General features: G+C 63.1%; 59 protein-coding genes and 1 other RNA gene (2 of these 60 only partly in view). 32 read left to right on the forward strand and 28 right to left on the reverse strand.

Translation table 11 applies throughout. The features are described 5' to 3' along the window. Together F2P47_RS06810 and F2P47_RS06815 are read right to left on the reverse strand one after the other, a co-directional pair. Window positions 1–88: the beginning of a sensor histidine kinase gene (locus F2P47_RS06810; protein WP_152215578.1), read on the reverse strand. The gene continues 1,004 nt to the left of window position 1, outside the view; only the first 88 of its 1,092 coding nucleotides appear in the window; it begins with the start codon at window positions 86–88; the stop codon falls past the left edge of the window. 96 nt (window positions 89–184) lie between these two features. Next, complete coding sequence (locus tag F2P47_RS06815) at window positions 185–388, reverse strand: NepR family anti-sigma factor (protein WP_152215580.1); 204 nt, start codon at window positions 386–388, stop codon at window positions 185–187. 196 nt (window positions 389–584) lie between these two features. Here F2P47_RS06815 and F2P47_RS06820 point away from each other — a divergent pair, with 196 nt between their 5' ends. The 3 genes from F2P47_RS06820 (at window position 585) to F2P47_RS06830 (ending at window position 2,928) form a co-directional block, all read left to right on the forward strand. Further along, window positions 585–1,373 carry a response regulator gene (locus F2P47_RS06820; RefSeq protein ID WP_152215582.1) on the forward strand — a complete coding sequence of 263 codons (789 nt, stop codon included), beginning with the start codon at window positions 585–587 and terminating at the stop codon, window positions 1,371–1,373. A gap of 295 nt (window positions 1,374–1,668) precedes the next feature. Continuing rightward, entirely contained in the window at window positions 1,669–2,277 is a 609-nt protein-coding gene (locus F2P47_RS06825; RefSeq protein ID WP_152215584.1) for a sigma-70 family RNA polymerase sigma factor, read from the forward strand. 126 nt (window positions 2,278–2,403) lie between these two features. After that, on the forward strand, window positions 2,404–2,928 hold the full coding sequence (locus F2P47_RS06830; protein ID WP_152215585.1) for a hypothetical protein: 525 nt from the start codon (window positions 2,404–2,406) through the stop codon (window positions 2,926–2,928). Here the strand turns inward: F2P47_RS06830 and F2P47_RS06835 are convergent. Next, a complete protein-coding gene (locus F2P47_RS06835) occupies window positions 2,900–4,555 on the reverse strand; it encodes a glycoside hydrolase family 17 protein (protein WP_152215586.1) in 1,656 nt (551 codons plus the stop codon). The genes F2P47_RS06830 and F2P47_RS06835 overlap by 29 nt on opposite strands. 174 nt (window positions 4,556–4,729) lie before the next feature. Then, window positions 4,730–6,250: a sigma-54-dependent transcriptional regulator gene (locus tag F2P47_RS06840; RefSeq protein ID WP_152215587.1), complete on the reverse strand. Its 1,521-nt coding sequence runs from the start codon at window positions 6,248–6,250 to the stop codon at window positions 4,730–4,732. A gap of 360 nt (window positions 6,251–6,610) precedes the next feature. On the opposite strand from F2P47_RS06840, the gene F2P47_RS06845 reads away from it, so the two are divergent. The 10 genes from F2P47_RS06845 to F2P47_RS06890 all read left to right on the forward strand — a co-directional run bounded on the left by F2P47_RS06845 (window position 6,611) and on the right by F2P47_RS06890 (window position 16,014). Then, a complete protein-coding gene (locus F2P47_RS06845) occupies window positions 6,611–7,462 on the forward strand; it encodes an OmpA family protein (protein ID WP_152215588.1) in 852 nt (283 codons plus the stop codon). Window positions 7,463–7,615: 153 nt separating this feature from the next. Then, window positions 7,616–9,487 (forward strand): M3 family oligoendopeptidase, encoded by a 1,872-nt coding sequence (locus F2P47_RS06850; RefSeq protein ID WP_152215589.1) that lies wholly within the window; start codon window positions 7,616–7,618, stop codon window positions 9,485–9,487. Further along, window positions 9,484–10,845 (forward strand): ABC1 kinase family protein, encoded by a 1,362-nt coding sequence (locus F2P47_RS06855; protein ID WP_152215590.1) that lies wholly within the window; start codon window positions 9,484–9,486, stop codon window positions 10,843–10,845. The genes F2P47_RS06850 and F2P47_RS06855 overlap by 4 nt, the downstream gene beginning before the upstream one ends. A 25-nt stretch (window positions 10,846–10,870) precedes the next feature. After that, a complete protein-coding gene (locus tag F2P47_RS06860; protein WP_152215591.1) occupies window positions 10,871–11,326 on the forward strand; it encodes a PaaI family thioesterase in 456 nt (151 codons plus the stop codon). After that, the gene (locus F2P47_RS06865) at window positions 11,323–12,306 is read left to right on the forward strand and encodes an alpha/beta fold hydrolase (protein ID WP_152215592.1); all 984 of its coding nucleotides are present in this window, start codon (window positions 11,323–11,325) and stop codon (window positions 12,304–12,306) included. The genes F2P47_RS06860 and F2P47_RS06865 overlap by 4 nt, the downstream gene beginning before the upstream one ends. A gap of 136 nt (window positions 12,307–12,442) precedes the next feature. After that, a complete protein-coding gene (locus tag F2P47_RS06870; RefSeq protein WP_152215593.1) occupies window positions 12,443–12,592 on the forward strand; it encodes an aa3-type cytochrome c oxidase subunit IV in 150 nt (49 codons plus the stop codon). A gap of 126 nt (window positions 12,593–12,718) precedes the next feature. Then, window positions 12,719–13,849, forward strand: a complete 1,131-nt coding sequence (locus tag F2P47_RS06875; protein WP_152215595.1) for a Re/Si-specific NAD(P)(+) transhydrogenase subunit alpha — start codon at window positions 12,719–12,721, stop codon at window positions 13,847–13,849. Beyond that, a complete protein-coding gene (locus tag F2P47_RS06880) occupies window positions 13,776–14,168 on the forward strand; it encodes an NAD(P) transhydrogenase subunit alpha part 2 (protein ID WP_152215597.1) in 393 nt (130 codons plus the stop codon). The genes F2P47_RS06875 and F2P47_RS06880 overlap by 74 nt, the downstream gene beginning before the upstream one ends. A 12-nt stretch (window positions 14,169–14,180) precedes the next feature. Then, entirely contained in the window at window positions 14,181–15,590 is a 1,410-nt protein-coding gene (locus tag F2P47_RS06885) for an NAD(P)(+) transhydrogenase (Re/Si-specific) subunit beta (RefSeq protein ID WP_152215599.1), read from the forward strand. Between the two features lie 73 nt (window positions 15,591–15,663). Continuing rightward, window positions 15,664–16,014, forward strand: coding sequence for a DUF6614 family protein (locus F2P47_RS06890; protein ID WP_152215601.1), 351 nt, complete (start codon window positions 15,664–15,666; stop codon window positions 16,012–16,014). A 70-nt stretch (window positions 16,015–16,084) separates the two neighbouring features. On the opposite strand, the gene rpsU is transcribed toward F2P47_RS06890, so the two are convergent. Beyond that, window positions 16,085–16,312, reverse strand: coding sequence for a 30S ribosomal protein S21 (gene rpsU / locus F2P47_RS06895; RefSeq protein ID WP_152215603.1), 228 nt, complete (start codon window positions 16,310–16,312; stop codon window positions 16,085–16,087). 182 nt (window positions 16,313–16,494) lie between these two features. On the opposite strand from rpsU, the gene def reads away from it, so the two are divergent. Further along, window positions 16,495–17,073, forward strand: coding sequence for a peptide deformylase (gene def / locus F2P47_RS06900; RefSeq protein WP_152215606.1), 579 nt, complete (start codon window positions 16,495–16,497; stop codon window positions 17,071–17,073). Then, window positions 17,066–17,749 (forward strand): COQ9 family protein, encoded by a 684-nt coding sequence (locus F2P47_RS06905; protein ID WP_152215609.1) that lies wholly within the window; start codon window positions 17,066–17,068, stop codon window positions 17,747–17,749. The genes def and F2P47_RS06905 overlap by 8 nt, the downstream gene beginning before the upstream one ends. Here F2P47_RS06905 and F2P47_RS06910 read toward each other — a convergent pair. From F2P47_RS06910 to purE, 3 genes are all read right to left on the reverse strand, one after another. Further along, the gene (locus F2P47_RS06910) at window positions 17,734–18,351 is read right to left on the reverse strand and encodes a PAS domain-containing protein (protein WP_185680992.1); all 618 of its coding nucleotides are present in this window, start codon (window positions 18,349–18,351) and stop codon (window positions 17,734–17,736) included. The two genes, F2P47_RS06905 and F2P47_RS06910, sit on opposite strands and share 16 nt — an antisense overlap. Before the next feature lie 234 nt (window positions 18,352–18,585). Continuing rightward, entirely contained in the window at window positions 18,586–19,728 is a 1,143-nt protein-coding gene (locus F2P47_RS06915; protein ID WP_152215613.1) for a 5-(carboxyamino)imidazole ribonucleotide synthase, read from the reverse strand. After that, window positions 19,697–20,188: a 5-(carboxyamino)imidazole ribonucleotide mutase gene (gene purE / locus F2P47_RS06920; protein ID WP_152215614.1), complete on the reverse strand. Its 492-nt coding sequence runs from the start codon at window positions 20,186–20,188 to the stop codon at window positions 19,697–19,699. Before purE ends, F2P47_RS06915 begins: the two co-directional genes overlap by 32 nt. A gap of 209 nt (window positions 20,189–20,397) precedes the next feature. Here purE and F2P47_RS06925 point away from each other — a divergent pair, with 209 nt between their 5' ends. Further along, complete coding sequence (locus tag F2P47_RS06925; protein WP_152215615.1) at window positions 20,398–21,120, forward strand: GGDEF domain-containing protein; 723 nt, start codon at window positions 20,398–20,400, stop codon at window positions 21,118–21,120. Window positions 21,121–21,127: 7 nt separating this feature from the next. On the opposite strand, the gene F2P47_RS06930 is transcribed toward F2P47_RS06925, so the two are convergent. Further along, window positions 21,128–21,334: a YdcH family protein gene (locus F2P47_RS06930; protein ID WP_152215616.1), complete on the reverse strand. Its 207-nt coding sequence runs from the start codon at window positions 21,332–21,334 to the stop codon at window positions 21,128–21,130. Window positions 21,335–21,458: 124 nt separating this feature from the next. On the opposite strand from F2P47_RS06930, the gene F2P47_RS06935 reads away from it, so the two are divergent. Next, the gene (locus F2P47_RS06935) at window positions 21,459–21,968 is read left to right on the forward strand and encodes a TIGR02444 family protein (RefSeq protein WP_152215617.1); all 510 of its coding nucleotides are present in this window, start codon (window positions 21,459–21,461) and stop codon (window positions 21,966–21,968) included. Here the strand turns inward: F2P47_RS06935 and F2P47_RS06940 are convergent, their stop codons facing one another. Next, a complete protein-coding gene (locus F2P47_RS06940) occupies window positions 21,969–22,580 on the reverse strand; it encodes a UbiX family flavin prenyltransferase (RefSeq protein ID WP_152215618.1) in 612 nt (203 codons plus the stop codon). A 109-nt stretch (window positions 22,581–22,689) separates the two neighbouring features. Here F2P47_RS06940 and F2P47_RS06945 point away from each other — a divergent pair, with 109 nt between their 5' ends. Next, entirely contained in the window at window positions 22,690–22,869 is a 180-nt protein-coding gene (locus F2P47_RS06945) for a YdcH family protein (RefSeq protein ID WP_152215619.1), read from the forward strand. 88 nt (window positions 22,870–22,957) lie between these two features. Here F2P47_RS06945 and F2P47_RS06950 read toward each other — a convergent pair whose 3' ends face one another. After that, window positions 22,958–24,586, reverse strand: a complete 1,629-nt coding sequence (locus tag F2P47_RS06950) for an acyl-CoA synthetase (protein ID WP_152215620.1) — start codon at window positions 24,584–24,586, stop codon at window positions 22,958–22,960. Window positions 24,587–24,617: 31 nt separating this feature from the next. Next, complete coding sequence (locus tag F2P47_RS06955; protein ID WP_185680993.1) at window positions 24,618–25,565, reverse strand: phosphatase PAP2 family protein; 948 nt, start codon at window positions 25,563–25,565, stop codon at window positions 24,618–24,620. A gap of 106 nt (window positions 25,566–25,671) precedes the next feature. Between F2P47_RS06955 and F2P47_RS06960 the strand changes: the two genes are divergently transcribed. Next, a complete protein-coding gene (locus F2P47_RS06960) occupies window positions 25,672–27,576 on the forward strand; it encodes a propionyl-CoA synthetase (protein WP_152215622.1) in 1,905 nt (634 codons plus the stop codon). A gap of 77 nt (window positions 27,577–27,653) precedes the next feature. Here F2P47_RS06960 and F2P47_RS06965 read toward each other — a convergent pair whose 3' ends face one another. Then, on the reverse strand, window positions 27,654–28,379 hold the full coding sequence (locus F2P47_RS06965; protein WP_152215623.1) for a DUF1013 domain-containing protein: 726 nt from the start codon (window positions 28,377–28,379) through the stop codon (window positions 27,654–27,656). Window positions 28,380–28,526: 147 nt separating this feature from the next. After that, window positions 28,527–29,522 (reverse strand): NAD(P)H-quinone oxidoreductase, encoded by a 996-nt coding sequence (locus tag F2P47_RS06970; RefSeq protein WP_210386859.1) that lies wholly within the window; start codon window positions 29,520–29,522, stop codon window positions 28,527–28,529. Between F2P47_RS06970 and F2P47_RS18070 the strand changes: the two genes are divergently transcribed. Both F2P47_RS18070 and rcdA read left to right on the forward strand, forming a co-directional pair. After that, window positions 29,521–29,832, forward strand: a complete 312-nt coding sequence (locus tag F2P47_RS18070; protein ID WP_343032304.1) for a DUF1192 domain-containing protein — start codon at window positions 29,521–29,523, stop codon at window positions 29,830–29,832. The genes F2P47_RS06970 and F2P47_RS18070 overlap by 2 nt on opposite strands. Before the next feature lie 352 nt (window positions 29,833–30,184). Further along, on the forward strand, window positions 30,185–30,736 hold the full coding sequence (gene rcdA / locus F2P47_RS06980; RefSeq protein ID WP_152215624.1) for a protease adaptor protein RcdA: 552 nt from the start codon (window positions 30,185–30,187) through the stop codon (window positions 30,734–30,736). Between the two features lie 77 nt (window positions 30,737–30,813). Here rcdA and rpmE read toward each other — a convergent pair whose 3' ends face one another. Next, window positions 30,814–31,041, reverse strand: a complete 228-nt coding sequence (gene rpmE / locus F2P47_RS06985; RefSeq protein WP_152215625.1) for a 50S ribosomal protein L31 — start codon at window positions 31,039–31,041, stop codon at window positions 30,814–30,816. A gap of 277 nt (window positions 31,042–31,318) precedes the next feature. Between rpmE and F2P47_RS06990 the strand changes: the two genes are divergently transcribed. Both F2P47_RS06990 and F2P47_RS06995 read left to right on the forward strand, forming a co-directional pair. Continuing rightward, window positions 31,319–33,157: an ABC transporter transmembrane domain-containing protein gene (locus F2P47_RS06990; RefSeq protein WP_152215626.1), complete on the forward strand. Its 1,839-nt coding sequence runs from the start codon at window positions 31,319–31,321 to the stop codon at window positions 33,155–33,157. A 46-nt stretch (window positions 33,158–33,203) separates the two neighbouring features. Continuing rightward, window positions 33,204–34,292 carry a strictosidine synthase family protein gene (locus tag F2P47_RS06995; RefSeq protein WP_152215627.1) on the forward strand — a complete coding sequence of 363 codons (1,089 nt, stop codon included), beginning with the start codon at window positions 33,204–33,206 and terminating at the stop codon, window positions 34,290–34,292. Window positions 34,293–34,302: 10 nt separating this feature from the next. Here the strand turns inward: F2P47_RS06995 and F2P47_RS07000 are convergent, their stop codons facing one another. The 12 genes from F2P47_RS07000 to tkt form a co-directional block, all read right to left on the reverse strand. Further along, window positions 34,303–35,313 carry a peptidoglycan -binding protein gene (locus F2P47_RS07000; protein ID WP_152215628.1) on the reverse strand — a complete coding sequence of 337 codons (1,011 nt, stop codon included), beginning with the start codon at window positions 35,311–35,313 and terminating at the stop codon, window positions 34,303–34,305. Window positions 35,314–35,325: 12 nt separating this feature from the next. Next, window positions 35,326–36,285, reverse strand: a complete 960-nt coding sequence (locus F2P47_RS07005) for a flagellar motor protein MotA (protein WP_152215629.1) — start codon at window positions 36,283–36,285, stop codon at window positions 35,326–35,328. 53 nt (window positions 36,286–36,338) lie between these two features. Further along, entirely contained in the window at window positions 36,339–36,908 is a 570-nt protein-coding gene (locus F2P47_RS07010) for an OmpA family protein (RefSeq protein ID WP_152215630.1), read from the reverse strand. A 156-nt stretch (window positions 36,909–37,064) separates the two neighbouring features. Next, window positions 37,065–37,868: an inositol monophosphatase family protein gene (locus F2P47_RS07015; RefSeq protein ID WP_152215631.1), complete on the reverse strand. Its 804-nt coding sequence runs from the start codon at window positions 37,866–37,868 to the stop codon at window positions 37,065–37,067. Between the two features lie 16 nt (window positions 37,869–37,884). After that, window positions 37,885–38,451: an elongation factor P gene (efp, locus tag F2P47_RS07020; protein ID WP_152215632.1), complete on the reverse strand. Its 567-nt coding sequence runs from the start codon at window positions 38,449–38,451 to the stop codon at window positions 37,885–37,887. A gap of 156 nt (window positions 38,452–38,607) precedes the next feature. Next, window positions 38,608–39,690 carry an SEL1-like repeat protein gene (locus tag F2P47_RS07025; protein WP_152215633.1) on the reverse strand — a complete coding sequence of 361 codons (1,083 nt, stop codon included), beginning with the start codon at window positions 39,688–39,690 and terminating at the stop codon, window positions 38,608–38,610. Next, complete coding sequence (gene thiE, locus F2P47_RS07030) at window positions 39,687–40,361, reverse strand: thiamine phosphate synthase (RefSeq protein WP_152215634.1); 675 nt, start codon at window positions 40,359–40,361, stop codon at window positions 39,687–39,689. Before thiE ends, F2P47_RS07025 begins: the two co-directional genes overlap by 4 nt. A 35-nt stretch (window positions 40,362–40,396) precedes the next feature. After that, window positions 40,397–42,712: a Tex family protein gene (locus tag F2P47_RS07035; protein ID WP_152215635.1), complete on the reverse strand. Its 2,316-nt coding sequence runs from the start codon at window positions 42,710–42,712 to the stop codon at window positions 40,397–40,399. Between the two features lie 121 nt (window positions 42,713–42,833). Continuing rightward, entirely contained in the window at window positions 42,834–43,766 is a 933-nt protein-coding gene (locus tag F2P47_RS07040) for a class I fructose-bisphosphate aldolase (protein WP_152215636.1), read from the reverse strand. A 77-nt stretch (window positions 43,767–43,843) separates the two neighbouring features. Further along, on the reverse strand, window positions 43,844–45,049 hold the full coding sequence (locus F2P47_RS07045) for a phosphoglycerate kinase (RefSeq protein ID WP_152215637.1): 1,206 nt from the start codon (window positions 45,047–45,049) through the stop codon (window positions 43,844–43,846). An 18-nt stretch (window positions 45,050–45,067) separates the two neighbouring features. Beyond that, window positions 45,068–46,075 carry a type I glyceraldehyde-3-phosphate dehydrogenase gene (gene gap / locus F2P47_RS07050; protein WP_152215638.1) on the reverse strand — a complete coding sequence of 336 codons (1,008 nt, stop codon included), beginning with the start codon at window positions 46,073–46,075 and terminating at the stop codon, window positions 45,068–45,070. Between the two features lie 22 nt (window positions 46,076–46,097). Then, the gene (gene tkt, locus F2P47_RS07055; protein ID WP_152215639.1) at window positions 46,098–48,116 is read right to left on the reverse strand and encodes a transketolase; all 2,019 of its coding nucleotides are present in this window, start codon (window positions 48,114–48,116) and stop codon (window positions 46,098–46,100) included. Window positions 48,117–48,545: 429 nt separating this feature from the next. Here tkt and F2P47_RS07060 point away from each other — a divergent pair, with 429 nt between their 5' ends. The 6 genes from F2P47_RS07060 to F2P47_RS07085 all read left to right on the forward strand — a co-directional run bounded on the left by F2P47_RS07060 (window position 48,546) and on the right by F2P47_RS07085 (window position 51,915). Further along, window positions 48,546–48,812: a DUF4164 family protein gene (locus F2P47_RS07060; protein ID WP_152215640.1), complete on the forward strand. Its 267-nt coding sequence runs from the start codon at window positions 48,546–48,548 to the stop codon at window positions 48,810–48,812. A gap of 8 nt (window positions 48,813–48,820) precedes the next feature. Beyond that, window positions 48,821–49,180: a cell division protein ZapA gene (locus tag F2P47_RS07065; protein ID WP_152215641.1), complete on the forward strand. Its 360-nt coding sequence runs from the start codon at window positions 48,821–48,823 to the stop codon at window positions 49,178–49,180. A gap of 78 nt (window positions 49,181–49,258) precedes the next feature. Continuing rightward, window positions 49,259–49,415: non-coding RNA, 6S RNA (gene ssrS, locus F2P47_RS07070), on the forward strand. A 21-nt stretch (window positions 49,416–49,436) separates the two neighbouring features. Next, window positions 49,437–50,018: a 5-formyltetrahydrofolate cyclo-ligase gene (locus F2P47_RS07075; RefSeq protein ID WP_152215642.1), complete on the forward strand. Its 582-nt coding sequence runs from the start codon at window positions 49,437–49,439 to the stop codon at window positions 50,016–50,018. A 33-nt stretch (window positions 50,019–50,051) separates the two neighbouring features. After that, the gene (locus tag F2P47_RS07080; protein ID WP_152215643.1) at window positions 50,052–50,864 is read left to right on the forward strand and encodes a TIGR00282 family metallophosphoesterase; all 813 of its coding nucleotides are present in this window, start codon (window positions 50,052–50,054) and stop codon (window positions 50,862–50,864) included. A gap of 22 nt (window positions 50,865–50,886) precedes the next feature. Then, a complete protein-coding gene (locus tag F2P47_RS07085) occupies window positions 50,887–51,915 on the forward strand; it encodes a glycosyltransferase family protein (protein WP_152215644.1) in 1,029 nt (342 codons plus the stop codon). A 6-nt stretch (window positions 51,916–51,921) separates the two neighbouring features. Here F2P47_RS07085 and F2P47_RS07090 read toward each other — a convergent pair whose 3' ends face one another. After that, window positions 51,922–52,362: an NUDIX hydrolase gene (locus F2P47_RS07090; RefSeq protein ID WP_185680994.1), complete on the reverse strand. Its 441-nt coding sequence runs from the start codon at window positions 52,360–52,362 to the stop codon at window positions 51,922–51,924. Between the two features lie 485 nt (window positions 52,363–52,847). On the opposite strand from F2P47_RS07090, the gene F2P47_RS07095 reads away from it, so the two are divergent. The 3 genes from F2P47_RS07095 to ruvA form a co-directional block, all read left to right on the forward strand. Further along, the gene (locus tag F2P47_RS07095) at window positions 52,848–53,594 is read left to right on the forward strand and encodes a YebC/PmpR family DNA-binding transcriptional regulator (RefSeq protein WP_152215646.1); all 747 of its coding nucleotides are present in this window, start codon (window positions 52,848–52,850) and stop codon (window positions 53,592–53,594) included. 76 nt (window positions 53,595–53,670) lie between these two features. Beyond that, complete coding sequence (gene ruvC, locus F2P47_RS07100; protein WP_152215647.1) at window positions 53,671–54,198, forward strand: crossover junction endodeoxyribonuclease RuvC; 528 nt, start codon at window positions 53,671–53,673, stop codon at window positions 54,196–54,198. Further along, a protein-coding gene (gene ruvA / locus F2P47_RS07105; RefSeq protein WP_152215648.1) for a Holliday junction branch migration protein RuvA crosses the window boundary here: on the forward strand, window positions 54,195–54,334 show its beginning. 490 nt of this gene lie beyond the right edge of the window; 140 of the gene's 630 nt are visible here — the first part of the coding sequence; the start codon lies at window positions 54,195–54,197; its stop codon lies off the right edge, out of view. The genes ruvC and ruvA overlap by 4 nt, the downstream gene beginning before the upstream one ends.

Here is a 54,334-nt window from a genome sequence, read left to right on the forward strand (position 1 = left end):
GGAGCGATTTCATCCGGCGCGTGAGCCAGAAACGCTCGTCGCGTTCGCTATTGGCCCTGTCTTTGGTGGCCCTGTCTTTGGGAGCCATGTCCTTGCGCCGAAGCGGGGCGGGCGGCGAAAATTGATCGAAGTTGTTCAGGTCGCCCCGTCCCGGCCCCAGAACAGGCCTGTTTCAATGCAGCGGTCAGATGTCGGGCTCGGACATATGGTCGAGTTTGCGCATCAGTTCGGCCAGTTCGTCCGGCACTTCCTCCTGCACGACATCCTGATAGATGCGGCGCAGGCTTTGGCCCAATGCCTCACGCCTTTGCCGGGCGTCATCCCTGTTCGGCACCAGGCGGGCTTCCAGTTTCGAAGTGCCAATCCATTTCCCTTTGCCTGATGTCATTGTGAGAACTCGACCACCGCTCGACCGCATCTGGATGAAGGCCGCAAACTTGCTGCGGCGCGAATGAAACTCTTTCACCGCTCATAGGTTCCTTAATCTGAACCTCTTGCCCACGGTAAAACAGGGGCGTGGTTTTGTAGGTCGCAGGGGAACCGGCGACCGCATTTATATGGTCGAATTGGGAGTTGGATAACGCATGCCGCTCGCGCGCGAGTTGAGCCCGCACCTGCCCCGCCTCCGGCGCTATGCTCGTGCGTTGACGGGGGATCAGGCGCGTGGCGACGCGCTCATCGGTGCAACGCTTCAGGCGCTTGTGGATAACTCCGCGTCGTTTCCCGGCCATCTCGATCCGGCAACCGGGCTTTACAAGCTCTTTCATGCGGTCTGGTCGAGAACAAATGGCAATGAGGCGGCACGAAGCGGAGGAGCGCCGGGAAGGACCGCGCAGGAGCGCCTCACGCATCTCACGCCGCGAAGCCGTCAGGCCTTGCTTTTGACGGCGATGGAAGGCTTCGCCAACGCTCAGGCGGCTGAGATCATGGACGTCGACGAAGCGGAGGTGGAGTGCCTTCTCGAGGCGGCGCTTGGCGACATAGACCGACAGATTTCCACCAGCGTCCTCATCGTCGAGGATGAGCCGATCATTTCCATGGATCTCGAGGAGATTGTCCGCGAGCTCGGCCATAGCGTTGCCGGAAGCGCGGTCACGCGCGAAGAGGCTGTCGCGGCGGCAAGGCAGCGCCGTCCCGGTCTCGTTCTTGCCGATATTCAGCTTGCGGATGGAAGTTCCGGCGTCGAGGCGGTGAAGGACATTCTCGGCTTCGCGTCGGTGCCGGTCGTCTTCATCACGGCATTTCCGGAGCGCCTGCTGACCGGCGACAGGCCGGAGCCGACCTTCCTCATCACGAAGCCTTTTCAGCGCATGGCCGTGAAGGCGGCGATCAGCCAGGCCTTGTTCCTCAACACGGCTGCGCCTGTTCATTGAAATTCGGTGTTGGTGAACTCCGGCGTGGGGCATGGCGTGCATTGCTTTGTTTACAGCAAAGTAAACTCTCCAAATATTATCTGTTCCCATGTGAAACACTTGCAAAATGAGAGATTTGCAATAGTAAACGACCATGGACCTTGGTGATCGAACGTGAAAGACTTGAAGGACTTGAGTAGTCACCCCCGTTTATCCGTACTCGAATGAGCCGGTGAACGCTCGCCGAGGCCCGGTCTGAAGCGGGGCATGTTGCATCGTATCCGTACTCCAAAACCGAAGTTTGAACGGGGAGAGCATGGAGAGAGAGGCACTGCGGCACCACGTGATCCCTCTCGAGGATGGCGAGTTCAAGGTCGAACTCGCCGCCGTGATCCCACAATTGCGCGCTTTTGCGCGCGGCCTTTGCGGCAATCGCGACATGGCCGATGATCTGGTTCAGGAAGCCATGTTGAGGGCCTGGTCGGCGCGCAAGCGCTTCGAGTCCGGCACCAGCATGCAGGCCTGGACGCATACGATCCTGCGCAACATCTTCCGCTCGCAAATGCGCCGTTCCCGCTTTGTCGGCGAATGGGACGATGCGAGGGCTGAGGAAATACTCTCTGCGAATGGCGATCAGGAACATCACATGCATTTGTCTGATCTGCAGCGCGCGCTGCTCGCGCTACCGCCGGCGCAGCGCGAGGCGCTGATCCTTGTCGGCGCGGGCGGCTTTGCCTATGAGGAAGCTGCCGTCATTTGCGGCTGCGCGATCGGGACGGTGAAGAGTCGTGTCGCCCGCGCGCGGACGGCTGTGGAGCGCATGCTCTCGGATGGCCCCCTGACGCCTCGCAATGCGGATGCCAACCTCGACCGGACGCCACACGCGACGATCATGCGGGAAGTCGACCATCTGTCGGCCGGCTGAGGACGGACCTGCTCCTGAAGCCCCTTCGATCCAGCGATGACTTCATCCCGGGGCAGCGACCTGCTATAGGCTTGGGTAGCGCAAGCCCTTGCGCCTGGCAGGAGATCACCCCCTTTGGAAGGTCCGATGGAAGTCCGATCGAGTGTTGCCGAGCCCGCATGGACGCGCGGCCGTTTGTTGTCGTGGATCTATGGCGGGGCAGGGATTTTTGCTGTCGCGCTGCTGTTGCGCTATGCGCTGATCGAGCCACATTCGATCGGTCTCGCCTGCGGCGAGGTATCGGCTCCATGGTGGTGCACGGCACGGCAGGGGATTGTCTGGCTTCACATCGCCTATGTATGGGGTGGGCTTGGGCTTGCGGGTGGGCTTGCGGCCATGACACGCGCGTGGAGCAAGCCGGTCCGGCTCGGGCTTCTGGCTTTCGCCCTCGCCGTGGTAGCCATCTACAATATCTGGCCCAATGTCGGTATCCACGCGCTTTGGATATGGGCCTGCATGGCCTGCATAGCGGCGCTGCTCGTGTTCCTCGCCAATGAGCGCTGGACGATCGTTTTCGCGCTCACGTTGAGCATTTTCGCCGTCGTCCTCTACAATTCGGACTATGGCGCCGTCGGCCTCGCGCTCACGCTTCTTCGGTTGCCGCGCGTTTGAAGACGGTGGTGCGGAGCGACGCGCGGAGTATGCCGAGCCAGGGCAGCGCGAAGGCGAAATCCAGCGCCGCCCATGTCATCGCCTGAATGTTTTGTAGGCCCTCGTTGAAGATGATGAGGCAGCCTGTGGCGATGAAGAGCGCGGCGAGCAGCGCCTCTTCTCGGCGGTCTTCGGCCTGCTTCTTGTGATCGCCCCGATTGAGTGCGAGCAGCGCCAGGCTGACCGCGGCGAGGGAGAAGGCAGCGAGCGGGAAATCGCGATAGCGCGCGTCGAAGCTCAGCCCCAGCGAAATGACGAGCGCCGTGAAGACCGACAGCAGATGCACAAGACCCAGATAAAGCGGCGTGCCGAGCGCGCCGCGGTTGGGCGCACGCAGCCATGCCAGCGTCTGGGCGATAGGGACGGGAGCAAGGCAGCGCCGCCCGCGGATCGCCTCGGGAAGCACGAAGAGCACGATGCCGAGCGACTGGCCGAGGATCGCAAGCTCGATCAGCCCCTCGAGCACATTTCGCCATGCGAGCCATGAATGTTCGATCTGCAGCAGCAGGAGAGCGCCGGCGACACCCGCGCCGATGCCTGCCGCAAGGCCCGCAAGCGGGTCGAGCTCTGCACCGCCGCGCGCCATGACCAGCAGGATGAGGATAGCGAAGGCAAAGCTCGCGCCTGCTTCAAACCGCCATTCCGGATGGTTGGAGACCGGGCCCGTCCAGGGGAATTTCTGCTGGCGGTCGGTGGTGAAAATGCCCCAATGCCCGCCCGCCGTGCCTTCCAGCGCGCGCTTCCAAGGCTGGTCGTAAGCCTCGATCAGATTGTAGTCGAGGCCGGTCGCCTGCGCATAGGCGGCGAGATCGCGCAGATATTGTGCCTGAGCGATGATTGAGGGAGTAGCTTCGGCGCGCTCGCGCCCGGCGCTGGGAAAACCCGTCTCGCCGATGAAGAGTTCCTTGCCCGGAAACATCGGCCCGACGTCCTCGAGTACGCTCTTCAGGTAATTGACGCCTTCCTGCGCCGAGGTCGGATCGTTTTCCCAATAGGGGAGGATGTGGATGGTGATGAAATCCACCGCCTGCGCCAGCTTCAGCGGCGCCTTCACCCAGAAGTCCGTCACATCGGCATAAGTAACAGGCAGGCCCGTCGCCGTCTTGACCTCGTTCAGATAGGAGATGAGCGCATCGGGCAGTTGCTCGCCCCGCAGCAGCACTTCGTTTCCGACGATGATCGCCTTGATCGTCTTCTTGTGCGCGTTGGCGAGCTTGATTGCAGCGGCAATCTGGGTCTCGTTGACCTTGTCATCGCGCCCGATCCAGATGCCGAGTAGAACCTTGAGTCCGTGTTTTTCCGCGATCGGCACCACCTGATCGAGGCCCTGATCGACGCTATAGGTGCGCACGCAATCGGTGACATTCGCGAGTTGCGCCAGATCCTCGTCGATCCGCTTGGGATCCGCCATATATGTGCGGTCGAAGGGTGTCTCGCTGCCGCGATAGGGCGTATAGCTGACACAGTGAACCTTGCCGGCCGGTGCGTCGACCAGGACGACCGGGGCGCCCAGATATTTCCAGATGAGGAGAACTGCCAGCGCCGCTGCGGCGAGCCCCAGCATGAAAGGGGCGGAGACAAGCTTCATAAAACGAACTCTCGCTGCCGAATGGGCGCCGCCACGGGGGCGGGTACCAGAGTCCAATAGCACCGATCCTCCGCGGGGATCAATGGCCGGCCCCTGACCCGCAGAACGCATGGAAAAACGGCGCCGGATTGCTCCGACGCCGTCTGTTCGGTGCATCTGGAAGTGCCGGCTGCGTCAGCCCTCGCGGACCTCGAGGCCGAGATCGCGGACCTTGCGATAAAGCGTCGAGCGGCCAATGCCCAGACGGCGCGCGACTTCGGTCATGTGACCTTTATATTTCTCGATCGCGAGACGGATCATCTCCGCCTCGACATCTTCGAGCTTGCGCATATTCCCCGCCGCATCCGTGATGGCGATGCCGTCGGAGAAATTGGAGCGCGCGAATTCGGCAAGCGTCAGCCGACCTTCGGGACGGCTCGTTTGTGCGAAAGGCTCCGGCCGTTCGGCGGCGCGGTCGAAGACGGGAGCGTAGTCCGCCACCGGCATCCGCGCGGCTGCGGGCATATGGGCATCGGCCATGCTCGCGATCTGCGGGAAATCCGACGCCTGAAGCATCTCGCCATCGCAGAGCACGATGGCGCGGAAAACGGCATTCTCCACCTGGCGCACATTGCCCGGCCAGTCGAAGGCGCAGAGCATCGAAAGCGCGTCGCGCGAAATGCCCATCACCGGCTTTCCTTCTTCCGCGGCGAGGCGGCGAATGAAATGCGCGACGAGGTCGGGAATGTCTTCCTTGCGTTCGCGTAGCGCGGGCACATGGATCGGAAAGACGTTGAGACGGTAATAGAGGTCTTCGCGGAAGCGGCCTTCCTTCACCATCTGCAGAAGGTCGCGATTGGTCGCCGAGATGAGGCGGATGTCGACCTTGACGGGCTTCTTCGAACCCACGGGATCGACTTCGCCCTGCTGCAGCGCGCGCAAGAGCTTCACCTGCATGTCGAGCGGCAATTCGCCGATTTCGTCGAGGAAGAGCGTGCCGCCGGAGGCTTCCTGGAACTTGCCCGCGTGCTTGTCCGAGGCGCCGGTGAAGGCACCCTTTTCATGGCCGAAGAGAATGCTTTCGACGAGGTTCTCAGGAATCGCGCCGCAGTTCACGGTGACGAAGGGCTTGCCGGCACGGTCGCTCTCGCCCTGAATGGCGCTGGCGATCAGTTCCTTGCCGACGCCGGACTCGCCCTCGATGATGATCGGAATGTTCGATTGCGCGGCCCGCTTGCCGAAGCGGATGACCTGAGCCATCAGGGCGCTGCGCGCGACGATATCCGAGAACTTGAGGCGACCGCTCTGCTTTTTCTGCAGGCGTGAAAGTTCGCCGGTCAGCGCATTGACCTTGAGCGCGTTACGCATCGAGACATGCAGACGTTCCGGGCTTACCGGCTTGATGACGAAGTCGGTCGCGCCTTCGCGCATGACGTTGACGACCGTCTCGATGCCGCCATGCGCCGTCAGCACGATGACGGGCAGGTTGGGTTTCGACGGGTGAACCCGTGACAGCACTTCCATGCCGTCGACACCCGGCATCACGAGATCGAGAATGATCAGCGAGATTTCAGGACCCGAGGGACCGTCGAGATAGGCAAGCGCCGCCTCGCCGCCATCGACGCAGACGGGGCGATAACCATCGCGCTTCACAACCTCTTCAAGGATGCGGCGCTGCGCCGGATCATCGTCCACAATCAGGATGGTCTGGGTCATCTGGGGTCGCCTTGGGTTCTGGGTGCCGCTGACGGCAGCTCTGACGATCCATAATGGGGCGGATTGGTAAAGGTGGCCTTAATCGTCACAAAATGGGGCCATCGGTCACAGTTTTACACATACGTCCACTCATACCGACTGGAGAAAGAGCCGATGACGGATCAAACTCCTGGCCGTATCGGACCCGAAACGGTGTTGCCATCGTGTAACTTTGAAGCCCGAACTTAAGGATCCGTGGCAATACGTATTGATGGTGCCGCGCGTTCCATGCGATTAAATTAACTGATGAGAATTACCGGTGGGGTCCGGGCCGCCCGTTGCTATGTCGGGGGGTTGAGCAAAATAACGACGGAGATTGGGATGAAAATCATATCCCGGCTTATAGCGTTGGGGACCTTCCTGGTGCTGGCTGGTTGCGGCACCTGGACTGCTGAATCGTATCTGCATGAGACGATCAGCGGCGATTCCTTCAACGCCTGCCTGGCGCGCGAATATCAGGAACGTGCAACCTCGGAAGCCTATGTTGACTGCAATTGGGTCGACACGGCGACGATCGTCGAAAAGGGCCGTGCTGCCGCTGCTGGCGAAACGGTTCTGCCCTGGGACCCGGCGACCCGCGGCGTGCTGCCGAGCGATCTGCCTGAACTGCAGGACGCCCGTGCGAAGCTGCTCGCGGCGCTCGACAATGGCGGCCGCACCGATCCGGCGCGTGCCTGCGCATGCGCCAAGGCGCAGCGCTACTATGACGGCTGGGTGGAGCAGGCGAGCGACAACAAGCTCGGCGAGAATGGCTCCTGGCTCGGCGGTGAAGGCGGTCCGGTGCAGCCGGAACGTGTGAAGGCTGAAAAGGCTGCCTTCTACGAAGCTCTGACGAAGTGCGAAGCCGCGAAGATCGTGGGCGGTCCCTGGACCATCTACTTCGGCTTCAACAAGTTCAACCTGACGCAGGAAGCGCAGGCTGTAATCCAGGAAATCGCGAAGTCGTCCGCCAGCACGTTCGCTGTCGTCGGCCACACCGATACCTCGGGTAGCAAGGCCTATAACCAGGCGCTCGGCGAGCGTCGTGCGAAGTCGGTGGCCACGGCCCTGACTGCGAACGGCAAGACGGTTGAGAGTGCGGCCTCTGACGGCGAGACGAACCTCGCGGTTCAGACTGGCGACGGCGTGCGTGAGCCGCTCAACCGCCGTGCGATTGTCTCGGTCGTCAAATAAGTCTGACGTTCCGTTAAGAAATGAAGCCCCGGCCGAAAGGCCGGGGCTTTTGTTTTTGATGGACTCTTTCTGAGGGGCCCTGGTTGATTGGGCGGGGATGGCAGGCGATATAGGTTGGACGCTTCAAAGTCTTCTGCCGGAGTCTTGCAGTCCATGTCCTCCCCCTCGCAGTCCCTGCCCGCCAATCCCTCATGTTCACCAATCGCCAGGAACGCCGCCGGCACCGCCGCTGCCGCCGGGCCGGGTCGATTCGGTGAACTGCCCGTCTGGAACCTGAGCGACCTCTATGCCTCGCCGGAGGCGCCCGAGATTGCGCGAGACCTCGCCCGGGCCGCCGCGACGGCGAAGGACTTCGCCACCCGTTATCGCGGCAAGCTCTTGGGACTTACCGCGGAGCCCAAGGGGGGCGAGGCGCTTGCCGAGGCGATTCGCACCTATGAGGCGCTGGAGGACACGCTGGGCCGGGTCATGTCCTATGCCGGGCTTCTCTATGCGACCGACAACACCAACCCGGCCTATGCCAAATTCTATGGCGATATGCAGGAGCGCGTGACGCAGATCACGACCGACCTCCTGTTCTTCGCGCTGGAACTGAACCGCATCGACGATGCCACGCTGCAGAAGGCGCTGAAGGCGCCGGGCCTTGCGCATTACGAGCCCTGGCTGCGCGATCTCCGCGCCATGAGGCCCTATCAGCTTTCCGACGAGTTGGAGACGCTGTTGCATGAAAAGAGCGTCACCGGCCGCGCTGCCTGGAACCGCCTCTTCGACGAGACGCTGGCCCGCCTGACCTTCGACGTCGACGGGGAGACGCTGACCTCCGAGGGCGCGCTGCATCGCCTTGCCGAGCGCGATCCGGCGCGGCGCAAGTCGGCGGCCGAGGCGCTGACAAAAACCTTCTCGGCGAACACCGCGACATTTGCTCTGGTGACGAACACGCTCGCCAAGGACAAGGAGATCGAGGATCGCTGGCGCGGCTTTAAGGACATCGCGGATTCACGCCACCTTGCCAATCGCGTGGAGCCCGAGGTCGTGGCCGCGCTGGTCGATTCCGTACAGCGCGCCTATCCGGCGCTCTCGCATCGCTACTACGCGCTGAAGGCGAGGTGGCTTGGTCTCGACAAGCTTGAATATTGGGATCGTAACGCTCCGCTCCCGGAGGCGGATGACGCCACCATCCCATGGGACCGTGCCAGGGAGACGGTGCTGTCGGCCTATCGCGGCTTCACGCCGCAAATGGCCGAGATCGCGCAGCGTTTTTTCGAGAAGGGCTGGATCGACGCGCCGCTCCGCCCCGGCAAGTCGCCCGGCGCCTTCGCTCATCCGACAGTGCCGAGCTCGCATCCCTTCGTGCTGGTGAACTATCAGGGCAAGACCCGCGATGTGATGACGCTGGCACACGAGCTTGGGCATGGCGTCCATCAGGTGCTTGCCGCGCGGCAGGGCGCGTTGATGGCGGACACGCCGCTGACGCTCGCCGAGACCGCGAGCGTGTTCGGCGAAATGCTGACCTTCAAGAAGCTGCTTGCCGATACGACCGACCCGACGCGCCGCAAGGCGATGATCGCGGGCAAGGTTGAGGACATGATCAACACGGTCGTCCGCCAGACTGCCTTCTACATTTTCGAACGGCGCGTGCACACGGCGCGGCGCGAGGGTGAACTCACGGCGGAAGCCATCGGCAAGATCTGGCTCGATGTGCAGAGCGAAAGCCTTGGGCCGGCCTTCAACTTCGCGCCGGGCTATGAGACCTATTGGTGCTACATCTCGCACTTCATCCACGCGCCGTTCTACGTCTACGCCTATGCTTTCGGCGATTGTCTCGTGAACTCGCTTTATGCCGTTTACGAGCAGGCCTCCGAAGGCTTTGCCGAGCGCTATCTCGATATGCTGTCGGCGGGCGGGACGCTCCGCCACAAGGAGTTGCTAGCGCCTTTCGGTCTCGATGCCAGCAACCCCAAGTTCTGGGACAAGGGGCTTTCGGTCATCAGTGGGCTGATTGATGAACTGGAGCGGAGTGAGTGACGAAGAAGCCCGACGACGAGGCTAACCTTCTGCGACGGCGCGTGAAGCGCTATGCGCAGGTCGGTGCAGGCGTTGGCGGGCTTGCGGCGAAGTTCGCCGGCCAGCGTATGCTCGGCCTCGCATCTGACAATAATCGCACAGCGCGCGAATTGAAGGTTGCGCTGGGCGGTCTCAAGGGGCCGATCATGAAGGTCGCGCAGATGCTCGCGACCATTCCCGATATCGTGCCGCCGGAATTTGCCGCCGAACTTTCGGAGCTGCAATCTTCCGCACCGCCCATGGGCTGGCCCTTCGTGAAGCGCCGAATGCGCGCCGAACTTGGGCCTGATTGGGAGAGCCGGTTCAAGAGCTTCGAGCATGAGGCTGCGGCCGCCGCCTCTCTCGGACAAGTGCATCGCGCCCTGGGCCTCGACGGCACCGGGCTTGCGGTGAAGCTTCAATATCCGGACATGCAATCCGCGGTCGATGCCGACCTCACGCAGCTCGGCGTGATCTTCTCTATCTATCGCCGCATCGATTCCGCCATCGACACGCGCGAGATCTATGCAGAAATCCGCGAGCGCCTGCGCGAGGAGCTCGACTATGCGCGAGAGGCCGCGCATATGCGCCTCTACGCCGCGATCTTCGCGAAGGACAAGCGCATCGCCGTGCCGGAGGTGATCGAGGATCTGTCGACCGCGCGTCTTCTTACCATGAGCTGGCTTCAGGGCGCGCCGCTGCTTTCCTTCCGCGAGCACAAGCTCGAAGAGCGCAACAACATAGCCGAGGCGATGTTTGCCGCCTGGTGGTATCCGTTCAGCCATTACGGCGTGATTCACGGCGATCCGCATCTTGGCAACTACACGGTGCGGCAAGACCTCGGGATCAACCTGCTCGATTATGGCTGCATCCGTGTTTTCCCCGCCGCTTTCGTCGAAGGCGTGGTCGAGCTTTATCGCGCGCTGGAAGCGGATGATCGCGACCGCGCGGCCGCCGCTTATGAGCGCTGGGGCTTCGGCAATCTCTCGAATGAATTGATCGACGTGCTCAACGTCTGGGCGCGCTTCATCTACGCACCCATGCTGGACGACCGCGTGCGCTCCATCGCGGATGGGATCAGCGCCGCCGAATATGGCCGCAAGGAAGCTTTCCGCGTCCATCAGGCATTGCGCAAGCTTGGCCCGGTGACGCCACCGCGCGAATTCGTCTTCATGGATCGCGCCGCCATCGGCCTTGGCGGCGTTTTCCTGCATCTCGGCGCGGAGCTGAACTTCCACCGGCTCTTCAACGAGACCATCGACAAGTTCGATCCGGCGGTTCTTGATAAGCACCAGCGCACCGCATTAAAGAAGGCTCGCGTTCCGGCGCCGCAACAATGAATCCCCTACCAGTCGAGTAGCTGACATGACCGATGATCTCCTTGAAGAATCCGCCTTTCGCCTGCCCGAAGGCTATGAGTCCATGAACTGGGTGCGCGGCTTCGGGCGGCAGGTCGGTCCGCTTTACGAGCGCATCAATGATGACGGTTCCTATACCCGCGCTTTCCTCGTGCAGGATCATCACACCAATGGCATGGGCAATTGCCATGGTGGCATGCTGATGGCATTCGCGGACGTGGCCTTCGGCCATGCTGTCAGCATGGCGGAACACCGCTACTGGGTGACGGTGCGGCTGCTGACCGACTTCCTCTCCTCGGCCAAGGTGGGCGAATGGGTCGAAGGCACGGGCGAGGTGATCGGGCGCGAAGATGATTTCTACACCGTGCAGGGCCGCATATGGTGTGGTGAGCGGACGATCATGACGGGCACGGGCGTCTTCAAGACGCTGGGCGAGCGGCCTGCCAAGCCGGAGGCGAAATGAACGAACCTTTCGACCAGGAACCCGATCCCGAACTCGGGCCCTTCATCGAGATGGCACCGCTCTGGTTCGAGCGCGCCGTCGCTACGCCCGCCGAGAGCCGCTATGTGACGGTGGAGGGAACTCCGGTTCACTATCTCCACTGGGGCGATCCGAAAAAGCCGGGCCTGCTGCTCGTTCACGGCAATGGCGCGCATGCGCGCTGGTGGTCCTTCATCGCGCCCTTTCTCGCGCGGGAATATTCCGTCGCCGCCATCGACATTTCCGGTATGGGCGATAGCGGCTGGCGCGATCACTACACGCTCGAGACCTTCGCCGCGGAGCAGATCGCCGTTTGCGAGGATGCGGGCTTCTTCAAGAATGAAGAGCCGCCGATCATTGTTGGACATTCCTTCGGCGGGTTCGTCACCATCGTCACTGGCTCGCTTTATGGCGACCGGCTCGCTGGCACGATCATCGTCGACAGTCCGGTCAATCCGCCCGACCGCAAGAGCGGTCCTCCCGATCGCCCCTTCCGCCCGCATCGCATCTATCCGTCGATGGACGTGGCGCTGGAGCGCTTCCGCCTCGCGCCGCCGCAGCCCTGCGCCAACCGCTACATCATGGAGTTCATCGCGCGGCATTCGCTGAAGGAAGTGCCGAACCCTGACGGCGGGCAGGGCTGGACGTGGAAATTCGATCCGGCGATCTGGCAGCGTTTCGACATTGGCGACATGAGCGCGCGGCTTGCTGCCACGCGCTGCCGCATTGCCATCATGCGTGGCGAGTTTTCAGCGCTGTTGCCGCCGGAGATCGGCGACTACATGTTCACGCTGCTTGGCCGCTCGGCGCCCGTCATCGAAATTCCGTTGGCGCATCATCACGTCATGCTCGACCAGCCGCTGGCATTCATCGCTGCACTTCGGGCGCTGCTCGCCGACTGGGATCACTCCAAACCCACGCGCCGCGTCGACCTTATTGCGAAAGCGCCGTTCAAGGTCTGATTGGAGGGCGCTGCTGTACAAAAATGCGCTGCGGAGTTGTGGAACTCTGGACCGCGCGGCGCCGTGCCTGTGCTTGCCGTAACGCCGTCCTTTGTTATAGTCCGCGCAAAGTTCACGTTTTCAGGAGGGCAGGCAAATGGCGGAAAATCAGGCTCAGGCTGGCTGGGGCGCGGAGATGAATGCCGAGGAGCACATCGGCACCTATGATGCGTTCATCAAAGGCTCTAAATGGGGCATCGTCGGCCTCGTCGTTCTTCTCGTCCTGATGGCCACTTTCCTTCTCTGAAGGTTCGGCCCGGCTGCATCCGGGTTGACAGCCGATTTCAGGCCACTTAATTAGACTAATTCTAATTAGCATGGATGTCCGGCTGAGCTGGACGTCCTGCTTGTCGCCAGGAGCAGACAAGAACCCATGAAACTCGCGATTCCCAAAGAGCGGCAGGACGGCGAGACGCGAGTCGCAGCCTCGCCCGAAACAGTGAAAAAGCTCGTTGGCCTCGGCCTCGAGGTTGTCGTCGAAACTGGCGCCGGCGCTCATGCGAGCTTTTCGGACGCGGTCTACCAGGAAGCAGGCGCGAAGATAGCCGCTTCCGAGGCCGAGGCTCTGAAAGACGCCGACATCGTCTTCAAGGTGCGCGGTCCCCTCGACGAGGAGCTTCCACTCTTCAAGAAGGGCGCCTTCCTTGCCGCGATCCTGAACCCCTATGGCGACCGGCCGCGCATTCAGAAGCTGGCCGATCAGGGCGTCGATGCCTTCGCCATGGAATTCATGCCGCGCATCACCCGCGCCCAGTCGATGGACGTGCTCTCCTCGCAGTCGAACCTCGCGGGCTACAAGGCGGTCATCAATGCGGCGGCGGCGTTCACACGCGCCATGCCGATGATGATGACGGCGGCCGGCACCATCGCGCCCGCCCGCGCCTTCATCATGGGCGTAGGCGTCGCAGGCCTCCAGGCTATCGCCACGGCGAAGCGCCTCGGTTGCATCGTCTCGGCGACGGACGTGCGCTCGACCACGAAAGAGCAGGTCGAAAGCCTCGGCGGTACCTTCGTCATGGTCGAGTCCGAGGAATCGGGCGACGCGGCGGGCGGTTACGCCAAGGAGATGAGTGACGATTACAAGCGCCGTCAGGCTGAGCTTGTCGCCGAGCATATCAAGAAGCAGGACATCGTCATCACCACCGCGCTTATTCCGGGTCGTCCGGCGCCGGTCCTCGTCACCGAGGAAATGGTGAAGTCGATGAAGCCGGGCTCGATCATCGTCGATCTCGCCGCCGAGCGCGGCGGCAACTGCCCGCTCACCGAGCCGGGCAAGACGGTGCAGAAGTATGGCGTCACGATCATCGGCGATCTCAATGTCGCCGCCCAGCTCGCCGTCGACTCTTCGGCACTCTACGCCAAGAACCTCCTGAACTTCATCACCCCCATGATCGACAAGGAAACGAAGTCCCTGAAGATCAACTGGGAAGATGAGACCATCACCGGCACCTGTCTCACCAAAGACGGCCAAGTCATTCATCCGTCACTTCGCGAGGGCAACTGAGATGGAAGCGGCAGTCATCGATCCCATCGTCTTCCGGCTTGCGATCTTCGTGCTCGCGATTTTCGTCGGCTACTACGTCGTCTGGAGCGTCACACCGGCTCTACACACGCCGCTGATGTCGGTCACCAACGCGATCTCGTCGGTCATCATCGTCGGCGCGCTGATCGCCGTCGGCGTCGACATGATCCAGGCGGGCGAGGCAGGCTGGATGTCCAAGGGCCTCGGCTTCGTTGCCGTCATCCTCGCATCGGTCAACATCTTCGGCGGCTTCCTCGTCACACAGCGCATGCTTGCCATGTACAAGAAAAAAGATCGTTGAGGGGCCACGCACATGTCAGCCAATCTTTCGGCCCTGCTTTATCTCGTCTCGGGCGTCCTGTTCATCATGGCGCTGCGCGGGCTTTCCTCGCCTGAATCCTCCCGTCAGGGCAACCGCTACGGCATGATCGGCATGGCCATCGCCATCGCCACCACGCTCGCGGTGCTTCAGGCGCAGAACCAGACGACCTGGGCGCTGGTCATTGTTGGCGTCGCCATCGGCGGCGGCGTCGGCGCTGTCGTCGCGCGGCGCATCGCTATGACGGCCATGCCGCAGCTCGTCGCCTTCTTCCACTCGCTTGTCGGTCTCGCCGCCGTGCTTGTGGCCTGGGCTGCCTTCTTCTCGCCCGCCGCTTACGGCATCGGCGAGCTGGGTGCGATCCATGCGGGCAATCTGGTCGAGATGTCGATCGGTGTCGCCATCGGCGCGATCACCTTCTCGGGCTCGATCATCGCCTTCGCGAAGCTGAATGGAAACATGTCGGGCGCGTCGATCATGCTGCCCGGCCGGCACTTCATCAACGCGGTGCTGGCGGCGCTTATTGTCGGCGGCGTTGTCTACATCGTCTCCGACCCGTCGCACCAGTCGACCGAACTCTTCCTCGCGATCACGCTGATCTCGTTCGTCTTCGGTTTCCTGATCATCATCCCGATCGGCGGCGCGGACATGCCCGTCGTCGTGTCGATGCTGAACTCCTATTCGGGTTGGGCTGCTGCCGGCATCGGCTTCACGCTGGGCAACCTCGCGCTCATCATCACGGGTGCGCTGGTCGGCTCCTCGGGCGCGATCCTCAGCTACATCATGTGCAAGGGCATGAACCGCTCCTTCATCAGCGTCATCCTGGGCGGCTTCGGTGCCGATACCTCGGCGGCGGCTGCGGGCGGCAAGGTTGAGACGCGCCCCGTGAAGCAGGGCTCGGCGGATGACGCGGCCTTCATCATGAAGAATGCGGGGTCGGTCATCATCGTTCCGGGCTACGGCATGGCGGTCTCCCAGGCGCAACATGCGCTGAAGGAAATGGCCGACCATCTGAAGAAGGAAGGTGTGAAGGTTTCCTACGCCATCCATCCGGTGGCGGGCCGCATGCCTGGCCACATGAACGTGCTGCTCGCGGAAGCGAACGTGCCTTACGATGAGGTCTTCGAGCTTGAGGACATCAACAACCAGTTCGCGCAGGCGGACGTTGCTTTCGTCATCGGCGCGAACGACGTGACCAACCCCTCCGCCAAGACCGATCCGAAGAGCCCCATCTTCGGCATGCCGGTCCTCGACGTGGAGAAGGCGCGCACGGTTCTCTTCGTGAAGCGCGGCATGGCGTCCGGTTATGCGGGCGTGGAGAACGAACTCTTCTTCCGCGACAACACCATGATGCTCTTCGGCGACGCCAAGAAAATGGTTGAGCAGATCATCAAGGCGCTCTGATCCGCTGACATTGGTTGCATGCGGGCGGCGCTTGGAACGAAGCGCCGCCCGTTTTCTTTTGGGAGAGACCGAAATGGACATTTATCACGGCTGGTGCGATCTGAAGCCCGGCGTGCGCGACATGACCTTTGTCGAGGCCTTCTCGCGCTACATGGAGCATCTGAAGCGCGATGGAAAGGTCGAGAGCTACCGGCTCACGCGCCGCAAGCTCGGGCTTGGACCCGTCCATCTCGGCGAGTTCCATTTCATGATCGAGGTGAAGGATCTGGCGCAGTTGGACGCTGCCTTTTCCTTCGTGGCGACACGGGCGGCGCCCATTGAGGGCGAGCACCACAGCGTCAACTCACTCGTCCAGAATATCCAGTTTGCGCTCTACCGCGACTTTCCCGATGCTGTCCGCAAGGAGGGCGAGGAGAGGTTCTGAGAGAACGGCCAGCACAAACAAAAACGCCCCCGAAAATCGGGGGCGTCTTCATTTCGGCCGTAGCCGAAGATTACATGGCGCGGGGCTTCGCCACGACGCCGCTCTCGCGCTGGGCGCGCTTGCGGGCCAGCTTGCGGGCGCGGCGGATGGCTTCTGCCTTCTCGCGGGCACGCTTCTCGGAGGGCTTCTCGTAGAAGTTCCGGAGCTTCATTTCGCGGAAAACGCCTTCACGCTGAAGCTTCTTCTTCAGTGCCTTCATGGCCTGGTCGACGTTATTGTCGCGAACGAGTACCTGCACGGGCGAAAATCCTGTAGAATCAATGGGTTGGGCGAAACGGGGAATCTCCCCTTCCGCGCGAGCCGCTTATCTATCAAAGGCGGGGCGAATTGTCCACCCCGGCGGGGCCATCCAGGCGCGAAACGTCTCAGCGCGGGCCGGACGGGTTGCCCGGAATGTGGAACGCCATCATATTCCCAAACATGGCCATTTTGAAGATCGCCCGGATGGGGCACCCCGTTCTTTCCCGCGTTGCGGAGCCCGTGGAAGACCCCATGGCGCCTGAAGTGCGCGCGCTGGTCGCCAGCATGGTCGAAACAATGATCGACGCCAATGGCGCAGGGCTCGCTGCGCCGCAAGTCTATGTGCCGAAGCGCGTCGTCATCTTCCAGGCGCCGCCGGAGCGCGCGCCCAAAGACATCGACGAGGCTGAAGCCTTCGACCACACGGTCGCGCTCACCGTGCTCATCAATCCGGAAATCGAAATTCTCACCACAGAGATGGAGCAGGGCTGGGAAGGCTGCCTGTCCGTACCGGGGCTTCGCGGGCTCGTTCCGCGCTATACCGACATCGTCTATCGCGGCTACGGGCTCGACGGCCAGCCGATCGAGCGCCGGGCGAGAGGGTTTCACGCCCGCGTCGCCCAGCACGAATGCGACCATCTCGACGGGGTTCTCTACCCGCAACGTATGACCGACCTCCGCGACCTCATTTTCGAATCCGAAGCGCGCCATCGTGCCGAAGTCGAGGCCGCGCGGCAGAAGGAAAAGGCAAATGCCTGATCGCCCCCAAGCGAAGAAGACGCACCCCCGCGCCGATCATGTCGAGATCGCGCGCGAGAAGATCCTCGCCGCCGCTCTTCCCAATGTCGCCTTCGACGGCTGGACCACGCGCCTGATGAGCGATGCTGCCAGGGCGGCGGGCGTCGGCCATGGCGAGATGCGGCTCGCCTTTCCTGGTGGCGTTCTCGATCTCGTCGACTATTTCCTTGCCGACGGAGACAGGCGCATGGAAGAGGCGCTGGCGGGGCGCGAACTGGCGACGCTGAAGATCCGCGAAAGGATAACGCTCGCCGTACGTATGCGGATCGAGGTGGATTTCATGCGCCGGGAGGCTGTTCGCCGCGCGGTGACGCTGTTCTCGCTGCCGACCTCCGGCACCCGCGGGCCGCGCGCGCTCTACCGCACGGTCGATGCCATCTGGCGAGCGGTCGGCGACACGTCGGCGGATTTCAATTTCTATACAAAGCGCGCGACGCTCGCCGCGGTTTATTCGGCCGTGACGCTTCACTGGTTCGCCGACCATTCGGATGATTACGCCGGCACATGGGCTTTTCTCGACCGGCGTATCGACGATGTGATGCGCATCGAGAAGATGAAGGCCAGTGTGAAAAAGGTGGCCAATGCGCTGCCCGATCCGATCGGCCTGCTTGGACGTCTGCGCTACGGGCGCGGCTGAGAACCGCAGGGCGTTCCAAAGCCGATATCGATCCATGTGACTTCAGTCACGCCCGCGACGACAGTCGTGCGCGGCCGGTTGGCCTCGAAGGCCAGCGTCAGGGCCGGCGTATTCATCGCGATGACGCGGGGCTTGCTGCCTGCGGGCGGACGAAGTGGTAGATAAAGACTTTCGACCTGCCCGATGCGTCCCGTCGAATAATTGTTCACATAGCGCATGTGAAGACCGCATGGCCGGAGCGCGATTTCCTGGAGTGTGCGCCCCGCTTCTGCGCGGCGTTCCTCCGGCAAGAGGTCTATCAGATTCGAGCCGGTCGGATTGTGCCCAAGGCGTTCGACCACGGCGGTTCCTGCGAGGCGATAGGTCGCGATGGTGGGCGCGTTCAATTCGAACAGAATGACCTCTGGCAGCCAACGAACGATCGCGGATGGCGCGAAGTCGCTAGCGTCCGGCATGCCATCGCGAAGGGGCAGACTCGACCAATAATTGAAGAATTCCGTGATGGCAGTGGACTCGGTCTCCGGTCGTGCTGCGACGCGACCGGGCGCCGGCGCCTGGGCGGCAAAGAATGAGTCGAGTTCGTCTGTCGGTTTGGCGGTCATGAAGCCTCGATCTGTTTCCGGCTCCGCGCCAGCGACATTCGATTGCATGATGGGGTGGAGTGGTTAACGAGCGGTAAGCTGTTGCCGTTTTCAAACAGGTGACTGGGGCGCGGAGGATATGCCGAAGCCGAGGTCGATCCATTCAAAATCGAGAACGCGGGCCGCGGCAACAGTCAGTGGGCTGATGGCCTTTTATCCCCGATTCCGAGCGATGAGGAATCTCTCGCAACCGGATTAACGGACTGCATCCGGCGGCAATGTTCCGAGCGGATAGAGGCGGGTGACGTGACCCATCTTGCGGCCGGGCCGGGCTTCCGCCTTGCCATAGAGATGAATGGCGAGGCCGGGCTCGCCTGCAAGGCTTTGCCAGTCGTTCGCGTCATCGCCGATGAGGTTCGTCATCACGGCGTCCGAATGGCGTTTTGGATCGCCGAGCGGCCAGCCGCAAACGGCGCGGATATGTTGTTCGAACTGGCTGATGGCGCAGGCATCCTGCGTCCAGTGGCCGGAGTTGTGGACGCGCGGCGCGACCTCGTTGACAAGGATGCGAGGGCTCGCGCCCTCCGGCAGCAGGAACATCTCGACGCCCATGACGCCCACATAATCAAGCTCGTCGACGATCTTCGCAGCGATGGCGCGGGCTTCGCCGGCCAGTGCCGACGCGAGCGTCGCGGGCGCGAAGGTGCGGTCGAGGATGTGATGCTTGTGGACGTTCTCGACGGGATCATAGGCAGCCGTCTTGCCGTCGAGGCCCCGGGCGACGATGACCGAAATCTCGCGCTCGAAGGGCACAAAGCCTTCGAGGATGGCAGACTGATGGCCGATGCTCCCGAAAGCGGCGTGGGCCTCGGCGGGGTTCGCAATCTTCGCCTGACCCTTGCCGTCATAGCCGAAGCGGCGTGTCTTCAGGATGGCGGGCGTGCCGATCCGGGCGACGGCGGCCTCGAGCGACGCTTCGTCGTCGACATCGGCGAAAGGCGCCGTGGGAATGCCATGCGAAGCAAGGAAATTCTTTTCGACGGAGCGGTCTTGCGCTGTCGCCAGCGCAAGGGCACCGGGGCGCACAGGAGCGTGCTCGCCGAGAATGCGGGCGGTTTCCGCCGGGACATTCTCGAACTCATAGGTCACGACATCGACGCTATCGGCGAAGCGCGCCAGCGCCTCGGCATCGTCATAGGCGGCGCGTGTCGCGGCGGCGGCGACATCGGCGGCGGGCGCCTCCTCGTCGGGGCAATAGATGTGGCAGGACAGGCCGAGTTCGGCAGCCGCGGTCGCGAGCATGCGGCCGAGCTGGCCTCCGCCCAGAATGCCGATACGTCCGCCGGGTGCGATGATGGCCAAGGGATTACTCGTCAACGGGCTCTTCGCCGACGGCATCCGTCTGCGCGGCCCGGTAGGCGTCGAGGCGTCCGGCGAGCGCCGCGTCGGACAGGGCGAGCACGGCGGCAGCGAGGAGCCCCGCATTCTTGGCGCCAGCCTCGCCAATGGCGAGGGTGCCAACCGGAATGCCACCCGGCATCTGAACAATTGAAAGGAGGCTATCCTGACCGCTCAGCGCCTTGCTCTGCACAGGTACGCCGAAGACGGGAAGGGGCGTCATGGCGGCCGTCATGCCCGGCAAATGGGCCGCGCCGCCAGCGCCCGCGATGATGACCTTGAGGCCGCGTCCGCGCGCCTGAGTCGCATATTCAACGAGCCGCTGCGGAGTACGATGCGCCGAAACGATGCGTGCTTCGAAGGGGATTTCGAGCGCCTCAAGTACCTCCGCGGCATGTTTCATGGTCCGCCAATCGGATTGGCTTCCCATAATGATGCCGACCGGGGCCTGAGCTGTCATTTGCGCCTTCCATCAGGTCCGCCGGATAACCTCCGGCGCGGAAAGCGAGGGAGTATAGGCATGACGTCCCGCTTGGCAAGGCGGAGTGTCCCGTGACGGAACGTTCAGTGGCGCTTTACGCGAAATAATGGCATAATCATTTTATCAAGGATCGGGACCTGGCGGGGGCGGGCATCCATGACCATGAGACAATACCAACAGGGTCGGGCATGAAGATCGGCGACGGCAGGTCGCTCCGCAGCGTTGCGGTTTCGTCGGCAGGCGGCGGACGCGGAGAAGCGGCAGGTAGATCCGCGGCCGGTGGCGGGCGTGCGATTGCCGATCAGGTGACCTTTATGGGCATCCCCGAGGCCGAACTGACGCCTCGGGTTCGAGACGCTCTCATGTCGATCATGGCCGAGGTCGAAAGCTTGCGCCGCGAGATGGACGAGGTACGCCTTCGTCTGAGGGATGCCGAAGACCTTGCGGACCGCGACCCCCTGATCCCCGTTCTGAATCGCCGCGCCTTCCTGCGCGAACTCTCCCGCGCCATCGCCCATGGGCGGCGCTACAAGGAGTCTGCGGGGCTCGCTTTTTTCGACATCGACGATTTCAAACGCGTCAACGATACCTATGGACATGCGGCGGGCGACACGGCGCTGCGCCATCTGGTCGAGGTTCTGAGTGAGCATGTGCGCGAGTCCGATATTGTCGGCCGGCTCGGCGGCGACGAATTCGGCGTGATCCTTGCCCATACGGACGAGAAGACAGCCCAGACCAAGGCCGAGGCACTGGCCAAATTCATTGCCGACAATCCGCTCATTCTCAACGGCACGAAGATCCCCCTGTCGATTTCGGTCGGCGCCATCGCCTTCACGGGCGACGACGAACCGCAAAGCGCGCTCAACCGTGCCGACCAGGCCATGTACCGGGTCAAGCATCAGGCGGACTGACGTCGCTTCAGGCGATGATGTCGGGGAAAAGCTGGTCGTCGATCTCGCGGATGCGGTCGCGCAAATAGAGTTTGCGCTTCTTCAGCCGCTTGATCTGCAGATGGTCCGGGCTCGGCGTCTGTTCGATGGCGACAATCGCAGTGTCGAGGTCGCGATGCTCTTCCTTGAGCTGCGCGAGCGCTATCTGCAAATCCTGTTCTTCCTGCTCGGTCATTGTCGTCCGACGATGAGGGGCATCGTGCCCCGCCAAGAGAACGCGGCCACGCATCCCCTGCCACTTTTGCTTCCCGTCTTTTATCGCTTCAATGGTGCGCAAGGGCAAGCCGATGATATGACGCATGAAGCAAAGTGTGGAGAGGCAGATGAGGGCAGGCGCGGAGGGGAAATTCTGGAGCTTTTCGTGCGAGTTCTATGCGCGGCCCGGCGTCGAGGTGACGCTTCTGGCACTTCAGGACGAGGACGGGCTCGACGTTTCGATTCTGCTCTTCTGCCTCTACGCTGCGGCTCGTGGGGTGGCATTGGACGCAGCGCTTGCCGCCTCCATGAACGTTGTTGGTGCGGCATGGGGCACCAGCGTCATCGCGCCGCTCCGGGCCGCCCGGCGGGGGCTCAAGGCCGCCGCACCCGAGAGTGCCTTGAGGGCGGAGGTGAAACGGCTGGAGCTCGATGCTGAGCAGGCCATGCATGCCGCGCTGGAAGGGCTGCTGCCCGAAGGGCAGGGCGAGGGCGGCGAACCACGGGCGCTTGCAGAACGCAACCTCGCGGCGTGGCTTGCTTGCCGGAACCTCGCCATGACCGAGCGGCGGCGGTCGCGTTTCGCCGCGTTGATCGCGCAGGCGTTTCGCTGATTACTTTTTCTTCACGCGGACCGGGCTCCGCCGTCCGCCCTTGACGTCCTCGCCCCAGCGGCGCGTTTCGCCGGCATCGATGTCGAAGAGGTCGAGCACACGGGCGACGGACTGCGTCACGATGTCGTCGACGGTTGCGGGCTTCGTATAGAAAGCCGGCACTGGCGGCGCGATGATGGCGCCGATTTCAGATAGATGCGTCATGGTGCGCAGGTGACCGGTATGCAGCGGCGTTTCGCGCACCATCAACACGAGGCGGCGACGCTCCTTCAGCACGACATCGGCGGCGCGCGTGAGCAAGTTCGACGTTACGCCTGTCGCGATTTCGGACATGCTGCGGATGGAGCATGGCGCGACGATCATGCCAAGCGTCTTGAACGAGCCGCTGGAGATTGCAGCACCGACATCCGTAATCTGGTAACGCGTGTGCGCGAGCGCGTCGATTTTTGACGCGGCGATATCCATCTCGTAGCCGAGCGTCATCTCTGCCGCCTTCGTCATCACGAGATGTGTTTCGATATCGAGCGAATTCAGAATTTCAAGCAGGCGAACGCCATAGGCGACGCCGGATGCACCAGAGATTCCAACGATGATACGTTTCGTTTCGCTCATGGATCTTGATTTACAATCTCTTTGCACTAATGGCGAGAGGCGTTCGACAAGCCGTCAAAAAAGAGTCATGCTTTTGTTGTGGTACCGTCTTAACGGAAGGTAGGTAGACATGGCTTTGGAGTCGCATATTGCCGAGCTTCGCGATCGGCATCGGTCCCTGGAACGGGAAATCCAAAACGAAATCCTCCACCCATCGAGTGACAACCTCCGAATAGCACAACTCAAGAAACACAAGCTTCGGCTGAAGGAAGAAATAGAACGTCTGGAAGGCAAAAAGTCAGCCGCCTGACGAATTTCCCCGAACAGGGTCTGAACTGCGACAGCGCCGGGCTGGCAACGCCCGGCGCTTTATTGTTTGAAACATAATTCCACGCGCGTCAGATCTTTCCGGCCATGTCGCGGAGCTTGAATTTCTGGATCTTGCCGGTCGATGTCTTGGGCAGTTCGGTGAAGACCACCGTTTTTGGGCATTTGAAATGTGCGAGGTGGCTACGGCACCAGGCGATGATCTCTTCCTCCGTCACGGTCGCGCCGGAGCGCAGCGTGATGAAGGCGCAAGGAGTTTCGCCCCATTTTTCGTCGGGTCGCGCGACGACGGCAGCCTCGATGATGTCGCCATGCTTGTAGAGAGCGTCCTCAACCTCAATCGAGGAAATGTTCTCGCCGCCTGAGATGATGATGTCCTTTGAGCGGTCCTTGAGCTGGATGTAATTGTCCGGGTGCCAGACGCCGAGGTCGCCCGAATGGAACCAGCCGCCTTCGAAGGCTTCGGCGCTGGCTTTCGGGTTCTTGAGGTAACCCTTCATCACCACATTGCCGCGGAACATGACCTCGCCCATGGTCTCGCCGTCGCGCGGCACTTCTTCCAACGTCTCGGGATCGCGCACCGAGATGCCTTCAAGAACGGGATAGTTGACGCCCTGGCGCGACTTCACGCGGGCGCGCTCGTTGGGTTCCAGATCGTCCCATTCGTCATGCCAGGCATTCACCACGGCGGGGCCATAGGTTTCGGTCAAGCCATAGACGTGGATGACGTTGAAACCCTGATCCTCCAGCCGCTTGATGGTCGCGGCAGGCGGCGGCGCGGCGGCGGCGAAGAAATGCACCGTGTTCGGAAGTTTCTTCTTTTCCTCGTCCTTGGCATTGATGAGGAAGCCCATCACGGTCGGCGCGCCGCCCATATGGGTGACGCCATGAGCCTCGATGGCCTCGAAGATATTCTTTGCCGTCACGCGGCGCAGGCAGACATGCGTGCCCGCGATGACGCTCATCGACCAGGTGAAGCACCAGCCATTGCAATGGAACATCGGCACCGTCCAGAGATAGACGGAATGATGCATCATGCCGGCGGTGACGATATTGCCCATGGCAAGCAGGTGCGCGCCGCGATGGTGATAGACGACGCCCTTGGGATTGCCCGTGGTGCCCGAGGTGTAGTTGAGGCTGATCGCCTGCCACTCGTCGGCGGGAAGCTGCCAGTTGAAGGCAGGGTCGCCCTTGGCGAGGAAGGCTTCGTAGCCGATCTCGCCGATCGCCTCGCCGGGGCCGTCATATTCGGGGTCGTCGATGTCGATGATGTAGGGCTTGACGGTGGCCTGGGCGACGGCGTCTTTCGCGAGGCCCGCGAATTCGCGGTCGACGATCAGTACCTTGGCGTTGCCGTGATCGAGCATGAAGCCGATGGCAGCGCCGTCGAGGCGGATATTCATGGTGTTGAGCACGGCGCCGATCATCGGCACGCCGTAGTGAAGCTCAAGCATCTCGGGGGTATTCGGAGCGATCACGGCGACTGTGTCGCCGAGCCCGATGCCATGCTCGGCGAGCGCCGACGCGAGGCGGCGGCACCGCGTATAGAGATCGGCATAATTGCGCCTGAGGCTCCCGTGAATGACGGCGAGCTTTTCCGGGTAAACCTCCGCCGCGCGCTTCAGGTAGGAGAGCGGCGTCAGCGGCTGGTAATTGGCCGGGTTCTTGTCGAGGTCGATCTCATAAGGATTTTTCGTCATGCGTCCCCCGGGAGGCGCATAGGGCGCCCGCCTATCTGTCTCGGAGCCTAACCAAGGGGCGCGGGAGGGACAAGCTGTTGCCCAATGCGATCCGCACCGAAGGCTGCAGAACGAGGATGAAAAGAACGGCGAGCGAGCCGCCCGCGAGAATGTCGACGAGATAGTGACCGCCCTGAGTGGGAGTTGACATGATCACAAGGCCGTTGAGGCCGAGGGCCGCATAGCGGACCACCGGCACCCTCCAGAATGCCCAGGTTGTAATCACCGCGAGCTGCGTGTGAAAGGAGGGGAACGCGACCAGCCCGTTGAGATTGGCGAGATCGATGATGCGGTCTGTGCCGTTCCGGAGGCCGAGCACCTGATCGATATGTGCGATACCGCCGCTGGGGGCCAGATTTTCATAGAGGTGACGTGCCGGCTGGAAATATTCATAGGCCCCGATGGCCGGTAGCAGCGCCGAGATGGTGATTGTCGTGACCGTGGTCAGCCAGAACAGCGTCAGGAATTGGGAAAGATGCTCGTGGTGGTTGGTGAAAGCGAGCAGCACGAGGACGCAGGCGACCTGAGGCATTGATGACTGATAGGCATAAGCCAGGATCATGCCGAGTCCGGGATGGTCGTTGACCCAGCTCAGCCAGCCCATCCAGTCGAAGCCGAGCGCCCGGTCGGCTTGCACGAATGTCGCGTCGGCGAGCGGCATGTCGGCGGCTGCGAAGAGATAGCTCATCAGCACGACCGCGATGGAATAGATGGCGAGATATATGATCGCCGAGGTGCAGACGGCGAGACGATATGTCGATGGCCGCCGCGCATACCAGATGGTAAATCCGGCCAGAAGGGCAAGAAGCACCGCGCTCCGCAGCAGCGTCCAGTCTGCCTTGACAGAGAAGTTGAGAGTCTCGATCAGCACGACGTCGGTGACGGCGACCGTGAGGCATATCCACCATCCAATGGCGGTCGGTAGCGGGAACGAGCGCATGGCGCAGGGCCTCATTAAAATCTAGACTTCGGCTGACCAGACTAAGGGCCGTGGATTTAACAAGCGGTAAGCTTGAATGCGGCCGGAAACCAAAGAGGAACGAGGGATGGGCCGCTACCGCGAAACATATGACCGTTGGAAACGCGATCCGGAGGGCTTCTGGGCCGAGGCCGCGCGCGAGATCGACTGGTCGCGGTCCTGGGACACCGTCCTCTCCGAAGAGTCGGGCCTCAGCCGCTGGTTCGCCGGCGCCGAATGCAACACCTGCTGGAACGCGCTGGACCGCCATGTGGCGACGCGCGGCGATCAGGCGGCGCTCATCTACGACAGCGCCATGACCGGCAAGGTGAAGAGCTTCACCTATCGGGAACTGACGGAGAAGGTCGCGACTTTTGCGGGCGCGCTTCAGCGCCACGGCGTCGGCAAGGGCGACTGCGTCATCATCTATATGCCCATGGTGCCGCAGGCAGTTGTCGCCATGCTCGCTTGCGCCCGCCTCGGCGCCATCCATTCCGTCGTCTTTGGTGGTTTTGCCGCGAAGGAGCTCGCGACACGCATCGACGACGCCAGGCCCAAGCTCATCGTCTCGGCCTCCTGCGGCCTCGAGCCCGGCCGCGTCATCGCCTACAAGCCGCTTCTCGACCATGCGATCGAGCTTTCGGCGCACAAGCCCTCGGCCACCATCATCTTTCAGCGCGCAGAGGCGCAGGCGGCGCTCGTTCCGGGCCGCGACTTCGACTGGAAGGACGAGATGGACAAGGCCCGCGCCGAAGGCCGCGCGCCTGCCTGCGTTCCTGTTGCCGCCACCGATCCGCTCTATGTGCTCTATACGTCCGGCACGACGGGCAAGCCCAAGGGTGTGGTCCGTGACAATGGCGGCCACATGGTCGCCCTCGAATGGACCATGAAGAATGTCTACGGCATGGACCCCGGCGACGTCTTCTGGGCCGCCTCGGATGTCGGCTGGGTGGTAGGCCATTCCTACATCGTTTACGGCCCGCTGTTTCATGGCTGCACCACCATCCTTTTCGAAGGCAAGCCGGTGGGCACGCCGGATGCGGGCACTTTCTGGCGCGTCATCGCGGACCATGGCGTGAAGGCACTCTTCACCGCGCCGACTGCCTTCCGCGCCATCAAGAAGGAAGATCCCAAGGCGGAGCTCGTTAAGGACTACGACCTCTCGACCCTGAAGACGCTTTTCCTCGCCGGCGAGCGCGGCGACCCGGACACGATCCAATGGGCGGAGCGCGCGCTGGGCGTGCCCGTCATCGACCATTGGTGGCAGACGGAAACGGGCTTCCCCATGGTCGCGAATCCCGTTGGTCTGGAGCTTCTGCCGGTCAAATACGGTTCGCCCTCGGTTCCCATGCCGGGCTACGAAATCCATGTGGTGGATGAGGCGGCGCATGAGCTGCCTGCGAACACAACCGGCGCCATCGTCGTCAAGCTGCCGCTGCCGCCGGGATGCCTGCCGACGCTCTGGCGCAATGACGAGGGCTTCCGTTCCTCCTACCTCGCCGACTATCCGGGCTATTACAAGACGGCCGATGCCGGCTATCTGGATGAAGACGGCTATCTCTATGTGATGAGCCGCACCGACGACATCATCAATGTGGCCGGTCATCGCCTCTCGACCGGCGGCATGGAGGAAGTGCTGGCCGGTCACCCCGATGTTGCCGAATGCGCCGTTATCGGTGTCGCGGACGCGCTGAAGGGGCAGGTGCCGATCGGCTTCCTCGTCATCAACAGAGGCGTCGATCGCCCGGCCTCCGAGATCGAGAAGGAGGCCGTCGCTCTCATCCGCGAAAAGATCGGCCCCGTTGCGTCCTTCAGGACCGCCATCGTCGTTCCGCGCCTGCCCAAGACGCGTTCCGGCAAGATCCTGCGCGGCACCATGCGCAAGATCGCCGACGGCGAAGCCTGGACGTCACCCGCCACCATCGACGACCCGATGATCCTCAACGAGATCGGCGACGCGCTGGGCGGCGTGGGGTATGGCAAGAAGGAGTGAGCTGCAAAGGGCGCACGAAATGAAAATGGCCGGGACTAGCCCGGCCATTTGCATTTGTTGGCGATGACGAAGAGTTCTTACTCCTCGTCGTCCTCCTCGATCTTCACGTCCTTGAGCTTCGCGAAAACGCTGTCGGCGTCGTAGCTCTTGCGTTCCTCGCGCTCCTCTTCGCGCTCGGGAGCGGCGATGGTCGCATGCACGGGCGCGGTGGTTTCGGCGGCGGGGAGGAGCGTCTCCGTGCCACCGGCTTCCTTCTGCGCCTTGCGGCGTTCGCGATCGACCTTCTTGGCGGCTTTCTGCACGGCGGCGTCGAGTTCGATCTGGGTCGAAAGGCCGAGCGTTACCGGATCGACCGGCTTGATGTTCGCCGAGTTCCAGTGGGTCCGCTCGCGGATCGACTCGATGGTCGGCTTGGTGGTGCCGACGAGCTTGGCGATCTGGGTGTCGGTCAGTTCCGGATGGTTGCGGATGAGCCAGGCGATGGCGTCCGGACGGTCCTGACGGCGCGACACGGGCGTGTAGCGCGGGCCCTTGCGGGGCTGGACCGGCGGCACCTTGTACTTGCTCTCGGCGGCCATCAGGCGCGTCGCCGGGTTCTTCTGGCAGCGCTCGATTTCGGCGCGCGTCAGCTGGCCAGTCGTCACCGGGTCCATGCCCTTGATGCCCTGAGCGACGTCGCCATCGGCGATGCCCTTCACTTCGAGCACATGCAGGCCGCAATAATCCGCGATCTGGTCGAAGGTGAGCGACGTGTTTTCGACGAGCCAGACGGCCGTCGCTTTGGGCATGAGGGGCTGAGTCATGTCTGTTCCTCTGATCCACCCGGCGATCGACCGGATGAACCCTTTCCTTGTCCTCGGAATGAGCGGGTAATAGCCGTTATATAGGGCGAAAAGCCCCCCAATGAAAGGCTGAAGAGGGGGGCTTTGCCGCTTTTAGAGCATCGCCCCTCAGGGGATCAGCACGATCTTCCCGATATGGGTGCTTTTTTCCATGAGTTCATGGGCCTTGGCGGCATCCGCCAGCGGGAAAGTCGCGTCGATCCGGGGCCGGACCCGGCCAGCTTCGATCAAGGGCCAGACGTTTTCGCGCAGCGCCCGGGCGAGCGCGGCTTTTTCCTCGATTCCCCGCGGGCGCAGTGTGGAGCCGGTCAGGGTCAGCCTTTTCAGCATGACCGGCATGAAATTGACCTCGGCGGTCGAGCCCTGCAGGAAGGCGATGGAGACGATGCGGCCGTCCGGCGCTGCCGACTGGATGTTCCGGGCGATATAGGACCCTCCCACCATGTCGAGAATGACGTCGACTCCGCGTCCGCCGGTGAGTGCCTTGGTTTCCTTCACGAAATCCTGCTCGCGGTAGTTGATGGCGGCTTCCGCCCCCAGTTGCAGACAGGCCGCGCATTTCTCTGCTGAGCCGGCCGTGGCGAATACCCGGGCGCCGAAGCAATTGGCGAGCTGGATCGCGGTCGTGCCGATGCCGCTGGTGCCGCCGTGAATGAGGAATGTCTCGCCGGCCTTGAGGGCACCGCGCTCGAAGACATTGGTCCAGACCGTGAAGAAGGTTTCCGGCAGGGCGGCAGCCTCGACGGCGCTGAAGCCCTTCGGGATGGGCAGCACGTGGGTTTCGTGGGCTGTCGCAAATTCGGCATAGCCACCGCCGCCGAGCAGGGCGCAGACCCGGTCGCCGGCCTTCCAGAGCGTCACGCCGGGGCCGGTCGCCACCACTTCGCCCGCGACTTCGAGGCCCGGCGTATCAGGCGCGCCGGGCGGCGGCGGATAGAGCCCCATGCGCTGGATCGTATCGGGACGGTTCACGCCCGCCGCTTCGACCCGGATCAGGATTTCGCCATGGCGAGGCTCAGGCCGCGCGATCTCGCGAAGCTCCAGCACTTCCGGACCGCCGGGTTTGGTAATGGCGATGGCCTTCATCTGGGCGGGCAGGGACATGATGCGTCTCCTCGACAAATGGGAGGTCTGGGCGATCAGAAGGTTGAAGGTCTATCCAAGCGCTTCCAGACTGGCAATAAAGGCGTCTGCAACGGCAGGAGAACGGCACATGGACACCGACGATCTGGAGCCCCGGAAGCGGCGGGGAGAGGCGCTGGCGGCGCTGGCTCGCGAAGACCTGACCCTCCTTGGCATCGAGGAGCTTGAAGAGCGAATCAGGTCGCTGGAAGAGGAGATTGTGCGTATTCGGACACAGCTTGAAAAAAAGCGTGGGACCCGGACAGCCGCTGAAGCCCTCTTCAAGAAGTAAATCGCTGCCAACTAACACATTGGAACACTGTAATTTTTCTGGGGAAAACAAGTAAAGCCATGTCCATTGTGTGTGCAGGTGCGAAAAGTGCCTGTTTGCGCGGCAGTTTATGGTTTGATAAACAGGAAAGTGCTAGGGTGACCTTGCGTAATCCAGTCCTCTGGATTTTGAGTGGCTCCTATCCACTCTGTTTGACGCCTCCCTGTTAGAACTGAGCCGCGGGCATTCCGCGGCTCTTTTTTTGATCCCGTGCATTAGTCACATGAAGGCCCCGCGAAAGCGTGGCATGAATGTTGATCCTTCCGGCTCGATGCGTGCTGTTTCGGCACGGGGCAATGAAGGGGGATGGGCGATGAGCGTCGAACGGATAGATCAGGATGTGCAGTTTGCCGGCGGAGCGGTAACGCTCGCCGAATTCATGACGTCCGGTCTCTTTCAGCGCACCTATCAGGAAGGCATGCAACTCGTCGAGGAGACGTCGGCCTATCTGGATGGTCCGGGGCGCGAAGCCTCGCGCAACCTCTCCCGCGATGCTTCCCTGGCCTATGCGGGCGAAAGCATGCGTCTCACCACGCGGTTGATGCAGGTTGCGGCGTGGCTTCTCGTCCGTAAGGCCGTGCATGAGGGTGAAATCACGCCTGAGGAAGCGCAGGCTGAGAAATATCGCCTCGCCACCAAGGAAATTGCGCGTTCGGCGCGGCTCGCGGGCGCCGACAGCCTGCCCGAGCGCCTTCGCGAGCTCATCGGCCGTTCGGAGCGGCTTTATGCACGGGTAGAGCGCCTCGACTCGCAGCTTCGCGAGCAGCAGGGCCCCGTCGCCGCGCACCACCCCATGGCCGAGCAGCTGAGCCGTGTTGAGGCCTTCTACCGCGAGACGCTGGCCCGCAACTTCGGCGAGGCCTGATCGTCTGGCTTTCTGGCGCCCCAAAAGAAAAAGCCCCGCAAAAGCGGGGCTTTGTCGTTTTAAAGCTCGACGTTTTCTCAGGCCTTGACGCCGAGATTGCCGAACTTCTGCTTGAAGCGGCTGACGCGACCGGCGCGGTCGACGAGCTGCTGGCCGCCGCCCGTCCAGGCCGGATGCGTGTTCGGGTCGATGTCGAGGGTGAGCGTGTCGCCCTCCTTGCCATAGGTCGAACGCGTCTGGAAGGTGGTCCCGTTCGTCATCGCCACAGTGATCATGTGGTAGTCGGGATGAATGTCTTTCTTCATGGCTCTCGCCTTCTCAAGCGTCGGAATGGGTCAAAGCGACGGAATGCGCAAAAAACCAGGGCAGCCGGACTCGGGGCGCCACCGGAATGGGGGCTTATAGCGAAGACGGAGGGGGCTGACAAGGGCATCAAATGGCCCGGTTGCGCGAACGTGCCGCATGCTTCATTTCCCTTGGGGGCCGCCCCGGATTGGCGCAGGCGGCGCGAGGTTGCTATATCAACGCCCGAGAAGCTTCTTGCGAGGCAGCCTCAACTACAACCGCAGCGGGCCATCATTCATGAGCGAGTCATCCAACCTCGTCGTCGATGCCATTGAGCAAGAGGCGCAACGGCGCAAGCCAGCTCGCGGCGTCAGGCCCATCGCCAAGCTGATGCCCTTCATCGGCCGTTACAAGGGCATGGTCGTTCTCGCCTTTATCTCTCTCGTTGCCGCGACGCTCGCCACGCTTGCCGTGCCCATCGCCGGGCGACGGCTTCTCGACAATGGCTTTACCAGCGCCAATGCGGATTTCATCGACACCTATTTCCTGGCGCTCATCGCCGTCGCGGCGCTGCTCGGGCTTGCCAGCGCCTCGCGCTTCTATCTGGTCAGCTGGATCGGCGAGCGTGTCGTCGCCGATCTGCGCGAGGCGGTTTATGCGCATGTGCTGAAGCTATCGCCCGCCTTTTTCGAGGTGACGCGCACCGGCGAGGTTCTGTCGCGCCTCACCGCCGACACGACACTCATCAAGACGGTGGTGGGTTCGTCGGCTTCCATCGCGCTGCGCAACTGTTTCCTCTTCATCGGCGCGGCGTCGATGATGGTCATTACCAGCGCATGGCTCTCGGGCCTCGTCCTGCTCGCCATTCCAATGATCATCCTGCCGCTCATCGTCTTCGGGCGCTGGGTGCGCCGGCTCAGCCGCGCGAGCCAGGACCGCCTCGCCGATACGAGCGCCTTCGGCACCGAAAGCCTGAACGCCATCCAGACGGTGCAGGCCTTCACGCATGAAGAGATCGATCGTAAACGCTTCACCGATACGGTGGAGAGCTCCTTCGCCACGGCGAAGGCGCGCATCATCGCCCGCGCGGTGCTCACCGCGCTGATCTTCTTCCTCGGCCTTTCGAGTGTCGTCGGCGTGCTGTGGTTCGGCGCCCATGCAGTGGTCGCCGGCGAGATGACGGGTGGCGCGCTCCTGCAGTTCATCCTTTATTCGGTGTTCGCCGCGACGGCGCTTGCCGCGCTTTCGGAAGTCTGGGGCGACATGCAGATGGCGGCGGGCGCGACGGAGCGTCTGATCGAACTCATTTCCATCGAGCCGCAGATCCGCGCGCCTGAAAAGCCCGAACATCTGCCGGCGCCTGCGCGCGGCGAGATTTCATTCGAGAATGTCACCTTCTCCTATCCGACCCGGCCCGACACCTCGGCGCTTCATGGCCTTTCGCTAAAGGTGCAGCCCGGCGAGACGGTCGCGATCGTCGGTCCTTCCGGCGCGGGCAAGAGCACCGTCTTCCAGCTTCTTCTCCGCTTCTACGATCCACAGCAGGGCCGCATTCTTTTCGATGGCGTGGGGATCACGAAGACCGAGCCTGTGGAACTCCGCGGCCGCCTTGCCGTCGTGCCGCAGGAAACGGTCGTCTTCGGCATGAGCGTCGCGGAAAACATCCGCTATGGCCGACCCGATGCGAGCGAGGAGGATGTGATCGCGGCGGCAAAGGCCGCGCGCATTCACGACTTCATCGTGACCCTGCCGAATGCCTATGAGACGCAGGTGGGCGAGCGCGGTGTGACGCTTTCGGGCGGCCAGCGCCAGCGCATTGCCATCGCCCGCGCGATCCTGCGCGACGCACCCGTTCTGCTGCTCGACGAAGCGACCTCGGCGCTCGACGCCGAAAGCGAAACGATGGTGCAGCAGGCGCTCGAAGGCCTGATGCAGGGCCGCACCACGCTGGTCATCGCGCATCGGCTCGCGACCGTTCTCAAGGCGAACCGCATCATCGTCATGGATCAGGGACGCATCGTCGCCAGCGGTACGCATGACGAACTCATTCGTGAGGGCGGGCTCTATAGCCGCCTCGCTCGCCTGCAATTTACCGGCGACATCGTCGGCGACGTGAAAAGCGTCGCGGTCCACTGACAAAATCCGTCATCGGCCAAACGAGCTGACGGAAACAGGAGAAACCATGCCGCGTTCGCTGAAGAACATCATCATCGGGATTGTGATCGTCGTCACTGCGATCAGCATACTCGGCTGGCGCTTTCTTTCGGCAGCGGGGTGGTTCACCGGCATCCGGGCCGAAGTGCCTGCCGAATGCCACGACCTCGCCTCTGTGCCCGGGCCGGAGGATATCGCCATCGATCAGGAGCGCGGACTTGCCTTCGTCTCGGCGCTGGACTGGCGCGCGGTCATGCGCGGCGAGAAGGGCGTTCGCGGCGGCATCTATGTGATCGACCTCAAGGCGCCGGAAGACAAATGGGCGCTCGCCCCCGTGACGCCGAACGAGCCTGCCGATTTCAAGCCGCATGGGCTCAGCCTCTATATCGGCGCTGACGGCAAGCGCCGTCTCTTCGTCGTCAATCATGCGGCGAGGGGCAATGCGCTCGAGATTTTCGACGTGGCGGATGGCGGAGCACTCACCCATGTGAAGAGCGTCACCAGTCCGCTTCTTGTCTCGCCCAATGATGTTGTCGCCGTCGGTCCGGATTCCTTCTACGCCACGAACGATCACGGCTCGACGGGGCTCAGCTCGAAGCTCAGCGACCTGCTGCTGCTGCGCAACGCCGATATCGTCTATTACGATGGCAATTCGATGCGCATTGCGGCGGATATGCTTCTCTTCCCCAATGGCATCAATATCAGCGCCGACGGCAAGACGCTTTATGTCGCCGAGACGCTGGGCGCTGCGCTGCATGTCTATGCGCGTGACCCCGCGACCGGGAAACTTACGCCGACCGACTATGCGCGCCTCGGCACAGGTCTCGACAATATCGATGTGGAACCGGATGGCTCGCTCCTGATCGCTGCGCATCCGAACATGATCGCCTTCCTGCGACACGCTTCCGATCCGAAGAAGCTGTCGCCAAGCCAGGTCGTCCGCATCGAGCCCGGCAAGGATGGCGGCGGCAAGGCGGGCACGATCTATCTCAATCTCGGCAAGCAACTTTCGGGATCGAGCGTCGCCGCCGGTTACGGCGACCTGATGCTCATCGGCAATGTGTTCGAGCCGAAGATCCTCGTCTGCAAGCAGTCGAAAGAGTTCAAGTCGTTCTGAGTTCTGTTCTTCACCGCTCTGTCAGCTTGAACTCGATACGGCGATTGCGCTTCAGTGCATCAGGCGTCGAGCCCTTGTCGAGCGGCTGGAATTCACCGAAGCCGGCTGCGACCAGGTGGTTGGGCGCGACGCCTTCCTTCACCATGAAGTCGACGACCGCAATGGCGCGTGCGCTGGAGAGATACCAGTTGGACGGGAACTGCGGCGTGTGGATCGGGTTGACGTCCGTGTGACCATCGATGCGCAGGACCCACGGAATATCGGAGGGAATTTCGCCGCCGATCTGTTTCACCGCCTCCGTGATCTTGCGCAATTGCTCGATGCCCGAGGGATTGATCTCGGCGGAACCTGAATCGAAGAGAATTTCCGACTGGATGACAAAACGGTCGCCGACGATCTCGATGTCGGGCCTGTTGCCGAGAATTTCGCGCAAGCGTCCGAAGAATTCAGAGCGGTATCTGGCAAGCTCCTGCACCTTCTGGGCGAGCGCCGCATTGAGGCGGCGGCCGAGATCGGCGATCTGTGCCTGGGATTCCTTGTCGCGCTTTTCCGATGCATTGAGCGCTTCTTCCAGCGCCGCGAGTTGGCGGCGCATCGCCGCAATCTGCTGGTTCAGAAGCTCGACCTGCGCCAGCGCCTGATTGGAAATGTCCTTTTGCTTCGAAAGCTCGTCCTGAAGCACGGTGACTTGCGCGCCGGTGCCTGCCTGTGCGCCAAGCTTTTCCTTCTCCGCGTTCGCGGCGGCAAGCGACGCTTGCAGGCTCGAGATGTTCAGTTGCAGATCGGCCTTTTCCTGCTTTACCAGCGCGAGCTGGCTCACCAATTCCGCGATCTGGCTTCTCAGGTTCTCCAGCGCCGTGTCCTTGCTGGACACAAGTTGCGACAGGAAGAATTGCGTCAGCATGAAGATCGTGAGCAGGAAGATCAGCACCAGCAACAGGCTCGACATGGCGTCGACGAAGCCCGGCCAGTAATCCGCGCTCGGGGCGCGGCCGCGTATGCGTCTGTTCGCCGGCGCCATTTGCCGCTCCCGCTATTTCTTCACGCCGAGGCTGGCGGCCAGCCGGTCGAGCACAGGTGCAAGCGCCTCCTGATTTTCTGCCAGCTTGCGGACCATCTGCTGTTCCTGCCGAAGCTGTTCGGTGAGCGCCTGGACCTGTCCGGCAAGCGCCATGAGCGGCGCGTTGCTGGCGCTGCCGCTGGTGAGCGCCTGTTCGATACGTTCGAGCCGCTTCGCCGTCTCGAGCATGCCGGGGCCGCGCTCCATCTCGCCGGAAATATCGGTGACGGTGGAGAGCCATTCCTCAAGCTCGTTGTAGAAGCGGTTCTGCGCCTGGCCCGCCTGAAGGTCGAGGAAGCCGAGGATCAGCGAGCCCGCGAGGCCGAAGAGCGAGGAGGAGAACGATGTGCCCATGCCCGACAGCGGTCCTTCGAGACCCGACTTGAGGTTCTGGAACACTGTCGCAGGGTCCGCACCTTCGACGTTGAGACCGTGGATTGTCGTGCCGACCGAGCTGACCGTCGTCAAAAGACCCCAGAAGGTGCCGAGCAGGCCGAGAAAAATCAGCAGGCCGATCATGTAGCGAGAGATTTCGCGCTGCTCGTCGAGGCGCGAACCGATCGAGTCCAGCAGCGAGCGCATGGAGAGCGTGTTGAGCATCATGCGGCCCTTGCGCTCGCCCAGCATGGTCGCCATGGGCGCGAGAAGGCGCGGGGCAGGCGGGATGACGAGGCCGGGATCGGCGCGGCGGAACTGGTTTACCCAGCTCACTTCCGGGCCGAGCACAAGGATTTGCCGGAAGCCGTAAACGATGCCGAGCGCAAGCACCGAGAGAATGAGCGTGTTGAGTCCCGGATTGGTGAAGTAGGCGGTCTTCAGCGTCGGCGAAAGAATGGCAAGCAGCAGTCCCACCAGGATCAGGAACATCACCATGCGCACGAGATAGGGCCGCGGTTTGGAGAGCGCCGCGCCGTCCTTGTAGTCCTTCGCCATAGCTTACCCCCTGAATGTCCGTCGCATGGTCGCCTTGGGAAACCGGCTCGCCCCTAGCCGCCTGTCCGCACGATATCGACGCGGTCGAGCGGGCCTGTGTCGCGCGCGCCGCCCAGAGCACGCACATTGAGCCTCTCCGCCGCGATGCCTTCCGACAGAAGAATTTCGCGCACGGCGAGCGCCCGCTTCAGCGAGAGCCGCCGCGCATTGGTGCCGTCGTCGCCTGCCGCGCCCGCATAGGCTTTCAGCGTCACACGCCCGCCATGCTGTTTGAAATTCGCGGCGAAGGCCTTGACGTCCGCAGCCGCCTGCGGGGTCGGCGTCGCGTCCTGCCGTCCGAAGGCGACGCGCAACAGCGCGGGTTCGGCTGCGTGGAGCTGTGTAGCGGCGCTCGGCTGCGTCTGCGCCGCTGCCGGAGCGTCAGGCACGGGCATCGCGGGAATGGAGGGAAGAGGGGTAGGCTCGGGCGCTTCGGGTGTGGTGATGATCCGTGTACCCGGCCGTTCCATCGGAACGGCGTCGACAGGTGCGGCTGAGGCGGCACCTGCCGCGGTCAGCGCCAGCGCCGCGGCGAGGCCGATGCGGCAGGCGAGGCTCGTCAAATGCTTCGACAGAAAATGCATAGCTTCGCCCACGCCCCGGAGAACTGAAATTCGACCGACAGTCTAGGCATCTCCCCGCGCGGGAACAACCGCGCGGACCGAAGTTCGACCGGCGTGAATCTCTAGGCAGCGAATTGGGCGGAAGTTGGACGGGCCCCGTTAACCGTAAGGCTCTCGTCAGCCCTTGGCGCGGGCGCGCTTCAGCAAGGTTTCGAGCTGGTTTCGCAGCATGTCATTGCCGGCGATGACGCCGCCCGTGCCGAGCATGTCTTCGCGACCATTGAGATCGCTGACGAAGCCGCCAGCCTCTCGCACGATGACGATACCTGCCGCCATGTCCCAAGGCTGGAGATTGGCTTCCCAATAGGCGTCGTAGCGGCCCGCGGCCACATAGGCGAGGTCAAGAGCGGCGGCCCCCATGCGGCGAACACCGGCGACCTCGTTCATGACGCTGCGAAGCTCGGTCAGATAGACCTCGTGGCCCGGTCGCCCGATATGCGGCGTGCCGCAGGCGACGACGCCCTGCGTCAGTTCACGACGCGCGGCGACGCGGATGCGCCGGTCGTTGAGAAAGGCGCCCTGGCCCTTCTCGCCGATGAACATTTCATCCGTGATGGGATTGTAGATGACGCCCGCCACCATCTGCCCGTCGCGCTCGAGGCCGATGGAGATGGCGAAATGCGGGATCGAATGCAGGAAGTTCGTCGTGCCGTCGAGCGGGTCGATGATCCAGCGATGCGACTTGTCGTTGCCTTCGACCACGCCGCCTTCTTCCATCAGGAAGCCATAGCCGGGGCGCGCCTTGGACAGTTCCTCGAAGATCGTCTTCTCTGCCTTCTTGTCGGCTGCGGTGACGAAATTCGCAGGTCCCTTGAGGGAGACCTGCAGATTTTCGACTTCGCCGAAGTCGCGCTGAAGACCGCGCGCGGCCTTGCGGGCGGCGGCGACCATGACGGCCATGACGGGCGTGTGACGTGACATCGGCGATCAGCTCCGCTTAATCGGCGCGGCGGAGATAGGTGACTTCGTTCGTGTCGATGACGACCTTCTCGCCCGTGGTGATGAAGGGCGGCACCATGGTCCTGAGGCCATTGGAGAGCAGGGCGGGCTTGTAGGACGAGGCCGCCGTCTGGCCCTTCACGGTGGGTTCCGTCTCGGTCACTTCGAGCACGACCTGATCGGGGAGCGAGATGCCGATGGCGCGGCCTTCATGGCTTTCCACCGTCACCTTCATGCCGTCCTGGAGGAAGGCGGCGCGTTCGCCGACCCATTCCTTCGACAGCTCGATCTGCTCGTAGTTCTCGTTGTCCATGAAGGTCAGCATCCCGTCATTCTCGTAGAGATACTGATAGTCCTTCTGCTCGAGGCGAACGCGCTCGACCGTCTCGGCGGAGCGGAAGCGCTCGTTGAGCTTGCGGTTGTCGATGAGGTTCTTCAGTTCGACCTGCGCGAAGGCGCCGCCCTTGCCGGGCTTTACATGCTGAACCTTCACGGCGGCCCAGAGGCCACCCTGATGCTCGATGACATAGCCGGGGCGAATTTCGTTACCGTTGATCTTGGGCATAGGCTTTATCTCGGACTGGGTTTGAGCCGGCTTGCGCGGCTGACAAGCGCGCCATAACCGCGCCGGCGGCGCGGGATCGGCCGACCGGCGCTCTGATAGCATTTGCAGGGCCGAAGGCCAATGGCTTTCAGGTCGCGGGCTCTGCGGGCCGCTTCCTCAGTGGGCGGGTTTCTTCGCCGGTTTGGCTTTGCCCCCGGTGACGCGGGCAACCTCGGCATCGACCTTTGCCTGCTCTTCGGGGCTCACGAGCGGCTTCAGCGCGTCCCTCAGCGCCTTGTCCTCGATACCGGCCTTTTCGGCCAGAGTGAGCCAGAAGAGCGCCGCCGAGGGGTCCTTTTTCACGCCTTCGCCGGCGTAAAAGAGCTGAGCGAGGCGGTGCTGCGCATCCGGGACCCCTTGGCTCGCCGCAAGGCTGAACCACTGGGCAGCAAGCTTGGGGTCCTTCTCGACGCCGGTTCCGGCGTAATAGGCATATCCGAGCGCGGCGGCGGCGCCGGCGGAGCCCGATCGGGCCGCCGCCTTGAAGCGGATCGCGGCGACGGAGTCGTTTTTTTCGACGCCCTTGCCCGCCTGAAGCATCAGACCGAGCTGGTAATTCGCATCGGGCTGCCCCTGATTGCCTGCAAGCTCATAGAGACGGGCTGCCTGCTTCAGATCCTGCGGCACACCCTTGCCTGCGGCATATAGCGCGCCGAGATAGAACTGCCCGTTGGCGCTGCCCGCCTTTGTGGCCTCGCGCAGCCATTTGACCGCCCGGGCATCATCCTGCGGTCCGCCCGAGCCCGTGGCGTAGCAAAGGCCGAGTTCCGACTCGCCGCCCGGATGGCCCTGCGCGGCGGCGGCCTCGAAGAGCTTCCGCCCGGCCGCGGCGTTCGGTTTCATGCCGATGCCGTCCCGCGTCATCAGGCCGAGCGCATATTGCCCGTCCGCATTGCCCTGATTGGCGGCCTTGCGGAGCCATTTCACGGCCTCGGCGGTGTTCCGCTGCGTGCCGACGCCATTGTTGTAGAGGGTGGCGACGAGAACCTGTGCCTTGGCATTGCCCTTCTCGGCGAGAGGTTTGGCCAGAGCGAAAGCTTTTTCGTAATCCTTCGCCTGGAAAGCCGCTTCGACCGGGGCGAGATCGCCAGCATCGGCGTTGGCGGCAGCGGCGGGCGTGACGGCCTGTGCGGGGAAGGCGGCGATGCCGGGCGCTGCGATGCTTGCGGAGAGCGCCAGAGCGGCAACGAGACGCTTCACTTGCTTCTCTTTTCCTCGGACATGATCCGGTTCAATGCGCGGACGGCGGCGGCCGGTCCCTGATCGTAGGCCCAGACGCCCGAGGATACTGCGAGAAAATCGGCGCCCGCGCGAACCAGCGGCGCTGCATTCTCGACCGTGATCCCGCCAATGGCGACGCAGGGCACCACGAAGGTTTCCGTCCACCAGGTCAGGATTTCGGGCTCGGCCCTCGTTTTGGGCACTTTCGTGTCGGTGTCGTAAAAGGCGCCAAAGGCGACGTAATCGGCGCCATCCTCTCCAGCTACCATGGCAAGGTGGCGGGAATTATGACAGGTGACGCCGACGATGCGGTCCGGCCCGACGATCTTCCTTGCCTGCTTGCAGGGCATGTCGTCCTGACCGATATGGACGCCATCGGCGTTCAGTTCGGCGGCGAGATCGGCCCGGTCGTTGATAATGAAGGCGACATCGCGGGATTGTGCGACGGGCATCAGGATTTCGGTCGCCCGGCGGATCGTGTCGGCGTCGGCCGTTTCCGCAGCCTCGGTCTTGAGGCGGAGCTGCAGCGAGGCGACGTCGCCGGCGTCGAGCGCGGCCTTCAGCGTGTCGGCGAAGGCGCGCGGCTCGAGCCGCGGCGGCGTGATGAGATAGAGCCGGCAGGGCTCCCGTTCTTCTTCGATGATGCTCATGGGAGCGGTTTGTAGCGCGGCTTGGCCCTTTAAGTCTATTTCCGCCCGTCGAAGCCCGCCCGCCTGAGGGCATCGGCCAACGCGCCGCCGCCCGGAGCCTCGGGTTTGCGGTCGGGCCGGTTCTGCGGCTTTCCGGCCGGGCGGCCCTGACGTGGGCCGTCCTTGGCGGGGGCCGCCTCGTCGCTGAGGCGCATGGTGAGCCCGATGCGCTTCCGCTGGACATCGACCTCAACCACCTTCACGCGCACCACGTCGCCCGGCTTGGCGACATCGCGCGGGTCTTTGACGAAGTTCGTCGACATGGCCGAGATGTGGACGAGGCCGTCCTGATGGACGCCCACATCGACGAAGGCGCCGAAGGCGGCGACGTTGGTCACGACGCCTTCGAGCACCATGCCGGGTTCGAGGTCGCTGATCTTCTCGACGCCATCGCGGAAGGTCGCGGTCTTGAAGGCCGGGCGCGGGTCGCGGCCGGGCTTCTCCAGCTCTTTCAGAATGTCGCTGACGGTCGGTACGCCGAAGGTCTCGTCGGTGAAGTCCTGAGGGCGCAGCCCGCGCAGCACGGTGGCATTGCCGATCAGGCCTTTCAACTCGTCGCCGGTCTTTTCGATGATGCGGCGAACGACCGGATAGGCTTCCGGGTGAACGCTCGACGCGTCCAGCGGATCGTCGCCATTGGGAATGCGCAGGAAGCCCGCGCAAAGCTCGAAGGCCTTCGCGCCGAGGCGCGGCACATCCTTCAGCGCGGCGCGCGTGCGGAAGGGGCCATTGGCGTCGCGGTGGGCGACGATGCTCTGGGCAAGGCCTTCGCCGATGCCGGAGACGCGCGCGAGCAGCGGCACGGAGGCCGTGTTCGCATCGACGCCGACGCCGTTCACGCAGTCTTCCACCACCGCGTCGAGCGAGCGCGACAGCTTGTGCTCGCTGATGTCGTGCTGGTACTGGCCGACGCCGATCGACTTCGGATCGATCTTCACGAGTTCGGCCAGCGGGTCCTGCAGGCGCCGCGCGATGGAAACCGCGCCGCGGATCGAAACGTCGAGATCGGGCAGTTCGGCCGAAGCGTAAGCGGACGCCGAATAGACCGACGCGCCGGCTTCCGAAACCATCGCCTTGGTGAGCTTGAGGTCGGGGTGGCGCTGCATCAGTTCGGTGGCGAGCTTGTCCGTCTCGCGCGAGGCCGTGCCATTGCCGATGGCGACGAGGTCGACATTATGGGCGCGGGCATGGCGGGCGAGGATCGAGATCGCTTCGTCCCAGCGGCGTTGCGGCTCATGCGGATAGATCGTGTCGGTGGCGACCACCTTGCCGGTCGCATCGACGACGGCGACCTTTACGCCAGTGCGGAATCCCGGATCGAGGCCCATGGTGGCACGCGTTCCGGCGGGGGCGGCAAGCAGCAGGTCGCGCAGGTTTCCGGCGAAGACCTTCACCGCCTCGTCTTCCGCGATCTGGCGCAGACGCATGCGCAGATCGAGTGAGATGTGGAGCTGTATCTTGGTGCGCCAGGCCCAGCGAACCGTATCGAGTAGCCAGCGGTCGGCGGGCCGCCCCTTGTCCGCGATGTTGAAGTGAAGCGCGATGCGGCGCTCGAAGCTCGAAGGCTGGTTCTCCTGACCGGGCGCCACCTCCTCCGGCACCAAGGTGAGGCCCAGCATCTCTTCCTTCTCGCCGCGGAAAAGGGCGAGGATGCGATGCGAGGGGAGCTTGGTCAGCGGCTCGCTGAAGTCGAAATAATCGGCGAATTTCGCGCCCGCCTGTTCCTTGCCTTCCTGCACTTTCGAGACGAGCTTGCCCTTGGTCCAGACTTCCTCGCGAAGAGCGCCGATGAGTTCGGCAGTTTCCGAGAAACGTTCGATCAGGATCGAGCGCGCACCGTCGAGCGCGGCAGCGGCGTCAGCGACGCCCTTGTCGGCGCTCACATAGGTTTCTGCGGTCTTGGTGGGGTCGAGCGTCGGGTCGGCGAGGAGCGCGTCGGCCAGACCTTCGAGGCCCGCCTCGCGGGCGATCTGCGCCTTGGTGCGGCGCTTGGGCTTGTAGGGCAGGTAAATATCTTCAAGACGCGCCTTGCTGTCCGCCGTCGCGATCTGGTGCCTGAGCGCGTCGTCGAGCTTGCCCTGTTCCTCGACGCTTTTCAGAATTGCGGTGCGGCGCTCTTCAAGTTCGCGCAAGTAGGTGAGGCGCTCTTCCAGCGTACGAAGTTGCGCGTCGTCCAGCGTGCCGGTCACTTCCTTGCGGTAACGCGCAATGAAGGGAACCGTTGCGCCGCCGTCGAGAAGTACGACGGCCGCTTCCACCTGGCGTTCGAGGACACCGAGCTCTTCCGCAATACGTGCGTTGATCGACTTCATGGGACTCGCGATGTTCGAGGTCAGGGGCCGCGTTTTTACCGCGCCGCGAGGCATGGTTAAAGCAAAAGAAAACGCCCCGCTCTTGCGAGCGGGGCGTTGATCTCACGGGCTTGTGGAAAACTCAGTCTTCCTTGCCAAGGTAGATCTTCACCAGCTTGTCGAGCATGGCGAGCGCGTCTTCGCGCTTACGCTGAAAGGTGTTGCGGCCGATGATCGAGCCGTTGCCGCCACCGTCGCGGATGGCGCGCGCATCTTCGTAAACCGCGTCCGTGCCCTTCGCGGCGCCGCCCGAGAAGACGACGATGCGGCGGCCGTTGAAGAGCGTCTGCACGACATGCTGGACGCGCTTGGCCTGCGTCGAGATGTCGATCTTCTGCGCTTCGTAGACCTTCTTGGCTTCGGGCTGCTCGATGAAATCGGTCGGCAGCTTCACCTTGATGATGTTGGCGCCGAGGAGGGCGGCCATGTGCGCCGCATAGGCGCCGATGTCGATGGCGAGCTCGCCTTCCTTGGAGAGGTTGCCGCCGCGCGGATAGGACCAGATGACGGTGGCGAGACCGGCGGCCTTCGCTTCCGCCGACATCTCGCGGATCTCTTCCATCATGTCGAACTGCACGTCCGAGCCCGGATAGATCGTGAAGCCGATGGCCGAGCAGCCGAGGCGCAGCGCGTCGTCAACCGTCGAGGTGATCGCCTGGTCGGGCGCTTCCTTCGCGCGGGCGAGGCTGTTCGAGCTGTTGACCTTGAGGATCAGCGGGATCTGGCCGGCGAAGGTGTCGGCGCCCGCTTCGATCATGCCGAGCGGTGCGGCATAGGCGTTGAGCCCGGCGTCGATCGCGAGCTGGAAGTGGTAGCGCGGATCATAGGCCTCGGGGTTCGGTGCGAAGCTGCGCGCCGGGCCATGCTCGAAGCCCTGGTCGACCGGCAGGATGATCATCTTGCCGGTGCCGCCGAGCTTGCCCGTCATCAGCATGCGCGCGAGGTTGGCCTTCGTGCCGGGATTGTCGCTCTCATACCAGGAGAGAATGTCGCGTACTTTGCGGGTGATTTTCATCGGAGGTCTCGCAATCTTGAGTGGGTGGGCTCATCGCCCGCAATGAACTGCCCTTTTCAGGGCGATACTGGTCGGGATCAGTGCTCCAGCGCCGCGACGCCCGGCAACTCGACACCTTCCATCCATTCGAGGAAGGCGCCACCGGCGGCGGACACATAGGTGAAATCCTCGGTCGCGCCCGCTTCGTTGAGCGCGGCCACCGTGTCGCCGCCGCCCGCCACCGAGATCAGCGTGCCCATCTTGGTGAGCATCGCGACCTGACGTGCCGCAGCCACGGTGCCCTGATCGAAGGGCGGCGTTTCGAAGGCGCCGAGCGGTCCGTTCCAGACGACGGTCTTCGCCGTTTCGAGGCGGCCTGCGATATAGGCGAGCGTGTCGGTGCCGACATCGAGGATCATCTTGTCGTCGGGCACGGCGTCGATCGAAACCGTCTGTGCCGCGGCATTGGGCTTGAACTCGGCAGCGACGACCACATCGGTCGGCAGCACGATTTCGCAATTGGCCGAACGCGCATTGGCGAGAATGCGGCGCGCCGTGTCGAGGAGGTCATGCTCGCAAAGCGACTTGCCGACCTTCTTGCCCTGAGCGGCGAGGAAGGTGTTGGCCATGCCACCACCGATGACCAGCGTGTCGACTTTCTTCACGAGATTGCCGAGGAGCGAAATCTTGGTCGAAACCTTGGCGCCGCCGACGATGGCGACGACGGGATGCGTCGGATTGCCGAGCGCGGCGTCGAGCGCCCGCAGCTCCTCTTCCATCGCGCGGCCCGCATAGGACGGCAGTTCATGCGCGATCGCTTCTGTCGAGGCATGGGCGCGGTGGGCGCAGGAGAAGGCGTCGTTCACATAGACGTTGCCGTTCTCGGCCAGCGCTCGGGCGAAACCGGCGTCGTTCTGTTCTTCGCCCGGATGGAAGCGCGTGTTTTCCAGCACGATGACGCCGCCATTGGGCAGCGCGTCGATTGCCTTTTGCGCCACTTCGCCCACGCAGTCGGAAGCGAAAGCGGCCTTGCGTCCGATAAAGGGTTCGAGCGCGGCGGCGACGGGAGCGAGGCTGTACTTCGCTTCCGGCGCACCCTTGGGACGGCCGAAATGCGAAAGCACGATCACCTTGGCGCCGCGATCGGCGAGTTCGGTGATCGTCGACGCGACGCGCTCGATGCGCGTCGCGTCGGTGATGCGGCCTTCGGCCATTGGAACGTTCAGGTCAGCCCGGACAAGAACGCGCAGACCCTTGAGGCCTACGGCTTTGAACAGGTCGTCGAGTGTTTTATGGCCGGCCATGTCTTCAGTTATCCGAGATCAGAGAAGCTTGCCCATGGCGACGGCGGTGTCGCCCATGCGGTTCGAGAAGCCCCACTCATTGTCGTACCAGCTGAGCACGCGCACGAGCTTGCCGTCGATGACCTGCGTCTGGGTGAGATCGAAGGTCGATGAGGCCGGGTTGTGGTTGAAGTCAACCGAGACGAGCTTTTCGTCGGTCGTCGCGAGCACGCCCTTCAGCGGGCCCTTCGCGGCGGCAATGATCGCGGCGTTCACTTCCTCGGCGGTCGTCTTCTTCTTGGCGGTGAAGACGAGGTCGATGACGGAGACGTTCGCGGTCGGAACGCGGATCGAGGTACCGTCGAGCTTGCCCTTAAGTTCCGGCAGAACGAGGCCCACGGCCTTGGCCGCGCCCGTCGAGGTCGGGATCATGGAAAGGGCCGCGGCGCGGGCGCGACGGGCGTCGCTATGCAGCGTGTCGACCGTGTTCTGGTCGCCCGTGTAGGAGTGGATCGTCGTCATGTAGCCCTGCTCGATGCCAACGGCCTTGTTGAGCACCTGAGCGACCGGTGCGAGGCAGTTCGTCGTGCAGGACGCGTTGGAGACGATCTTGTGGCTCTTCTTCAGATCTTTGTGGTTCACGCCATAGACGACGGTGATTTCAGCGCCATCGGCGGGAGCCGAGATCAGGACCTTCTTCGCACCGGCGGTCAGGTGCATCGAGGCCTTTTCCTTGGAGGTGAAAATGCCCGTGCATTCGAGCGCGATGTCGACGCCGAGGTCACCCCAGGGGAGCTTCGACGGGTCGCGCTCGGCGAGCACCTTGATCGGGCCGCGGCCGAGATCGAAGGACGACTTCGTTACCTTGATCTTGCCGGGGAAGGGCCCGTGGACCGAGTCCCACTTCAGCAGGTGGGCATTCGCTTCCACCGAACCGAGGTCGTTGATCGCCACGACCTCGATGTCCTTGCGGCCAGACTCCGCAATGGCGCGAAGGACGAGACGCCCGATACGACCGAAACCGTTGATTGCGACGCGGACAGCCATTTCCTGAGATCTCCTGACGAGGTTAGGCCCCGAGGCAAGCCTTCGCGGCGGCCGCCGCGGCTTCCGGGGTAATGTTGAAGTGCTTGTAAAGGTCCTTGGCGGGGGCGCTGGCGCCGAAGCCGGGCATGCCGATGAAGGCGCCGTTCTCGCCGATATAGCGGTCCCAGCCATACTGGATGGCGGCTTCGATGGCGACTTTCACCGTGCCTTCGCCGAGCGTCTTCTTCTTGTAGTCTCGCGACTGCGCTTCGAAAAGTTCGACGCAGGGCATGGAGACGACGCGGGCGCCGATGCCTTCGGCTTCGAGAAGCTTCTGCGCGGCAAGCGCGATCTCGACTTCCGAGCCGGTGGCGATGAGCGTCACCTTGGCGGGCGCGGTGGCAGGCGAAAGCTCGTAGCCGCCCTTCGCGCAGAGGTTCTCTTCCGTATAGGTGTTGCGCACCGTCGGAAGGTTCTGGCGGGACAGGGCGAGGATCGAGGGCGTCTTTTCCGCTTCGAGCGCGAGCTGCCAGCATTCCAGCGTTTCGACCGCGTCGGCGGGACGGAACACATAGAGGTTCGGCATGGCGCGGAGCGAGGCGAGATGCTCGACCGGCTGATGCGTCGGGCCGTCTTCGCCGAGGCCGATCGAGTCATGCGTCATGACATAGATGACGCGCTGCTCCATCAGCGCCGACAGGCGGATGGCCGGACGGCAGTAATCGGTGAAGACAAGGAAGGTGCCGGAATAGGGAATGAAGCCCTTGTGCAGCGCGATGCCGTTCATGGCAGCAGCCATGCCGAGCTCGCGAATGCCGTAATGGATGAAGGAACCGGAGAAATCCGTCGCAGTGACCGCCTTCTGGCCCTTGGAGCGCGTGTTGTTCGAGCCAGTGAGGTCGGCGGAGCCGCCGATCGTCTCGGGGACCACGGCGTTGATGACGTTGAGCGCTTCTTCCGAGGATTTGCGCGTCGCCCAGTTGGGTTTTTCCTCGGTGAGCTTCTTCTTGTAGTCGCTGATCGCCCTGGCGAAGTCCGAAGGGAGTTTGCCTGAAAGCTGGCGCTCGAACTCGGCGCGGACGACCGCATCGAGCTTCGCAACGCGCGCTTCCCATTCAGCGCTGGTCTTGGCGTGGGCGGTGCCCGCGGCGCGCCAGGCGCTCAGAATATCGGCGGGGATGACGAAGGGCGCCGCGTCCCAGCCGAGCGTCTGGCGGGTGAGGGCGATTTCGTCCGGCCCAAGCGGCGAGCCATGCGAGGAGGACTTGCCGTGCTTGTTCGGCGAGCCGTAGCCGATCACCGTGCGGCAGGCGATGAGCGTCGGCTTGTCCGACTTCCGCGCCTTGGCGATGGCGGCCTCGATGGCGTCGGCGTCGTGGCCGTCGATACGGGTCGCGTTCCAGCCGGCAGCCTCGAAACGCTTCAGCGCGTCGCCCGACTCCGAAAGGTCGAGCGAGCCGTCGATGGTGATGCCGTTGTCGTCGTAAAGAACGATGAGCTTCGAAAGGCGCAGATGGCCGGCAAGGCTGATCGCCTCGTGGCTGATGCCTTCCATGAGGTCGCCGTCAGACGCGATGACATAAGTAAAGTGATCGACCACGCCATCGAAGCGGGCGGCGGCGAGCCTTTCGGCCATTGCCATGCCGACAGCGGTGGAGATGCCCTGGCCGAGCGGGCCGGTCGTCGTTTCGACGCCCTGAACATGGCCATATTCCGGATGGCCCGCCGTGATCGCGCCGAGCTGGCGGAAATTCCTGATCTGCTCGATCGTCATGTCCTCGTAGCCGAGGAGGTAGTTGACGGCATAAAGCAGCATCGAGCCGTGCCCGGCGGACAGCACGAAACGGTCGCGGTCCGGCCAATGGGGCTTCTTCGGGTCGATCTTGAGGAATTTGGTGAACAACACCGTTGCCATGTCGGCGGCACCCATCGGCATGCCGGGATGGCCCGAATTGGCCTGCTGCACGGCGTCCATGGCAAGGGCCCGGATGGCGTTGGCCATGTCGCGATGTGAAACCGAGGCTTGAGCCCGGGGGGCGGCCGACTGATCGGATGTCGTCATGTCTATACTCTCTGAGCCTCGGAACTTGACCCTCCGCCAAACCTCCTGGAGGGTGGAATCCGGGCGCGGAGCCGGGTCTGATCGAAGATCTGGCGCATTCACCGCGCCGTGTCAGGAGCCCATGCTCCGGACCTCAAAATGGCCCGCGAATGCTGAAACTTGCGGGGCCGAATCCGTCCGTATAGGGGGTCTGGCGAGCGGCGCCACAATGACCACCGAGTTACGCAGAGTCAATGATGGATTCATGCAAAACGGCCCGCGTTTCCGCGCCTTCGGACCGGCGTGACGGCTCGTCGCAGCCCTCCCCGCGGTCAATGTTCCGTCTTCGGCGGGACGCGGGCGCGGCGCCCGATATTGCCTCGCTTTCGGCGCGCGCCTATCTTGAGAAATGAAGGGCCTCGGCCCCCGATTCCGGATATATAGCAGCGTATGAGCAAACTCGATTCCGCGACGGAGCGCTTCAAGGCGGCGCTCGACAGGCTTGAAGCCGGCATTCACCGCCAGCTCCTGCGCGCCCAATCGGCTGCGCGGCTCGAAAACGAGCTCGACGCGCTCAAGCAGGACCGGGCGAAGCTCGCCGAGGAACTCGACCATATGAAATTCGAGGCGCGGCGGCTCAATGAGCTGAACGAGCGGGCGTCCGAAACGCTGGCGAATGCCATTGAGGGCATCCGCGAAGTGCTGGCGGCGGAATAGAGGTCACCATGGGACAGGTCACGGTTCACATCAACGATCGCGCCTATGTCGTCGCCTGCGGCGATGGCGAAGAGGCGCATCTGAAGGATCTCGCCGCCCACATCAACCTCCATGTCACCGACCTTTCCCGCGAAGTGGGGCAGATCGGTGAAACGCGGCTCATGCTCATGGCCTCGCTTCTGGTCGCCGACGAGCTTTCCGACGCGCTGGCCAAGGTGAAGATGCTCGAAGCCGACATCGAGCAACTGACACAGACCCGCATTGCGGCACTCGAACGCTCGCGCGAGGCGGAAGACCTGCTCGGCGACGTGCTCGACAGCGCCGCTCGCCGCATCGAGGACATTGCGCGCCGCATTGAGGCCGCGTGAGCCTCATTTGCGGGCTGGAGACGGCCGCGACGCCGCCGCGCTTGACCTCGGGGCACTTTAAGGCGGATAGAATGAAGTTGGGTGCTGCCTGGTGCGTCAGGAACACTTTCTCTCGGGGCCTTACGATCCTTAAGGGAGCTGTCCCTGGGGAGGACCCTGGTCCTCTTCACACGGCGCCCACCTACTTATGTAGGTCTCCGAGGATCCACGTTCCAACGGCCGAGGTGGCCCCACCCAATCGCCCGGCGGTGCTCTCATGAGCGTTGCCGAGGCCAAGAACGCGGCGCGCATTGCCGCCCGTGACCGCCGCTCCGCCGCGCAGGCCATTCTGGGCACAGACGCCGCGCCAGCCTTTGCACGCCATGTCTTCGAGGCAATCCCGCTCGTCCCCGGCGCGGTCATTGCCGGTTATGCGCCGATTTCCTCGGAAGCCGACCCCATGGCAATCTTGAGGGAAGCCGATGCGCGCGGCTTTCCTTGCGCTCTTCCCTCGGTCGAGGCCCCGGCGAGCCCGCTCACCTTCAGGCGATGGCGCCCGGACGATCCGCTTATTGACGGCCCGCATGGCACGCGCGCGCCGGATGTCGGGGCGCCTATCCTGATGCCGCAGGTCGTGATTGTGCCGCTTCTCGCCTTCGACAGAGCGGGGCGCCGTCTCGGCTACGGCGGCGGCTATTACGACCGGACGCTGGCTTTTTTGCGAGCCAGAGGCGAAAACACCATTCTCGCAGTCGGCCTCGCCTTCTCGGCGCAGGAGGCCGACGAACTGCCGGAAGATTCCGGCGATCAACGTCTCGACTGGATCGTGACGGAACGAGGCGCCTGGCCCGTTGGATAGGGGCCTTCAGGGCGTCGTCGCAGGATGAGTTGAATGAAGCTGTTGTTTCTGGGCGATATCGTCGGACGGGCGGCTCGCGATGCCATTATTTCCGATCTGCCGGGTCTGCGTGCCGATCTGGACGCCGATTTTGTCGTTGTGAATGGCGAGAACGCTGCCGGCGGTTTCGGCATCACCGCGCAGATCTGTGAAGAGCTTTTCGACGCGGGCGTCGATGTGGTGACGCTTGGCAATCATGCATGGGACCAGCGTGAGGCGCTGGTTCACATCGAACGCGAATCTCGGCTCATTCGTCCTGTGAATTTTCCCAAGGGCACGCCGGGTCGCGGCGCCCATCTTTTTGAGACGGCAAAGGGCGAGCGCGTTCTCGTCATCAATGCCATGGGCCGCGTTTTCATGGATGCGCTGGACGATCCCTTCGCCGCCATCGAACGCGAACTCGATGCCTGCCCGCTGGGCGAGGTGGCCGATGCGATCCTTGTCGATTTCCACGGCGAGGCGACGTCCGAGAAAATGGCGATGGGTCATTTCTGTGATGGCCGCGCGAGCCTCGTCGTCGGCACGCATAGCCATGTGCCGACTGCCGACGCGCAGGTGCTGCCGGGTGGCACGGCCTATCAGACCGATGCGGGCATGTGCGGCGATTACAATTCCGTCATTGGAATGGAAAAGGATGAGCCGCTAAACCGCTTCCTCTCAAAGATTCCAAGCGGCCGTTTCCAGCCTGCGCTGGGCCCGGCGACCCTTTGCGGCGTCTTCGTCGAAACGGATGCGAGGGGCCTTGCCTCGCGCATTGAGCCCGTGCGCATCGGCGGTCGTTTGAAGCGCGCGCTACCAGACGTTTGAACGAGACAGGTTTGGCGCATTCATGAGAATTGCAATCGTCGGAAATTTCAACGAACGCAAGGCTGGCGCGAACTTCTACGCGACTGTCCGGAAGCTGATGAACGGCTTCATCCGCAACGGCCATTTTGTCATGCCCTTCAGCGACCGCGACGTGGCGCGTGAAGCGGGGCGATTGGGCATCGGCCGTGTCGGCGATGGCGGCGCAAACCGCCGCCTTGTCCAATTGTGCAGGAGTTTCCGTCCGGATCTCGTTCTGCTGGTCCATGCGGATATCATTTCCAACGATACGCTGCGCGAGCTGAAGACGCTGAAGCCTGCGCCTGTCCTTGCCGTCGTCAATCTCGATCCGTTGTTCGAGGCTGTGAACCCGCCGCGCGTGCGCCGCTTTGCGGAAGTCGCCGATATCACATTCATCACGACGGCGGGACAGCCGCTCACGGAGTTTGCGACGCGCAGACATCGCATCGCGTTCATTCCCAATCCAGCCGACCGCTCGCTCGAAGCGATGGAAGGCTTTGCCCGCACAGATCAGGCCTTCGATCTCCTCTGCAGCATCATCAGCGAGAAGGGAACGCCGCAGCGCGCCGCCTTCATGCGGGCGCTTCAGGCGGCAGTGCCGGAAGCGCGTTGCGATTTTTACGGACTCGACAATCATGCGCCGGTCTTCGGCGCGGCCTATTTCGACGCTATCTCGGGCGCACGAATGGGGCTCAATCTGAGCCGCGGCGACGATCACTATCTCTATTCGTCGGATCGCATCGCGCAATATGTCGGCAACGGACTTCTCGTCTTTGTCGCCCGCTCTTCGGGCTATGGCGACATTTTTTCCGAGCGCGAACTTGTCTTTTACGACGGGGTGCCCGATCTCGCGGAAAAGTTGCGCTACTTCATCGCGCATGACGACGAACGCCGTGCGATCGCCGAGGCCGGCCATGCGAAATATCACGCGATCTTCAATGAGCGGCTCGTCGCCCGCTTCATCGAGGAAGCCGCCTTTGGCCGCAAGCTCAGCCCCGACTATGCCTGGCCGACGACGATCTACGGCGGCTGAGGCTGGCTACCAGCCATATGCCGAATAGGCGATGTCGCTTGAGATACATGTGAGCGCTTGCCGGACATAAGGAACCAGGTCGTTTGGTAGCGCTGAAATAGGTGCCCAGGTTAGATCGCTATGTTTGTCGGGCTCACCGATTTTCGGTGTTCCGTCCCATGCGAAAACTTCGAAGAAAAGGCCCAGCCACTCGTCGCCTTCGGTGCGGCAATGAAGCGTATGGGCGAGCCGGATGTTATCCGGATCGATGCTCACGGACGCCTCTTCAGAGGCTTCGCGGATTACGGCAAGTGCAGCCGGCTCGTCGCCGTCCATGGCTCCTGCGGGCACACTGAACAATCCGTCGAGCCAGCCGGTGTTCGCCCGGCGGATCAGGAGTACCTGATCCTCCCGCCTCAATACTGCGAAAACCGATACGGAAAGTCGGAATCTCTCACGCTTACCCATGAAGCCCTCCACCCGGCGAGAGAACAGCGTGGAGCGCCGGAACGATTCTGGGAAGGCGGGGGGAAGTCTGAAACGCAATACGCCCCGCTCATGGCTCCGAGGTGGGTGAGGTGCCATGGGCGGGGCGCGTTTGCCGCCGCGTCCTGCGGGGGCAGTCCGTGCCGTGGGTTTGGGCGGGCCACGGCAGCGGACCTGCTGCAATTCGTTCCGGTTCGGACGGTTGGGCGACCATCGGTGTGAACCGGAACGTCCTCACAGTAGTAGTGAATCGTTAAGCACACGTTAAACGAGTATATGTTGTTTAACAACACGCATAACGTGTATTCTCTCCCCGGTGAAGCGCAGCCGGGCCGAAGGCCGCAGGCGCACTATGGATTTTGGGAAAGCGGCCCCCTATAAAGCCGGGCATCAGGCATTATGAATGCCGCCCCGTGGGCGGCGAAGCAGGCCGCCTCGCGGCGGCGCCGTCAGGAATCGGAGTCGCCATGGCCGGCCATTCGCAATTCAAGAACATCATGTACCGCAAGGGCGCGCAGGATAAGAAGCGCTCCAAGCTGTTCTCGAAACTCGCGAAGGAAATCACGGTCGCGGCCAAGCAGGGTCTCGCCGATCCGGAATACAACCCGCGCCTGCGCGCCGCCATTCAGGCCGCCCGCGCCGAAAACATGCCGCGCGACAACATCGAACGCGCCATCAAGAAGAGCACCGATCAGGGCGGCGAGAACTACGAAGAGGTCCGCTATGAGGGCTTCGGCATCGGCGGCGTCGGCGTGATCGTCGAAACGCTGACCGACAACCGCAACCGCACGGCAAGCTCGGTGCGCTCGATCTTCACCAAGCATGGCGGCAATCTCGGCGAAACGGGCTCCGTCTCCTTCATGTTCTCGCGCCTCGGCCGCGTCGAATATGCGCCCGAAGTCGCCAGCGCCGACGACATGCTCGAAGCGGCGATCGACGCGGGCGCCGAGGATTGCCAGTCGGGCGAGCAGGGGCACGAGATTTTCTGCGCCCCCGAGCAGCTCCACGAGGTCGCCCGCGCCCTCGAGGCGAAGTTCGGCGAGCCCCGCGCCGCCAGCATCGTCTGGAAGCCGCAGAATTCGATTCCGCTCGAGGACGACAAGGCCGAGACGCTCCTGAAGATGCTCGACGTGCTGGACGACGACGACGATGTGCAGCAAGTTTATGCGAACTTCGAAATCTCCGATTCGGCGCTCGCCAAGATGTCGGCCTGATCGGGCCGCGTCATGACGCCGGGGCGGAGTAAACCCGCCCGCCGCTGAAGCCAGGGCATGGAGGCAGCGCCCGCACATGCCGGCCTCTCAACGATATCTCGGAATCGATCCGGGTCTTCGCGCCACCGGCTGGGGCGTGATCGATGTCGCGGGCGCGCGTCTCGTTCATGTCGCCAACGGCACGATCACGTCGAACGACAAGCTCGGCGTCGCTGAACGTCTCGTCGAGCTCGAGCGCGGGCTGATTTCCGTGCTCGAAGCCTATTCGCCAGACGGCGCCGCGGTCGAACAGGTCTTCGTGGCTCGCGATCCGGTCGCCGCATTGAAGCTCGGTCAGGCGCGCGCCATGGCGCTGCTGGTGCCCGCGCGGGCGGGGCTTCCGGTTGCCGAATATGCGGCGAACCACATCAAGAAGTCGGTCGTGGGCGCGGGCCATGCCGGAAAGGCGCAGATCAGGATGATGGTCGAAATGTTGCTCCCGGGCTGCGGTGTTCAGACAGAACACGCGGCTGACGCGCTCGCGATCGCCATTTGCCATGCGCATTCCGGCGGCGCGAATGAACGCATCGCGGCGGCACTTCTCAAGGCGGGCGTGGCGCGATGATCGGAAAGCTCAAAGGTCTTGTCGATGAGGTCGGCGCCGACTGGTTGATCGTGGATGTGAACGGCGTCGGCTATCTCGTCACCTGTTCGCGCCGGACGCTCGACGCGCTGCCGGAGCCGGGCGGCGCGGTGACGCT

The sequence above is a fragment of the Parvibaculum sedimenti genome (assembly GCF_009184905.1).
Classification (GTDB): Bacteria; Pseudomonadota; Alphaproteobacteria; order Parvibaculales; family Parvibaculaceae; genus Parvibaculum; species Parvibaculum sedimenti.

Excerpts from the sequence above, each read along its gene's own strand:
- F2P47_RS06865 (WP_152215592.1), top strand. The coding sequence starts at position 11,323 with ATGAACGAACCTTTCGACCAGGAACCCGATCCCGAACTCGGGCCCTTC.
- F2P47_RS06945 (WP_152215619.1), top strand. The coding sequence starts at position 22,690 with ATGGCTTTGGAGTCGCATATTGCCGAGCTTCGCGATCGGCATCGGTCC.
- F2P47_RS07085 (WP_152215644.1), top strand. The coding sequence starts at position 50,887 with ATGAGAATTGCAATCGTCGGAAATTTCAACGAACGCAAGGCTGGCGCG.
- F2P47_RS06870 (WP_152215593.1), top strand. The coding sequence starts at position 12,443 with ATGGCGGAAAATCAGGCTCAGGCTGGCTGGGGCGCGGAGATGAATGCC.
- F2P47_RS06965 (WP_152215623.1), bottom strand. The coding sequence starts at position 28,379 with ATGACTCAGCCCCTCATGCCCAAAGCGACGGCCGTCTGGCTCGTCGAA.
- F2P47_RS06845 (WP_152215588.1), top strand. The coding sequence starts at position 6,611 with ATGAAAATCATATCCCGGCTTATAGCGTTGGGGACCTTCCTGGTGCTG.
- F2P47_RS07080 (WP_152215643.1), top strand. The coding sequence starts at position 50,052 with ATGAAGCTGTTGTTTCTGGGCGATATCGTCGGACGGGCGGCTCGCGAT.
- F2P47_RS06925 (WP_152215615.1), top strand. The coding sequence starts at position 20,398 with ATGAAGATCGGCGACGGCAGGTCGCTCCGCAGCGTTGCGGTTTCGTCG.
- F2P47_RS06885 (WP_152215599.1), top strand. The coding sequence starts at position 14,181 with ATGTCAGCCAATCTTTCGGCCCTGCTTTATCTCGTCTCGGGCGTCCTG.
- F2P47_RS06840 (WP_152215587.1), bottom strand. The coding sequence starts at position 6,250 with ATGACCCAGACCATCCTGATTGTGGACGATGATCCGGCGCAGCGCCGC.
- F2P47_RS06950 (WP_152215620.1), bottom strand. The coding sequence starts at position 24,586 with ATGACGAAAAATCCTTATGAGATCGACCTCGACAAGAACCCGGCCAAT.
- F2P47_RS07095 (WP_152215646.1), top strand. The coding sequence starts at position 52,848 with ATGGCCGGCCATTCGCAATTCAAGAACATCATGTACCGCAAGGGCGCG.
- F2P47_RS06850 (WP_152215589.1), top strand. The coding sequence starts at position 7,616 with ATGTCCTCCCCCTCGCAGTCCCTGCCCGCCAATCCCTCATGTTCACCA.
- F2P47_RS06970 (WP_210386859.1), bottom strand. The coding sequence starts at position 29,522 with ATGTCCCTGCCCGCCCAGATGAAGGCCATCGCCATTACCAAACCCGGC.
- F2P47_RS07000 (WP_152215628.1), bottom strand. The coding sequence starts at position 35,313 with ATGGCGCCGGCGAACAGACGCATACGCGGCCGCGCCCCGAGCGCGGAT.
- F2P47_RS06960 (WP_152215622.1), top strand. The coding sequence starts at position 25,672 with ATGGGCCGCTACCGCGAAACATATGACCGTTGGAAACGCGATCCGGAG.
- F2P47_RS07060 (WP_152215640.1), top strand. The coding sequence starts at position 48,546 with ATGAGCAAACTCGATTCCGCGACGGAGCGCTTCAAGGCGGCGCTCGAC.
- F2P47_RS06995 (WP_152215627.1), top strand. The coding sequence starts at position 33,204 with ATGCCGCGTTCGCTGAAGAACATCATCATCGGGATTGTGATCGTCGTC.
- F2P47_RS07045 (WP_152215637.1), bottom strand. The coding sequence starts at position 45,049 with ATGGCCGGCCATAAAACACTCGACGACCTGTTCAAAGCCGTAGGCCTC.
- purE (WP_152215614.1), bottom strand. The coding sequence starts at position 20,188 with ATGACAGCTCAGGCCCCGGTCGGCATCATTATGGGAAGCCAATCCGAT.
- F2P47_RS06830 (WP_152215585.1), top strand. The coding sequence starts at position 2,404 with ATGGAAGTCCGATCGAGTGTTGCCGAGCCCGCATGGACGCGCGGCCGT.
- F2P47_RS06915 (WP_152215613.1), bottom strand. The coding sequence starts at position 19,728 with ATGCCGTCGGCGAAGAGCCCGTTGACGAGTAATCCCTTGGCCATCATC.
- def (WP_152215606.1), top strand. The coding sequence starts at position 16,495 with ATGGCCATTTTGAAGATCGCCCGGATGGGGCACCCCGTTCTTTCCCGC.
- F2P47_RS07040 (WP_152215636.1), bottom strand. The coding sequence starts at position 43,766 with ATGAAAATCACCCGCAAAGTACGCGACATTCTCTCCTGGTATGAGAGC.
- F2P47_RS06955 (WP_185680993.1), bottom strand. The coding sequence starts at position 25,565 with ATGCGCTCGTTCCCGCTACCGACCGCCATTGGATGGTGGATATGCCTC.
- efp (WP_152215632.1), bottom strand. The coding sequence starts at position 38,451 with ATGCCCAAGATCAACGGTAACGAAATTCGCCCCGGCTATGTCATCGAG.
- F2P47_RS06905 (WP_152215609.1), top strand. The coding sequence starts at position 17,066 with ATGCCTGATCGCCCCCAAGCGAAGAAGACGCACCCCCGCGCCGATCAT.
- F2P47_RS06940 (WP_152215618.1), bottom strand. The coding sequence starts at position 22,580 with ATGAGCGAAACGAAACGTATCATCGTTGGAATCTCTGGTGCATCCGGC.
- F2P47_RS06935 (WP_152215617.1), top strand. The coding sequence starts at position 21,459 with ATGAAGCAAAGTGTGGAGAGGCAGATGAGGGCAGGCGCGGAGGGGAAA.
- F2P47_RS06875 (WP_152215595.1), top strand. The coding sequence starts at position 12,719 with ATGAAACTCGCGATTCCCAAAGAGCGGCAGGACGGCGAGACGCGAGTC.
- thiE (WP_152215634.1), bottom strand. The coding sequence starts at position 40,361 with ATGAGCATCATCGAAGAAGAACGGGAGCCCTGCCGGCTCTATCTCATC.
- F2P47_RS18070 (WP_343032304.1), top strand. The coding sequence starts at position 29,521 with ATGATGCGTCTCCTCGACAAATGGGAGGTCTGGGCGATCAGAAGGTTG.
- F2P47_RS06860 (WP_152215591.1), top strand. The coding sequence starts at position 10,871 with ATGACCGATGATCTCCTTGAAGAATCCGCCTTTCGCCTGCCCGAAGGC.
- tkt (WP_152215639.1), bottom strand. The coding sequence starts at position 48,116 with ATGACGACATCCGATCAGTCGGCCGCCCCCCGGGCTCAAGCCTCGGTT.
- ruvC (WP_152215647.1), top strand. The coding sequence starts at position 53,671 with ATGCCGGCCTCTCAACGATATCTCGGAATCGATCCGGGTCTTCGCGCC.
- F2P47_RS07065 (WP_152215641.1), top strand. The coding sequence starts at position 48,821 with ATGGGACAGGTCACGGTTCACATCAACGATCGCGCCTATGTCGTCGCC.
- F2P47_RS07015 (WP_152215631.1), bottom strand. The coding sequence starts at position 37,868 with ATGTCACGTCACACGCCCGTCATGGCCGTCATGGTCGCCGCCGCCCGC.
- F2P47_RS07035 (WP_152215635.1), bottom strand. The coding sequence starts at position 42,712 with ATGAAGTCGATCAACGCACGTATTGCGGAAGAGCTCGGTGTCCTCGAA.
- F2P47_RS07005 (WP_152215629.1), bottom strand. The coding sequence starts at position 36,285 with ATGGCGAAGGACTACAAGGACGGCGCGGCGCTCTCCAAACCGCGGCCC.
- F2P47_RS06890 (WP_152215601.1), top strand. The coding sequence starts at position 15,664 with ATGGACATTTATCACGGCTGGTGCGATCTGAAGCCCGGCGTGCGCGAC.
- F2P47_RS06880 (WP_152215597.1), top strand. The coding sequence starts at position 13,776 with ATGAGACCATCACCGGCACCTGTCTCACCAAAGACGGCCAAGTCATTC.
- F2P47_RS06815 (WP_152215580.1), bottom strand. The coding sequence starts at position 388 with ATGACATCAGGCAAAGGGAAATGGATTGGCACTTCGAAACTGGAAGCC.
- F2P47_RS06910 (WP_185680992.1), bottom strand. The coding sequence starts at position 18,351 with ATGACCGCCAAACCGACAGACGAACTCGACTCATTCTTTGCCGCCCAG.
- F2P47_RS06820 (WP_152215582.1), top strand. The coding sequence starts at position 585 with ATGCCGCTCGCGCGCGAGTTGAGCCCGCACCTGCCCCGCCTCCGGCGC.
- F2P47_RS06930 (WP_152215616.1), bottom strand. The coding sequence starts at position 21,334 with ATGACCGAGCAGGAAGAACAGGATTTGCAGATAGCGCTCGCGCAGCTC.
- F2P47_RS07090 (WP_185680994.1), bottom strand. The coding sequence starts at position 52,362 with ATGGGTAAGCGTGAGAGATTCCGACTTTCCGTATCGGTTTTCGCAGTA.
- F2P47_RS07075 (WP_152215642.1), top strand. The coding sequence starts at position 49,437 with ATGAGCGTTGCCGAGGCCAAGAACGCGGCGCGCATTGCCGCCCGTGAC.
- F2P47_RS06990 (WP_152215626.1), top strand. The coding sequence starts at position 31,319 with ATGAGCGAGTCATCCAACCTCGTCGTCGATGCCATTGAGCAAGAGGCG.
- rpmE (WP_152215625.1), bottom strand. The coding sequence starts at position 31,041 with ATGAAGAAAGACATTCATCCCGACTACCACATGATCACTGTGGCGATG.
- F2P47_RS06825 (WP_152215584.1), top strand. The coding sequence starts at position 1,669 with ATGGAGAGAGAGGCACTGCGGCACCACGTGATCCCTCTCGAGGATGGC.
- F2P47_RS06835 (WP_152215586.1), bottom strand. The coding sequence starts at position 4,555 with ATGAAGCTTGTCTCCGCCCCTTTCATGCTGGGGCTCGCCGCAGCGGCG.
- F2P47_RS07010 (WP_152215630.1), bottom strand. The coding sequence starts at position 36,908 with ATGCATTTTCTGTCGAAGCATTTGACGAGCCTCGCCTGCCGCATCGGC.
- gap (WP_152215638.1), bottom strand. The coding sequence starts at position 46,075 with ATGGCTGTCCGCGTCGCAATCAACGGTTTCGGTCGTATCGGGCGTCTC.
- rcdA (WP_152215624.1), top strand. The coding sequence starts at position 30,185 with ATGAGCGTCGAACGGATAGATCAGGATGTGCAGTTTGCCGGCGGAGCG.